Annotated in this window: 44 protein-coding genes and 1 other RNA gene (2 of these 45 running past the window's edge); 18 read left to right on the plus strand and 27 right to left on the minus strand. The window is 40.8% G+C overall.

What is annotated here, in order from left to right; all coding sequences use genetic code 11:
- The 3 genes in view from csy3 to ACRWP9_RS00420 are tightly spaced (at most 9 nt apart) and all read right to left on the minus strand, a layout consistent with a single transcriptional unit that may run on beyond the window.
- Positions 1–560: the 5' portion of a type I-F CRISPR-associated protein Csy3 gene (gene csy3, locus ACRWP9_RS00410; protein WP_434927378.1), read on the minus strand. It extends 547 nt beyond the left edge of the window; 560 of the gene's 1,107 nt are visible here — the first part of the coding sequence; its start codon is at positions 558–560; its stop codon lies off the left edge, out of view.
- Positions 561–569: 9 nt separating this feature from the next.
- Positions 570–2,663 carry a type I-F CRISPR-associated protein Csy2 gene (locus tag ACRWP9_RS00415; protein WP_434927379.1) on the minus strand — a complete coding sequence of 698 codons (2,094 nt, stop codon included), beginning with the start codon at positions 2,661–2,663 and terminating at the stop codon, positions 570–572.
- A gap of 5 nt (positions 2,664–2,668) precedes the next feature.
- Positions 2,669–3,673, minus strand: coding sequence for a TniQ family protein (locus ACRWP9_RS00420; RefSeq protein ID WP_434927380.1), 1,005 nt, complete (start codon positions 3,671–3,673; stop codon positions 2,669–2,671).
- A 490-nt stretch (positions 3,674–4,163) separates the two neighbouring features.
- Here ACRWP9_RS00420 and ACRWP9_RS00425 point away from each other — a divergent pair, with 490 nt between their 5' ends.
- The 6 genes from ACRWP9_RS00425 to ACRWP9_RS00450 are packed head-to-tail and all read left to right on the plus strand — an operon-like array spanning position 4,164 to position 14,539.
- Positions 4,164–5,774: a type I restriction-modification system subunit M gene (locus ACRWP9_RS00425; RefSeq protein ID WP_434927381.1), complete on the plus strand. Its 1,611-nt coding sequence runs from the start codon at positions 4,164–4,166 to the stop codon at positions 5,772–5,774.
- Positions 5,771–6,931 carry a restriction endonuclease subunit S gene (locus ACRWP9_RS00430; RefSeq protein ID WP_434927382.1) on the plus strand — a complete coding sequence of 387 codons (1,161 nt, stop codon included), beginning with the start codon at positions 5,771–5,773 and terminating at the stop codon, positions 6,929–6,931. Before ACRWP9_RS00425 ends, ACRWP9_RS00430 begins: the two co-directional genes overlap by 4 nt.
- Positions 6,932–6,942: 11 nt before the next feature.
- Positions 6,943–10,134 (plus strand): DEAD/DEAH box helicase family protein, encoded by a 3,192-nt coding sequence (locus ACRWP9_RS00435; protein ID WP_434927383.1) that lies wholly within the window; start codon positions 6,943–6,945, stop codon positions 10,132–10,134.
- Positions 10,053–10,625, plus strand: a complete 573-nt coding sequence (locus ACRWP9_RS00440) for a type I restriction-modification enzyme R subunit C-terminal domain-containing protein (protein ID WP_434927384.1) — start codon at positions 10,053–10,055, stop codon at positions 10,623–10,625. The genes ACRWP9_RS00435 and ACRWP9_RS00440 overlap by 82 nt, the downstream gene beginning before the upstream one ends.
- Before the next feature lie 58 nt (positions 10,626–10,683).
- Positions 10,684–12,798 carry a GTPase gene (locus ACRWP9_RS00445; protein WP_434927385.1) on the plus strand — a complete coding sequence of 705 codons (2,115 nt, stop codon included), beginning with the start codon at positions 10,684–10,686 and terminating at the stop codon, positions 12,796–12,798.
- Positions 12,799–12,814: 16 nt separating this feature from the next.
- Positions 12,815–14,539 carry a GTPase gene (locus ACRWP9_RS00450; protein WP_434927386.1) on the plus strand — a complete coding sequence of 575 codons (1,725 nt, stop codon included), beginning with the start codon at positions 12,815–12,817 and terminating at the stop codon, positions 14,537–14,539.
- Between the two features lie 22 nt (positions 14,540–14,561).
- Here the strand turns inward: ACRWP9_RS00450 and ACRWP9_RS00455 are convergent, their stop codons facing one another.
- A complete protein-coding gene (locus tag ACRWP9_RS00455) occupies positions 14,562–14,873 on the minus strand; it encodes a helix-turn-helix domain-containing protein (RefSeq protein WP_434927387.1) in 312 nt (103 codons plus the stop codon).
- 221 nt (positions 14,874–15,094) lie between these two features.
- On the opposite strand from ACRWP9_RS00455, the gene ACRWP9_RS00460 reads away from it, so the two are divergent.
- Both ACRWP9_RS00460 and ACRWP9_RS00465 read left to right on the plus strand, forming a co-directional pair.
- Positions 15,095–15,622, plus strand: coding sequence for a hypothetical protein (locus ACRWP9_RS00460; RefSeq protein ID WP_434927388.1), 528 nt, complete (start codon positions 15,095–15,097; stop codon positions 15,620–15,622).
- Positions 15,619–17,031 carry a DEAD/DEAH box helicase gene (locus ACRWP9_RS00465; RefSeq protein WP_434927389.1) on the plus strand — a complete coding sequence of 471 codons (1,413 nt, stop codon included), beginning with the start codon at positions 15,619–15,621 and terminating at the stop codon, positions 17,029–17,031. The genes ACRWP9_RS00460 and ACRWP9_RS00465 overlap by 4 nt, the downstream gene beginning before the upstream one ends.
- 57 nt (positions 17,032–17,088) lie before the next feature.
- On the opposite strand, the gene ACRWP9_RS00470 is transcribed toward ACRWP9_RS00465, so the two are convergent.
- The 6 genes from ACRWP9_RS00470 to ACRWP9_RS00495 form a co-directional block, all read right to left on the minus strand.
- Positions 17,089–18,090, minus strand: a complete 1,002-nt coding sequence (locus ACRWP9_RS00470) for a TniB family NTP-binding protein (RefSeq protein ID WP_434927390.1) — start codon at positions 18,088–18,090, stop codon at positions 17,089–17,091.
- A gap of 2 nt (positions 18,091–18,092) precedes the next feature.
- Entirely contained in the window at positions 18,093–19,946 is a 1,854-nt protein-coding gene (locus ACRWP9_RS00475) for a Mu transposase C-terminal domain-containing protein (protein ID WP_434927391.1), read from the minus strand.
- Positions 19,939–20,538, minus strand: coding sequence for a TnsA endonuclease N-terminal domain-containing protein (locus ACRWP9_RS00480; protein ID WP_434927392.1), 600 nt, complete (start codon positions 20,536–20,538; stop codon positions 19,939–19,941). The genes ACRWP9_RS00475 and ACRWP9_RS00480 overlap by 8 nt, the downstream gene beginning before the upstream one ends.
- A 161-nt stretch (positions 20,539–20,699) precedes the next feature.
- Positions 20,700–21,293: a hypothetical protein gene (locus tag ACRWP9_RS00485; protein ID WP_434927393.1), complete on the minus strand. Its 594-nt coding sequence runs from the start codon at positions 21,291–21,293 to the stop codon at positions 20,700–20,702.
- A gap of 171 nt (positions 21,294–21,464) precedes the next feature.
- Positions 21,465–23,792 (minus strand): YgiQ family radical SAM protein, encoded by a 2,328-nt coding sequence (locus ACRWP9_RS00490; protein WP_434927394.1) that lies wholly within the window; start codon positions 23,790–23,792, stop codon positions 21,465–21,467.
- Positions 23,793–24,001: 209 nt separating this feature from the next.
- Positions 24,002–24,397 (minus strand): MAPEG family protein, encoded by a 396-nt coding sequence (locus ACRWP9_RS00495; protein WP_434927395.1) that lies wholly within the window; start codon positions 24,395–24,397, stop codon positions 24,002–24,004.
- A gap of 187 nt (positions 24,398–24,584) precedes the next feature.
- On the opposite strand from ACRWP9_RS00495, the gene ACRWP9_RS00500 reads away from it, so the two are divergent.
- The 3 genes from ACRWP9_RS00500 (at position 24,585) to ACRWP9_RS00510 (ending at position 30,067) form a co-directional block, all read left to right on the plus strand.
- On the plus strand, positions 24,585–25,805 hold the full coding sequence (locus ACRWP9_RS00500) for a threonine/serine ThrE exporter family protein (protein ID WP_434927396.1): 1,221 nt from the start codon (positions 24,585–24,587) through the stop codon (positions 25,803–25,805).
- A gap of 310 nt (positions 25,806–26,115) precedes the next feature.
- The gene (locus ACRWP9_RS00505; RefSeq protein WP_434927397.1) at positions 26,116–27,789 is read left to right on the plus strand and encodes a hypothetical protein; all 1,674 of its coding nucleotides are present in this window, start codon (positions 26,116–26,118) and stop codon (positions 27,787–27,789) included.
- Between the two features lie 133 nt (positions 27,790–27,922).
- Positions 27,923–30,067 carry a TonB-dependent receptor gene (locus ACRWP9_RS00510; RefSeq protein WP_434927398.1) on the plus strand — a complete coding sequence of 715 codons (2,145 nt, stop codon included), beginning with the start codon at positions 27,923–27,925 and terminating at the stop codon, positions 30,065–30,067.
- Between the two features lie 53 nt (positions 30,068–30,120).
- Here ACRWP9_RS00510 and ACRWP9_RS00515 read toward each other — a convergent pair whose 3' ends face one another.
- The 5 genes from ACRWP9_RS00515 to rsmI all read right to left on the minus strand — a co-directional run bounded on the left by ACRWP9_RS00515 (position 30,121) and on the right by rsmI (position 39,448).
- Positions 30,121–31,587, minus strand: coding sequence for a carbon starvation CstA family protein (locus ACRWP9_RS00515; protein WP_434927399.1), 1,467 nt, complete (start codon positions 31,585–31,587; stop codon positions 30,121–30,123).
- 419 nt (positions 31,588–32,006) lie between these two features.
- Positions 32,007–32,942 (minus strand): diguanylate cyclase domain-containing protein, encoded by a 936-nt coding sequence (locus ACRWP9_RS00520; RefSeq protein WP_434927400.1) that lies wholly within the window; start codon positions 32,940–32,942, stop codon positions 32,007–32,009.
- On the minus strand, positions 32,942–37,861 hold the full coding sequence (locus tag ACRWP9_RS00525; RefSeq protein WP_434927401.1) for a PAS domain S-box protein: 4,920 nt from the start codon (positions 37,859–37,861) through the stop codon (positions 32,942–32,944). Before ACRWP9_RS00525 ends, ACRWP9_RS00520 begins: the two co-directional genes overlap by 1 nt.
- Before the next feature lie 326 nt (positions 37,862–38,187).
- Positions 38,188–38,539, minus strand: an RNA gene (gene rnpB / locus ACRWP9_RS00530) — RNase P RNA component class A.
- Between the two features lie 66 nt (positions 38,540–38,605).
- Positions 38,606–39,448, minus strand: coding sequence for a 16S rRNA (cytidine(1402)-2'-O)-methyltransferase (rsmI, locus tag ACRWP9_RS00535; RefSeq protein ID WP_434927402.1), 843 nt, complete (start codon positions 39,446–39,448; stop codon positions 38,606–38,608).
- 89 nt (positions 39,449–39,537) lie between these two features.
- On the opposite strand from rsmI, the gene ACRWP9_RS00540 reads away from it, so the two are divergent.
- From ACRWP9_RS00540 to ACRWP9_RS00555, 4 genes are all read left to right on the plus strand, one after another.
- Positions 39,538–41,364, plus strand: coding sequence for a penicillin-binding protein activator (locus ACRWP9_RS00540; RefSeq protein WP_434927403.1), 1,827 nt, complete (start codon positions 39,538–39,540; stop codon positions 41,362–41,364).
- Positions 41,361–41,687, plus strand: coding sequence for a YraN family protein (locus tag ACRWP9_RS00545; protein ID WP_434927404.1), 327 nt, complete (start codon positions 41,361–41,363; stop codon positions 41,685–41,687). Before ACRWP9_RS00540 ends, ACRWP9_RS00545 begins: the two co-directional genes overlap by 4 nt.
- Before the next feature lie 113 nt (positions 41,688–41,800).
- On the plus strand, positions 41,801–42,394 hold the full coding sequence (locus tag ACRWP9_RS00550) for a phosphoheptose isomerase (protein WP_226412843.1): 594 nt from the start codon (positions 41,801–41,803) through the stop codon (positions 42,392–42,394).
- On the plus strand, positions 42,391–42,972 hold the full coding sequence (locus ACRWP9_RS00555; protein ID WP_226412841.1) for a BON domain-containing protein: 582 nt from the start codon (positions 42,391–42,393) through the stop codon (positions 42,970–42,972). Before ACRWP9_RS00550 ends, ACRWP9_RS00555 begins: the two co-directional genes overlap by 4 nt.
- Before the next feature lie 71 nt (positions 42,973–43,043).
- Here ACRWP9_RS00555 and trpS read toward each other — a convergent pair whose 3' ends face one another.
- The 3 genes from trpS to rpe are packed head-to-tail and all read right to left on the minus strand — an operon-like array spanning position 43,044 to position 45,467.
- Positions 43,044–44,042, minus strand: a complete 999-nt coding sequence (gene trpS, locus ACRWP9_RS00560) for a tryptophan--tRNA ligase (RefSeq protein ID WP_434927405.1) — start codon at positions 44,040–44,042, stop codon at positions 43,044–43,046.
- Between the two features lie 33 nt (positions 44,043–44,075).
- Positions 44,076–44,756 (minus strand): phosphoglycolate phosphatase, encoded by a 681-nt coding sequence (locus tag ACRWP9_RS00565; RefSeq protein WP_434927406.1) that lies wholly within the window; start codon positions 44,754–44,756, stop codon positions 44,076–44,078.
- A gap of 42 nt (positions 44,757–44,798) precedes the next feature.
- The gene (gene rpe, locus ACRWP9_RS00570) at positions 44,799–45,467 is read right to left on the minus strand and encodes a ribulose-phosphate 3-epimerase (RefSeq protein WP_226412835.1); all 669 of its coding nucleotides are present in this window, start codon (positions 45,465–45,467) and stop codon (positions 44,799–44,801) included.
- Positions 45,468–45,853: 386 nt separating this feature from the next.
- Here rpe and ACRWP9_RS00575 point away from each other — a divergent pair, with 386 nt between their 5' ends.
- Both ACRWP9_RS00575 and ACRWP9_RS00580 read left to right on the plus strand, forming a co-directional pair.
- Positions 45,854–46,219 carry a hypothetical protein gene (locus ACRWP9_RS00575; RefSeq protein ID WP_434927407.1) on the plus strand — a complete coding sequence of 122 codons (366 nt, stop codon included), beginning with the start codon at positions 45,854–45,856 and terminating at the stop codon, positions 46,217–46,219.
- A 2-nt stretch (positions 46,220–46,221) separates the two neighbouring features.
- On the plus strand, positions 46,222–46,401 hold the full coding sequence (locus ACRWP9_RS00580; RefSeq protein WP_434927408.1) for a DUF2970 domain-containing protein: 180 nt from the start codon (positions 46,222–46,224) through the stop codon (positions 46,399–46,401).
- Positions 46,402–46,411: 10 nt separating this feature from the next.
- Here ACRWP9_RS00580 and ACRWP9_RS00585 read toward each other — a convergent pair whose 3' ends face one another.
- From ACRWP9_RS00585 to ACRWP9_RS00625, 9 genes are all read right to left on the minus strand, one after another.
- Positions 46,412–47,254, minus strand: coding sequence for a Dam family site-specific DNA-(adenine-N6)-methyltransferase (locus tag ACRWP9_RS00585; RefSeq protein WP_434927409.1), 843 nt, complete (start codon positions 47,252–47,254; stop codon positions 46,412–46,414).
- 61 nt (positions 47,255–47,315) lie between these two features.
- Positions 47,316–48,719 carry an AAA family ATPase gene (locus ACRWP9_RS00590; protein ID WP_434927410.1) on the minus strand — a complete coding sequence of 468 codons (1,404 nt, stop codon included), beginning with the start codon at positions 48,717–48,719 and terminating at the stop codon, positions 47,316–47,318.
- Between the two features lie 19 nt (positions 48,720–48,738).
- A complete protein-coding gene (aroB, locus tag ACRWP9_RS00595) occupies positions 48,739–49,815 on the minus strand; it encodes a 3-dehydroquinate synthase (protein WP_434927411.1) in 1,077 nt (358 codons plus the stop codon).
- Positions 49,816–49,823: 8 nt separating this feature from the next.
- Positions 49,824–50,339: a shikimate kinase AroK gene (gene aroK / locus ACRWP9_RS00600; RefSeq protein WP_188842299.1), complete on the minus strand. Its 516-nt coding sequence runs from the start codon at positions 50,337–50,339 to the stop codon at positions 49,824–49,826.
- Between the two features lie 224 nt (positions 50,340–50,563).
- On the minus strand, positions 50,564–52,612 hold the full coding sequence (locus ACRWP9_RS00605; RefSeq protein WP_434927412.1) for a type IV pilus secretin PilQ: 2,049 nt from the start codon (positions 52,610–52,612) through the stop codon (positions 50,564–50,566).
- A 22-nt stretch (positions 52,613–52,634) separates the two neighbouring features.
- The gene (locus ACRWP9_RS00610; protein ID WP_434927413.1) at positions 52,635–53,153 is read right to left on the minus strand and encodes a pilus assembly protein PilP; all 519 of its coding nucleotides are present in this window, start codon (positions 53,151–53,153) and stop codon (positions 52,635–52,637) included.
- Positions 53,154–53,771, minus strand: a complete 618-nt coding sequence (locus ACRWP9_RS00615; RefSeq protein ID WP_226412818.1) for a type 4a pilus biogenesis protein PilO — start codon at positions 53,769–53,771, stop codon at positions 53,154–53,156.
- Positions 53,768–54,352 carry a PilN domain-containing protein gene (locus ACRWP9_RS00620; protein WP_226412816.1) on the minus strand — a complete coding sequence of 195 codons (585 nt, stop codon included), beginning with the start codon at positions 54,350–54,352 and terminating at the stop codon, positions 53,768–53,770. The genes ACRWP9_RS00615 and ACRWP9_RS00620 overlap by 4 nt, the downstream gene beginning before the upstream one ends.
- Positions 54,340–55,419: a pilus assembly protein PilM gene (locus tag ACRWP9_RS00625; RefSeq protein ID WP_434927414.1), complete on the minus strand. Its 1,080-nt coding sequence runs from the start codon at positions 55,417–55,419 to the stop codon at positions 54,340–54,342. Before ACRWP9_RS00625 ends, ACRWP9_RS00620 begins: the two co-directional genes overlap by 13 nt.
- Positions 55,420–55,606: 187 nt before the next feature.
- On the opposite strand from ACRWP9_RS00625, the gene ACRWP9_RS00630 reads away from it, so the two are divergent.
- Positions 55,607–57,671, plus strand: the 5' portion of a protein-coding gene (locus ACRWP9_RS00630) for a penicillin-binding protein 1A (RefSeq protein WP_434927415.1). 485 nt of this gene lie beyond the right edge of the window; the window shows 2,065 of its 2,550 coding nt (coding positions 1–2,065); it begins with the start codon at positions 55,607–55,609; its stop codon lies beyond the right edge, outside the window.

Here is a 57,671-nt window from a genome sequence, read left to right on the forward strand (position 1 = left end):
CTTAATTCATCTAAAACCTGTTGTGCATCCTGGGGCCAGCGACTACTCCAATCAAGCTGACGAGTATTGGCAATTTTATAATAATTGCCCGAGCTCGTTTTAATCTCAATCTCGGTATTACCGGTATTCTGATTTCGCCATAGCCAAGTACCCAATAAAAGGTTTTTGCAGTATCTCTTCGCGAGCTCTTTATAACCTCCACACTCATAAAAAGTGGTGGCCAGCTCTTTAAGTAAAGCACGGACATCATCATTACTGGTGAGTGGTTTACGAGTCTCTGCCATTACTCTCAATGAAAATCGACAATATAGGTGTTCTACATTTGGAGGAACATAACACTCTTCGAGCACAAGAAGATTAGGATGAGCTAAATCTTGAGGTTGCAAATTTTTAGATTCAAATGTTGAAGTAAAACCTTCAGTAAAACCAGCTTTCTGGCCACGTATGTAACTTATTGCCGCTTGTAACGGAATAAAATCCTTTTCTTCAGTTTTATAAAAGAAAACGGCCTTGCTCGGGTACAAAGAGCGATTATATTTTAACATGTTACACAGTTCCATATCGTTTCCTTAGATCCGTTTCATGAGCATTGAATGCTCTTTTATATCAAGCATCCAAAAAGCTCGACGGAAATAATTCTGCATACCCTGCAACCTTATATCAATTGCATTGGCGCACTCAACTAATCCTATTGCTGATTCAGCATAACAATGCAAAGGCTCATAGGCGTTAGTTCTTTTTTGAGGAGTTCCTAACAAAAGATAACCATACATAACAGGGTGCAACAAACGATTCTGTTTCAATAAAATCAGTAAGTCCGAAAGATTCGCAATTGAATATCTAATCGGCATAATCCACTTTCCAGATACAGGTAAGCGCCTCAACTTTGAATACAACAAAGCTTCCGAATCATATAACTCACACCAATCATTGACTGAGTCAAGTTCAGGAGGGTGCATAACTCCTCCAGCAAACCTTGCAGGAAAACAGGCTCTCAAAATATCTGATGACGAATCTAACGTATTCAAATCCTCTTCATAACCATCAATATGAATAACAAGATCAAACACTAAATCACAATACTTATTATCTATAATGCCAGCTCTTCTAAATTGATTTTCTTTTGGGCCATGCATGCCATATTCAGGCAGATTTTTACTTTCTCCGGCTGAATAGTGACGAATAAACCATGAAAAAGAGGTCATTCTAAGTTGCGAACCAAGTAACTCATTTAAGCATCTTTGGTAATGATGCATCATGCCCCAAACAGCCGTTAATGAAGGAACACCAGAACAGTATGGATTGGATAAGGCTTGTGCATCAAATACCCGTATCCCCTTCAAATATAAATAACGTTGTTGAGACTCGTCATCAGAGGAAGCAGACAATACTGTAGATTCGTTAGATAAATTATCAAGCAACCATTTAAGGCTACTTTTAAGGGGCGTCATCAATTGTTGATGAAAGGCATACTTACCAACCAGGTTAGAGTGAGATAACACACTGTTTAATTGACTAAATAGCGGCGCTAGTAAATGTGTTAACTGTTCATCACCCATGGTGACAAAGGAATATTCAAACGTACCGTTAATTGTCTCAAGTTTCGATAACTGAACCGGATTATCTTTTACTTCTAATCGCCACTCTAATAGCGGAGCAAGCCATTCAGACAATGTAGACCTTACTTGCCTATAACTTATCACCTTTTGCTGCCTACGCTGCTTTAATGCCAGCGCGAAAGGCAAAGATAAAAGCCCTTCCAAAGCCTGAACAAATTTAGATTGATGAAAAACGCTATGATTTAAAGCTGACTGGCCATTTTGAACCTTACCCAACATTGAATCACTTAGCCCAAATTCAGAGTATTTCGTTTTTGGTGGATAATTTAACACTCTTACATTACCGCCAAGGGAGGCAGACAAATCACCAACAGAAGCAGGACGAGTAAATTCGACATGAGTAAATTTAGCTTGCTTAGCCATTGTCGCTTTTTGAATTTCAGATTGAAGCACATGGCTAACTACCGGCGTTACAGCCAAGTATCCATTTCGATAAGGCATTCTAACCTGATTAGAAAACCTATCGACTAAGCTAGGAGCTTCCGCTTCCGGTAAAAAACCTTTAACTCTACCGCAGATATTTAAAAAGTCTTTCACTAGCATGCCTAAGGCTTGAAAAGCCTCTTTCCAAACACTAGTCGGGTCTAATAACAAAGTAGCAAGGCAACAAACATTACCCTGCCAAATAAAATGGCTACCAAATAACTTTGCCAAGTTTACTTTAGCGCTATCATGGGACCAACCTAGGATGGGGGTGAAATTAGCACTGCTCAACACTTGTGGATGAAAAACAGGAGCTGGCGCGATTAACCTCTGCTTGCTGACACGAATATCAGGGTACTTTAAATTATGGGTGTGCAACCAAGCCACTTCAGCAATACAAAAATCAATGTGTTGTTCATTTCTTAGCGTTTTTTTAGCTAGCCGCTTATCAAGCAAACTCTTAACCAGCTTTTTAGGATAAGTCAGATTAAGCAATATCATTAATGCATCTGCTTCATTGCCCGTTACATCTATGTCACCGGTATAAGGCGCAAATGCTCTTCTCAAAGCAATATTACGCTCCTCAACCTCTTTGATAACTAATAAAGATTCTAATGTCACATTATCTACCATGATGATAAATACACTCCTTGTCCATTAGCGCCAAAACTCGCTTTATACTCAATAACCTGCCTCAAGTAGAATACCCCAACATGAGGGGCAACCCGCTGCTTCATTTTTTGGCGATACCCTGAAGATAAAACACCATCCTGATAAAGGCGATATACCTGCTCATAGTTGGTTGAAAGCAAAGCCGCAGTTTCAGCAACACTTACGAGCATATCCGCAACGTTGGACTTTTTAGATTTAGGGTGTGATTCAACCAAATTGCGAAGATACTCCATCAATGCTGAATGAATAAAATGAGGCTCTTTTTCTTCAGGATGAATACACTGAGACTGCAAAATCAAGTCACCATAGATAAACTTAAACGCTGTTTTATTAAATAAATTCACCAGCCTTAAATCTGCATGACTCGTTATCGTATCTAATTCACGATAAAAGTTATCCGGCCACGCTTTAAAATACTCAATTGCATCAATATATTGATGTTTTTCAGGATAACGTTTTTGATGCCAGGCAAGTGCTGCAAATCTATGGGTTGTTGATACAGAAGCAAAAAGAGGACTGCTAGATGAGTCATCACCACTTATTAAACAGCCCGACAATTTAATATCTTGCTGGCAAGCTTTAGCGCTTGATGCCTTTATAAATTCAAAACCACAAACACAGCGATCAATGGATTCATTTTCGATGTAATTAATAGGCTCTTGGCACTCAGGACATTGATGGACTAATTCACATTTATGCTTTGCGCATGCTCTAATCGGTTTCAAATGCCAAGCCTGGCGAATATAAGCCTCTTCATATAAACACTCTGGACAAATTGGTACGGCATCAACACCATCTTCGCTGGCATAACGAATAAAACTCAATGGAATATCAATACCATTGCGTTGCACGGCCGTCATACCTCCAACAAATGTTTTGTTAGAGCGTAATAAAGCTAGTTTTTGTAATTCATATGAAGGCAAGCCAAGCAAAGACTCAAGTAAGCCTAGCGCTCGCATTCTAAAGTGGCTGTTATGTTTGGCGTGATAAACATTAAGGCGCTTTAAATCGATAGGAAAAGCACCATGGGCTTCAAAATCAAGTTCATGCAGCTCTTCACGTATCGCTAGGCTGAGTTGCTCATATGAATCAAAAAGTTCTCAGCCACAACTCGTAGCAAGTAACTTTCAAGCGACTCATCATTAAATGCACGAGATTTAGGTGAAAATAGAAAAGCCATACCGCACCAAAAACTAAGGAAGTCTTAGCTTAACTTATAAGCTTTTATCTAAAATGACAAGAAACTCTTCAGATATGTTTATACACCGATGAAATAGTATCAATACACAAACCAAAAACTTGACCGGAAACCATAACTTACTGCACATTAGCTGATATGATAAAACCAATTTTTAAGGGCTTAAGCTAAATAAATAGCCAAGCCTATGTACACACTTCAGTTATCGCTAAAAGTTTGATGTGTACTATTGCATACCCAAGAGAGAATCAATGTTAACAGGCAAAATACGTAATCAAATCGACCAAGTGTGGACGATGTTTTGGACCGGCGGTGTCGCCAATCCTATCTCGGTAATCGAGCAAATCTCTTATCTGTTATTTATTCGCCGTTTAGACGAGCTACAGCGCACCGCTGAGCGTCGTGCACAGGCCACTGGCATTCCTGTTGCTAACCCAACTTTTGGCCCTGACGAGCAAGCGTTGCGCTGGAACAACTTTAAAGATAAAGACCCTAACGTGATGATGGACATAGTCCAAAATCAAGTGTTTCCTAAAATCAAAGCCCTGCACAATGAAGGCAGCTTTGCCGAGCACATGAAAGACGCCATCTTCATGATCCCGTCACCTAAGTTGCTCGACCAAGTGGTGCAACTGCTTAGCGCCATCAATATGGACGACAAAGACACCAAAGGCGACTTATACGAATATCTACTCAGCAAGTTGCAGCAATCGGGCGTTAATGGCCAGTTCCGCACCCCGCGTAATCTAATCCAAATGATGGTTGAGCTAATGCAGCCAAAATTAGGTGACACCATTTGTGACCCATCATCTGGCACCTGCGGCTTTTTAATGGCGGCGCTTGAATACGTTGAAAACAACTATAAGCAAGAGGTTAACAAGCCAGAAAACCGTAAACATGTGAATAATGCCATGTTCACTGGTTTCGACTTTGACAAAAGCATGCTGCGCATAGGCGCAATGAATATGCTATTGCACGGCATTGAAAATCCAAGTGTACTGTATCGCGACAGCTTACAAGACCAAGGCGATGCCAATATCAGTGAAGCCTATAACTTAATTTTGGCTAACCCGCCGTTTAAAGGTTCGGTCGATTTTGACATCGTCGCCCCTGACTTACTGCGCGCCTTAGGCAAAAACCCAGCCACGAAAAAAGTGGCGCCAAAGTATAAAACTGAAATTGACGAAAACGGTGTTGAAACGCAAGTAGAAGTCAAAGCCAATGGCCCAACCGAAAAGTCTGAATTATTATTTTTAGCGCTGATTTTACGCATGCTAAAAGTCGGTGGTCGTGCTGCGGTTATCGTGCCAGACGGGGTGTTATTCGGCTCGACCAAATCCCACAAAAGCATTCGCGAAAAAATCGTTAATGAGCAAAAGCTCGAAGCGGTTATCTCATTGCCATCAGGGGTATTTAAGCCTTATGCCGGTGTCAGCACCGCGATTTTAATCTTCACTAAAACCAATTCTGGCGGCACCGACAAAGTGTGGTTTTACGACATGCAAGCCGATGGTTTCTCGCTTGACGACAAACGTACACCACTTTTTAAAGACGGTGCCGAACCGACCCACGAGCAAAGTAATATCGCCGATATCATTGCCCGTTACGCCGGTTTGACCAATCCAGATGGCACGGCCAACCTTGCCAGCCCAGAGCACAGCCGCAAAACCACCGAACAAAGTTTTATGGTGCCAGTGGCAAGCATTACCGCCAACGATTGTGATTTAAGCCTGAATCGCTACAAAGAAGTGGTGTACGAAGAAGTGCAGTACGACTCACCTAAAGTGATTTTAACGCGGATTAAAACCCTGCAAGAGAAGATGGCGAAGGGTGTGGCAGAGCTTGAAGGATTACTGAAATGAGTTGGCCACTAGTTGAATTGGGCTCAATAGCTAATTTCATAAATGGCTTTGCGTTTAAGCCCGCACACTGGGAAGAAGAAGGTAAACCAATTATTCGTATCCAGAATCTAACAGATTCTTCCAAGCCGTTTAATTACTCTTCAATGGAAGTTCCTGAAAAATATCATGTCATCAAGGGTGACTTGCTAGTTTCTTGGTCTGCGACTTTGGATGTTTTTGAATGGCATAGAGAAGATGCTCTTTTAAATCAGCATATATTTAAAGTTGAGCCTAACTTTGAAAAAGTAAATAAAGATTACTTACGATATGCCTTGAGAGATGCAATCTCTGCAATGCTTAAGTTCACTCGTGGTTCGACCATGAAACATGTGAATAGAGGGGATTTTTTAGGTACAAAAATCCCACTCCCACCACTCGAAACCCAAAAGCAAATTGCGGCTGTGTTAGAAAAAGCCGATCAACTGCGTAAAGACTGTAAGCAAATGGAGCAAGAGCTAAACAGCCTCGCCCAGTCCGTGTTTATTGAGATGTTTGGTGATCTTCGGGTAAAAGAACGTTATACGAAGAAAGTATTTTTCAGTGAAATATTTAATATTTCAAGTAAATTAGTAGATCCCAAGTTAGAACAATATGAACATATGCCACATATAGGCCCTGAGCACATTGAAAAAGTCACTGGGAGGATACTACCTTATAAAACAGCAAAAGAAGACGGATTAATTAGCGGTAAATTTCATTTTAAACAAGGATGTGTTCTTTTTTCAAAAATCCGTCCCAATCTGAAAAAAGTAGCAATTCCTAATTTTGATGGATTATGTAGTGCGGATATGTACCCACTCGAGCCAGTAGATGGTATTTCTACAAAAGAATTCATTTGGGGATTAATTTTATCTCTAACATTTGATGAGTATCTCGAGGTGTTGGCTTCACGAGCTAATATTCCGAAAATTAACAGGAAAGAATTAGCGCTCTTTGATTTCTATCTGCCCAGTTTTACCGACCAAAAAAAATACTCGATCCAATTGAACAAAATACAGCAACAAATTGATACAAACAGAGAGCTGATGAATGACATTTCAAGTAACTTTAACTCGCTAATTCAAAAAGCATTCACTGGCGAACTTAATCTCGATTACGCTAAACCCAATAAGATGTAAAAGGAACTTACATGTCAGATACGGTCCAACCTCCAGCTTCCACAGCCACTCATGGCGCTAGCGCTTTTGGCATTAGCTCTCTTGGTATTAGCAACTTTGACTTTATGGCTGTGGCGGTTGCAAGCGGAACAGGCAATGATCTGTATTCCACCCGCTGCGCTGAAATACAGCTGCGGGCTAAAAGCGCTGAAGCCAACATAAAAACCGACCCGCGCATTGCCGGTTTTTATGCCCGCAATGCGCTGGAGTTAATGGTTGAAACCGTATTTGACATAGACAACTTGTTAACCCGCCCACGCCATGATGCGACATTAATGTCGCTTATTCATGAGCAAGGCTTTAAGCAAAACTTAAGCAGTAACTTGTTCCCTAAGCTTAAACTGATCATCAAAATTGGTAACGAGGCGGTACACGGCAAAAGCGCTCTGCCACAACGTGATGCCTTACAATCGGAAAAAGAGCTGCACCATGTGCTGTATTGGTTTGTTCGCACCTATACGCCAGGGCTAGACAGACAGCAATTTACCGTTGCGCCATTTGATGAAGCATTAATCCCCCACAAGCTTGCCATTGATGCGGGTCTTGTAACTAAGGCCATGAGTAGCATTAAGCGAGTGCAAGAGCTCGAAAAACAGCTGGCGGAAAGTGACAGTGTTAAGCGTGACGAGTATCAGCAACAGCTGAGTGAAAACGCCGCGTTAAAGGCCGAAAACCAAGCTTTGCTTGAGCAAATCGCCAAAGCCAAACAAAGCGCAGAAACGCAACTTGATACCCACGACTATAACGAAGCCGAAACCCGCCATTACTTAATCGACGCCCTGCTTAATGAAGCGGGTTGGCCATTAAACCAAGCGCGAGACCGCGAGTATCCGGTTAGCAGCATGCCAATATCGACCGCAAACCCCAATGGTAATGGTTTTGTGGATTATGTGCTGTGGGGTGATGATGGCACCGCACTGGCGGTGGTAGAGGCCAAACGTACCAGTCGCCGCCCAGAAGACGGCCAGCAGCAAGCCAAACTCTATGCCGATTGCTTACAAAAACAGTGTGGCGTGCGCCCAGTGATATTTTACAGCAATGGCTATGAAACTCGTTTGTGGGATGACTATTTTTATCCGCCACGTAAGGTACAAGGTTTTTATACTAAGGCTGAACTGGCGCTAATGATAAAACGCCGCCGCGATCGTAAAGCTTTTTTTATGACGGGCAATGACACCCCGCTGGTTGAAACTGAAAACCTTGATATCAATAACGACATCACTAACCGTCACTATCAAAAAGCGGCAATTACTCATATTTTGCAGGACTTTGAATTAGAACATCAGCGCAAAGCACTGCTCGTCATGGCTACCGGTACTGGTAAAACCCGTACAGTAATAAGCCTGGTTGATTTGCTAGTTAAAAATGATTGGATTAAAAACATCTTATTTTTAGCCGACCGCAACGCTTTATTAACTCAAGCGAAAAAGAACTTCGTTAGGCTATTACCCCGCGTGAGTTGCGCTATGTTAAGTTCAGGCCAAAGCAAAGACAGCATTGAAAGCCGTTTGTATTTTGCCACTTACCCCACCATGAAAAACCTACTCGACCGTGGTGCAGATGAGCGCCCATTTGGCGTGGGCCATTTTGATTTAATCATTGTCGATGAGGCCCATCGCTCAGTGTATTCAAAGTATCGGCAAATTTTTGAGTATTTTGACGGCTTGTTAGTAGGCTTAACCGCCACCCCAAAAGATGAAGTTGAAAAAGATACTTACGGCATTTTTGACTTACAAAAAGGCATGCCAACCTACGCCTATGAAGATGCCAGCGCCTATGCCGAAAAATACTTAGTCCCGCCGACCAAAATAACCGTCAAAACTAAATTTCTACGAGATGGAATAAAATACAAAGAGTTATCGAAAGATGAACAATTAGAATGGGAAAGTAAAATAGAGCTTGAAGATCGTGAAGAGGTATTATCATCAGAGCTAAATAAATTCTTGTTCAATGAAGACACAGCCGAAAAGATGTTCGCCCAGCTAATGAGTAAAGAGGAGCTTGGCGGTATTCATGTTGAAGGTGGCGACGTGATTGGTAAAACCATCATATTTGCCGCCAATAACGACCATGCGGTGTTTTTAGAGACGATGTTTAATAAAAACTACCCTAAATGGGCCGGTAAGCTGGCACGGGTTATCACCTTTAAAGAAACCTATGCCCAAAGCTTGATTGATGAGTTTGGCGGCGATGAAAACAATCGTAAAGACTTTGACCCGAAAAACCCAACTTGCCGAATTGCGATTTCAGTAGACATGCTCGATACCGGCATTGACGTGCCAGAAGTGGTTAATTTGGTGTTCTTTAAGGTTATCCGCTCTAAGGTGAAGTTCACTCAGATGATTGGCCGTGGCACCCGTTTATGCCCGCATTTATTTGGTCCAAACGATAATAAAACCACCTTTAAAGTGTTCGATTACTGCCAAAATTTTGAGTATTTTGATGCTAACCCAGAAGGTTTACCCGTAGGTATCACTCAACCAGTCACTCAACAAGTGTTCGAAAAACGTGTAAAGCTTAGTATTTTACTTAACAATCGCCTGCAAGATAAAAGCTACCAAGACAAGCACCCAGAAGACTGTAATTTATTGCGTGGCTTAAACACCTATCAGCTTGATATGTTGCATCATCAAGTTATAGGCATGAATCTAGATAACTTTATTGTTAGACCAAAACGCCAAGCGGTTGAACCCTTTTTAAACCGCCACCATTGGAATAATATCGATGACACCAAGTTTACTGAGCTAGAAAGCCATGTGTCTGTGCTACCCACTGAAGCAGAAGCCTTTAATCAAGACGAACAACCCAATAACTTATCGAACCGCTTTGATAATATTATTTTAACCATGCAACTGGCATTGCTTGAAAAAGGCATGGTGCCGGAACAATCTCGATTACGAGTAATGGAATTTGCTCAGTTACTAGAAGAAAAAGCTAATATTCCTGCCATTCAGGCTCAGTTACAACTGATCCAAGACATACAAACTCACGAGTTTTGGCAAGACATCCATCTAGTAACACTTGAAGATATACGTAGACGTTTACGTAACTTAATGTTCGCTATCGATAAAGAAAAAAAGAAGTGGTGTACACCAACTTTGAAGATGACATACAAGGCGTACATGACGTTACCGCTGTTTATCAAAGCCCAACCATGGATTTAGCCCAATATCGCAAGAAAATTGAACTGTATATTAAAGATCATCAAGATCAGTTAACCATTCAAAAGCTAAAACGTAATAAGCCGATCACCCAAGCCGACTTAGACGTACTCGATGGATTGCTATTGGATGCCAGCGGCATGAGTGACGTAGAGGCTTATCGCCATCAAATATTGCAGGAGAAGCCCTTAGGCGCGTTTATTCGCCAATTGGTAGGACTAGACTTAAATGCAGCTAAAGAAGCCTTCAGCAGCTTTTTAGACGACGGTATTTATAACGCCGAGCAAATCAACTTTGTGAACCAAGTTATCGATCATCTAGTGCATAACGGCGTACTCGAAATGGCCCAAATATTCGAACCGCCATTTACCGATTACCACGGCGAAAGCGCCTACGGCTTTTTTGACGAAGGCAAAGTAGTCGAGTTATTTGGGGTGATACGAAAAGTGAATGCAAATGCGAATGTCGTTGCTGATGAACCTATGATGGCTTGATTTTTCAGTATATTAAGTTGTTTACGATAGGTTTTGACACTCTATAGAAGAGAAATCAATGAATCAACATTATCTTGATGCGCTTACAAAAAGCAAAGAAGCTGCAAAAGCAGAGTACCAATTTGTAAAGGGTAATCTATCAAACACGGACTATTTCGTTAAAGGACTTAAACAACAAATATCTAAAGTAGTGAATCAAGGTGAAAGTTTACTTGGAAAGAAAGATCCTTCTACTCTAAAATTATATGAAATATCACGAAGTCTAAATCATGACTTAGATTCGGCTATGCTCAAATATAACCAATCCATTTCTCAACGAGCAAAGAAACTGGAAAAATTTACAGTTATGCTTTTTGGTCGAACAATGGCCGGTAAAAGTACAATTCGCGAAGCTATAACTGGCGGTGATGGCTCTAGTATTGGACAAGGAGCACAAAGAACAACCCGAGATATCAAAGAGTATGAATGGCAAAACCTAAGAGTTGTCGATACACCAGGTTTTGGTGCCTGGGGAGGTGAAGAAGATACAGCCATAGCCCATTCAATTGTTGAAGAAAGCGATCTAATTCTATTCTTATTAAGCTCCGATAGCGTACAGCTTTCAACAATCCAAGAGATAAAAGGGCTGAGTGCCAAAAACAAACCCGTTATTTTCGTGCTCAATGTTAAGCAAGATCTTACAAAAAAAATTCATCGTAAACGCTTCTTAAAAGATCCAGAAGGCTTCTTTTCAGAAGATAAAATCGGGGGGCATATTCAACGCCTTGAAGAACTAGCGAGGGATGAATTAGGTATCAGATCAAATCGTCTTAAAATTGTACCATTACACGCTCAAGCGGCTTATTTAGCTGGGCTAGAAACCGACGCTACTGAAGCAGATAGACTTTACAAAGCTAGCAGATTACCAGAGCTTTTTGACTTATTAAGCGACGAAATTTCAACGAATGGCCCTGTGCGTCGCATCCAATCACTACTAGACAGTGCATACGGTCATCTTGATTTCCTAGATCAGCATCTTATAGAAAATAATAAACAACTTCGGATATATAGCAATACCATTGACGAAAAAAGAAAACAATTTCACTCATGGTTCAATAATTATCACAAAGAACTTCAGAACTTAGTTGAGCGAAAAGTTGATGGCGCTTATTCATCATTTAAGCAGACAATAGGCTCTTTTGTTGATGATAATATTGAGCACAAAGACTTTGATCGGCTTTGGAAATTTCATCTTGAAAAATCAGGGATTGAGTCCAATATAAAAAAAGTCATGGAAGATATTCAAAATGATGTAAAGAATAAAGTAGAGCAGTTTAATCGCGAAGTTCAACAAGACATTGAGTTTTCACAGACATTTAAATTTGAGAGTCAAAGTTCATACAGTCCATTTGATTATAAGCGTTTAACTGGTTGGGGAGGAGCTATATCAGGTGGATTTTCGGCAATTGCTGGAGTACTTGCAATAACAGGCTCAACTAATTTTTGGAATCCAATTGGCTGGACGTTAGGAGGTATAGCCGTAGTATTTGGTATTTTTAATTTTTTCTCTGATTCAAAAGAGAAAAAACTTAGCAACCAGAAAACAAAAGTAGCTAAAGATATTCGTGCAAATATTGATCAACAGAGTAAATCATCAACAATAAATATTATTAGTTGGTTTGATAAACATATCCGTATCGGAGTAATTGAAGTATTACTGAAGGATACTGAAGATCTTGTTAAAGGCGTGAATCAAGTATGTCATTCATTAGATGAAGGTTCACTACAATGTAATACGTTATTATGCAGTGTTAATCGCCGTTTAATTCAACAAAGTGCTTTAGCAGTAAGTGATCAACAATCCCCAGACATTAATAATATTGTTCGCATTCCTGGTGAAGGTTGTTTCTTTACTGTGAATGGATATTTTAGAAACCCTACTCTTCTAAATAAAATTGGACAGTCTCTAAATGAATTAGTCATCGTTGTTTATAATAGCGCACCAGAAAATATGATTTCACATGCATTAAATATTAACCACATATCTAATTCTAAAGTGGTGGTTATTGACAATCAAGCCACAGTTTATGCACCCAAATCCTCTATTGGTAAAATTATTGGACGAGCAGGATGGAGAATCAAGTTGGTAACGGCTTTATTAAATATTCATATCAGTATAGTGGCATTAAATTAACGTAAAGGACCTGAATATGATTAACTTATCTTCATTTCAGCATAAAACCTCTTTGATACACAAGAAGGTTTTGGATGTTGTACAAAGTATTGAACCATCTTATACAAATCAAATAAAATGTATGTTCGATGGTGAAAAAGTAGTACTCAAATTAGCCTTTGTCGGTCAGTACAATGCAGGAAAATCGAGCATTCTAAAAGCATTGACAGGTGATGATAAAATAAAAATCGACTCGAATATTTGCACTGATAAAGTTACAGCTTATAACTGGAATAATATACAAGTTCTCGATACTCCAGGAGTACATGCAGGACGTTCGGATCATGATCAGACAACTTACACTGCTATTGATAAAGCTGATCTTTTAATCTTTGTAATTACGAATGAATTGTTTGATGACGTAATTGGCAAACATTTTAGACAACTTGCATTTGAACGACACAAAGCGAAAGAAATGCTATTAGTCGTCAATAAAATGGCCCGAGATAGTGGCTCGGGAAAAACTAAAATTTCATCTTTACTTCCAGTATTAGAACCGATGCTTCCTGAAGACTTCAGAACGACTTTTATTGATGCTGAATGTTATTTAGAGGCCTTGAATGAAAATGATGTTGAAGACCGCAATGACCTTTTTAAAGAGAGTAATTTTGAAGCTCTCGTTACATCAATTAACATGTTTGTGGAGCAGAAAGGCATATTAGGTCAATTAACGACACCGCTAAGTGGTATACAGTCATTAGTTCGTAAGCTTAGGGAAGAAAAATCAGTAACAGCCCCTGAAGAGAAACTGCTGATAGAACTGCTTCATCGTAGACTTTCGATTTTACGCGAGGGAGAATTACGCCTAAAACGAACGATGACGGAGATGCTGAATAGTACCCTTAATAAGATTTCTGATTGTGGTGATGATTTGGCTGAAATGATTTGTGAAAATAGTAGCAAAGAGGCTGTAACGGCGAAATCAGACGAAGTAGAAAAGAACTGTAAGTTCGAAGTTGATAAGTTGTCTGAGGACTTTATTGGAGTAGTCAATTCTCATATCAAGCAAGTTACTTCTGAATTAGAGCAATTAGAAGATAGTCAGCTAGCAAAAGCCTTAAACGATGCAATAGAAAAAATCACATCAAGTAATGATGATAGTTTTAAGCATTTTGGCGATCAAATAAAGTTTTCTGACTACAACGGTGATGCTAATGAACGTTATGCCAAACTTTCAGGTTGGGCTCAAAAAGGATTGAATTTAACCAGTAATAGCGCTAAAGGAGTTAATGCAACTGCTAAAAATTTAGGTAATGCAGCAGGAGTATCTGGTAGCTCCTTACATAATGGAATTAAAGTTTTTGGGAAATTTTTGGGCGTAAAATTTAAACCATGGCAAGCAGTGAATATTGCTAAAAATATTGGAAATGTTGCCCGTTACCTAGGTCCTGCATTGGCAATTGTTGGTATTGGCCTGCAAATATATGACGATATCAAACAGGATGAGCAACGAACAACTATGCGTGATGCACGAGCAAACATTCGCAGAGAATTTCGTAAAATAGCCAAGGACCTTGAGCAGCAATTTCTGGCGGGGATTTTGGATACTGTAAGAGGTATACATGGTGAAGAAATCCAGAAAACTCAGTCCACATTAGATGAAATCACAACAGGTAACCTCCAAGTTAACCAGCAGCTTACCGAGCTAAGTGACCTAGAGTTGGAGCTCGGGAACCTGATTATTAAAATACAAGAAGCTTAGAACTTTTTAATTTAGAATAAGGTTAATTACCAGTAATCTGTTTAACCAAATCAGCCTTTTCCTCCTCAGTCATCTTTTCAAGAAAGCACAGCAATTCAGCTGTGCTTTCTGATTCACAGAAAAAATAAGCCACTGGCACACCCAGCTCATCAGCCATCGCTTTTAGCGTTGCATAATCGGGGGTGTGCTTGCCCTTTTCATAATGATTCATGCGCGCGCTTGCCGTACCGGGTTCCATACCCAATTGGATACCAAGTTGCTTTTGGCTAATGCCCTTAGCCTTTCTCGCCTGCTTAAGCCTATGCGGCAATGGGTTAATCTGTTTTTCTGACACGAGTTCATTTTTATTATTAATTCCAGATAACTTAGATTGTCTTAGTTTTTTGCCTTAAGGTATACTAAGGAATCCTTAGCTTTTTGCTCGTTGTTGTCAAGTTTTTATCTGAGCTAAGTCATATCAAGTTATCGATCAATGAAGGTACAGTTGATTTAAAAGTAAAAAATGTCATGGAGTGGCTCGTTAAACATTGAAAATAAACACTATTGGTAAAAATCGTGACTATAAAATTAATCCGTATAAATGAAACTTTGTTTAGTATTCTCATTGCCGCAGAGCTTCATCAGTTCACTGTTACTCAGATAAAAAATTTGATAATGAAGATAAATTCCTCTGTTTCGCCAAAAGATATAGATCAGTTGGTTCGTCGTGCTTGCGCAAAACTGGTAAATGTTGGATTTTTAGAGAAAAAATATCAGGGAAAAAAGCATATTTATTTTAAAACAGCACTGTTTGATAAGTCACAGCTAGTGCCCAGTAAAGCGCGCATGAAAACGACAGTAACGACATCTGCCAGCTCTCAAGAATTAACGCGACTTAAGGCTACACTCAATCAATACCAGGTTGATTTACTTGGATACATTGGGGAGGCTGAAGAGTTTAAACGCCTTATGGAAGAAATCCCAAATTCAAAACCTAGGCTTTATCCCAGATACATGAATGCTCGCAATAAAAGTTCAACCCTGATGGGGAAAATTAAGGCTGTAGAGTCTTGTCTTAACGACCTTAAAGGCTTATCACAGTGAAGTTAAGACAATGGCAAAGCCAATGCGTTGATGCTGCGTTAGCACGATATCAAACTCAAAGTCATTTTATGTGTTTAGCTACACCAGGTGCGGGTAAAACTATTATGGCGGCAGAACTAGCCGCAAGACTTATTGCTATGGGTAAAATTGACTTTGTACTGTGTTTTTCTCCATCTTCAGAAGTCAACGATAGTATTAGAAGTACTTTCTCTAAACGCTTAAATAAACGCTTTGATGGACTTATGGGAGCAATTGGTAGTGTCTATACCTATCAGTTTATGCCCTCATTAACAGAAGCATTCTGGCAGCTTTTGCGTACTCATAAAGTGTTTGTGATTATGGATGAAGTACATCACTTAAAGGGCAGTCTACTAACTAATGCCAATGCTTGGGGGGAGGAGGTGCTGTTAAACATTCAATATAATGCAGCTTATACTTTGGCGCTTTCTGGTACACCTTGGCGCTCAGATAAGGCCCCTATAGTTCTTTCACGATTCACTGAACCAGATAATACAATCCACTGTGATTTTAGCTATGGATTAAAGCAGGCAATAGAGGATAACGTCTGTCGTCAGCCTAATATCGTTTTAATTGATAACAACAAAATCAAACTAGAAATTGATCAAGAGATTGAGACATTTGCATCTATAGCTGAGCTTTTGTTAGAACCAAGATACAGTTATCAGGCGTTAATTAATCATCATCAAATAATGTATTATATGTTGAATCAAAGCGTTAAAAAATTAGCTGAAATACGCCTGAGTAATCCGAATGCCGGTGGTCTAGTTGTCGCTGCGTCAATTAAGCATGCTAAACGATTACTCCAAATACTTGTCTCTGATCTTAAGCAAAGTGCTTGTATCGTGACATCTAACTTAAAGCATCCTTCCCGTATTATTGATGGCTTTCGACAAAGTAACGCTCAGTGGATTGTGAGTGTAGGGATGATTTCTGAAGGTACTGATATCCCTAGGCTGCAAGTATGTTGTCATTTAAGCCGAATAAAAACTGAAATGCATTACCGACAAGTGCTAGGTCGAATATTAAGAGTTAATTCAGATGAGACTCAACAAGCTTGGTTATTCACGTTAGCTGAAACAAGCCTGACAGAGTTTGCTTATAGAATTGACCAAGATTTACCAGAGCAATCAGTGGTTATCGAGCAGACTGGCTCACAGGATTTAGACCTAGAGTTACCGCAATTAACATCGAGTGAAGCTACTCAGGGGAATGTCGGTAATGAGTTACATGTGGACCTGTCAGGTTTTTCATTATCCAATACTAATGGGCATGCTAGCACTTCACATAAGTCAGCCATTGACGAAGAGAACACTTATAATTTGGCATTGCTAGGTTCATATAAAGAGCAAATCGTCAGGATGTTTGACAATTATTTACTCAGTAGCTGAGCCGAATCTATAAATTAGCTTCAAGGCGTTTAACAAACGACAGAAAACCTCCCTCAATCATTTCAAACTTAAAATATCGCTAAGCGCCATCGGCTTGGTATACTTTGGCCCGATGGTAAGCTGATCAACAGTTTGCATATCGAAATTTATCCGAGATTGGCTTTCAACCTCTTTAAGTAATATCTGCTCAACAGGAAGTTCGAACACATTAGGTTGTTCTGGAACCATAGAAGCGTAAACAATGCCTAAATGCGCTAACGATATCGTGCAGTCCTGTTGTTCTAACGCAAGAATTAGCGCTTCTTTTAATAACTCTTTAATGAAACGATTTTCTCCTTTAGTTGCAGCAAACAAAGGGATTGCAATGGTAGGAGAAGCTAAATCTGGCGGTAATGCAAAGGGCATACGGCTCGCCAACCCCTTTAGATACGACAGGTAATAACGTCTTTCATTAATATCTTTAAAATAGAAGTGCTTCAATGTACGTTTACGAATAAGCCGAGATGCCCATTGAGGATCTTCGCAAATTTGCTCAGCCCATGGCATTCCCACAAAAGCTATCGGAACTTGAGCCTCCTCACTTATGTATTTTAGTGAATTTCCGATAGCTTGACGCTCTTGCTTGCTTTTATATTCGAGTATCTCTTGAAACTCATTGATAATAATCAACTCAACCTTAGTACGTTTTAAGGCTTCGACTAAATCCTTCTCTAGATTTCTTACAAAGCCACGGCGCGACTTGTATCGACCAGTACCAAATAGCTCAAGATCATGAAGCATTTGCACTAAAGTACTATCTAAATCACGTTTAGCCGAGATACGAGTTAGTAATACAGGTATCCGCCTGCTATTTAATTCGCTAGCCAACGCCTTAGCTTTATAATGGTCAATTAGTGCACTTTTCCCAGTTCCAGCTTCACCGGTTATTAAAATGCATTGCTGATCTTTCGAGAGTAAACGTCGAGCTCGTAAATTATCCAGTTCATCGATTATACCTTTCACATAAGGGTGCTCTATATAACATAAGGAAAACTGAGTCGCTGTTGCCATTATATCCATACTTAAAACGCCTCTATGTCATCACTGTCCCAATCCATGGGGTCGAATTTATTGTTATCATTTTCAGGCGCCTTCGCAGATGGTAAAGCTTGTGAGGTATTCATTGGTACCATTACATGTTGAGTATTGCTGTCTATGCCTTGGTATTTTGCTAACTTCTTCATTCCTTTTTGCTTTTGTTTGTTCACCAGTGCTTGATTGACCATCTGATCAATCTCTAACCGGCTCTGCGCAAGCGATACTGAGTCTTGAAAATCGGTAACGTTTCTTCGACGATTTTTAATATTGACCTTATGCTGGGTTAGCGTGAGGCCAATGGTATAGCCATCGGGATCTTTAGCGGGTACTTTGAGGTAGCATTCTTGCTGTTCTAAATACACATAGATGTAGCTTAAATCGTGAGGATTAACTTTTATATCAGCTTTCAAACCACGCTTAGAGGCAACTGGCGTGTATTTTCGATACTCCAATAATTCTGCTGAATCGTACCGCAAGTGCAAAAACTGGATACCATCTTTTGAAATAGAACGTGTGTCTAAAACTCCTAATTTGACGCGCAGTAGCTCTTGATCGTCACCAGTATATTCAATCGGTGGATAAACTGACGCACCTTCATACCACTTTGCAATTGGCACTCGTGTTTTTCGGTCATCGGCTTTTTGGTTGTAAACCTCGATAATCCACTTATGTAGTAATTCATTAAATAAACTAAAACTGATGACAGCTTCTTTATCTGGTTGGTAATCCCCTTTGGCATCAATACTTCTAAAGTTTTTTCCTGGCAGCGAGTCTAAAAACTCTGTATTTAATGTTCTAAAAAAACGCTCCACTTTGGGCTTTTTCCAAGGTTTGCCAACGGGATTGTAACTCGTATTAATACCAAGCTCTTTACAAGCAGACTCTAACGAATCCCCCCAAAACTCAACTCCATTATCAACGACTAAAAGCTCAATTTTTCCATGGCAAGGCCATTCAGCATTAATACTTGAAAAACGATTAATTACATCATCTTTACTCAGCATCGTATTAACTAATGCTGCTCGAATAGATAAATGACTAGGCTCATTAAAACTGACGTAAAAACCCACAACGCAACTACTATAGCAATCCACGAGTGCCGTAATAGTTGGCCGCCCAATCACGGTCTGGTTATCTTCCATTAATACAGTGAAATCTAGTACCGTATGATCTATCTCTACTCGCTCCATGACACTGGTTGGATCTGCAAATTTATTGCCTAGTTTGTATTTTTTTTGAACATAGCTACGGCCAAAACGTGCTGAGTCAACCTCATAGGGTTCTAAACTTTTAATACGAGCATTAAAGCCAGTATAGGAAAGAGGAATAATTTCTCCTGAAACTAAACGGCTATTTTCGACTTGAATTAGATCATAATAGTAACGGTAGGTAGTTGCGACACTTGGGCGCTCTTTTCGTAAATATTTGTCTTCCAATGCTTTATTAAAGTAAAAGTCACCACTGCTATTTTTAAGAGCTCTATTACCTTTTTTACCATGGGAGGGAATAAGTGCAGTTATGCAGAAATTAGATTTTTTATATTTACTATACCAAGCAGCGATAGCACGCCACTTTGGCTTAGGTTCATTATCATAGGAGGTCATCTCTGCCAGCAGTGGATCTATGTTCTTCTGAGTCCAACCTCCATCTATACGTTTCTCAATAAATCTGACGTAGTGCAAACGCTTTTTAGTTTCGTTTTGAATAGCTTGATCATGCATCTCAAGAGATTTGCTAGCATTAATAGTAATCGGAACTTCGGCATCACGATTTACACTAAAAATCTCTGCATCTAGCTCGTCAATTTCATCCTTAAATAGGTCAGTATCTTCATCCATGGGGAATAAAAATTTCTGTATCTAAACCAAAAGGAGTCGCATCTAAGTCAAACCGTATTAGCCCCTGTGATGCGCCAGTTAGAACCAGTTTATTAAGTTGCCCTTGGCTTAACTTGGATTCATCAAGTAGTTCACGCACCGTCACTACGCCACTCATACGTATCAATGCTAAAACCCATTCAATTTGAGTATTGTATTTTGAATCTCCAGAATAGCGGTGTAACAGTTTAAGGTTATTAAGAAGCGGACCTTTCCGTAACTGGCGTTCGGTGATCAATCGGAGTTCTAAGCCCTGCTCAATACAAGACCTCTGTTTATGCCTAAATCTATCTTTAACCTCTGGATTACAAGCATCTTTTGAATACTTAACCTCATAGTAAATCTGCTTACCATCTGCAATTGAGACCAAAAAATCAGGGGTGTAAGGAAGGGACTTACCATAATACTGGTAGTAAAAACCAATAGGCTGAGCTTCAAAGGTTGACACCGACTTGCTGTATTCAAAATGAAAACAAGCATCAAATTCTAATGAAGACTCTACCGTTAACGAAGCACGATTCTTTAAGCTCGAGAATTTATAGAGGTTCTTCACGCGAGAATGCTTTATATTTCTTTGGTACATAAAAATGCTCATATCTAGTTAAATGACCAATAAAGAGTACACTATGCAAACTTATAGTTCAAATTATGCACACTTATTTGTCACTATGTAAACTTATATGTAATTTATGCAGACTTATGCTTCAAACAACATTACTTATGCCCCCAAGGAGTTGGCGGTAATGCGACGGGTTTGGTCAAGTCAAAGTCGACTCTAAAGTTACGTTCTTCGCGAGTTAGGCGGTAAGTAAAGGTGTTTGGCTCTATGTACATGTGCCATACATTGGTCACTGACTGATCTAGACCGTTTTGCTTAAAGTTGGCAATGGACTCAGCATCAACCGGAAAAGATTGTTGGGTAACCGTACCAGAATCTGCGGTATCGCCACCGTACATAGTGACTTTATCTTCTGTGCCATCCTTGTGGCGGTGATCATGCTTTAAGCGTAAACCGGTTTCAGTTTTAGTGATCACCCAAGTACGAGAATGATCATCGCCAACATGAAATGGCACTTTTAATTCGGTGTCGCTACATTCACGCACATGCATCACCAATTTTTTACCGCTAAAACCATCATCAGCACTGCTACCTGCGGTCACCACACCTTCAAACGCTTTGCCACAGTGGGCAGATAACGCATCAAAATATTGATTTTGAATGTCATCTGCCGCAAGGCTTGCAACGGAGAAAAGTGCTGTCGCAAGTAATGATAAAGATAAGGCTGATTTGATAGGAGTTGTTGTCATTATTATGCCTAATAGGTATGGGGAAGAATGGCAACCATAGCAGTTTTTTTTGAATTGAACCTGAATAAAATAGTGTAAATCTTGAAGATAACCTCCCCATTTAACTAATAAAAAAGCCGTGTAGCAACGCTGCACGGCTTTTATCAGAATAACAAATGTAGTTAGTGCATCTTAGCGTGTATGCTTTGACGGTGTTGCCCAACCATTACTTTTGCCACCCGCTTTACTGGCATTAGATTTACTAGCATTAGCTTTGCCTGAACCTGCTTTATTTGCACCAGCTTTAGCTTGTCCATTCGCCGCTTTGGGCTTTTTATCTGCTTTGGCTGCGCCCTTGCGATCATCAAATTGATTTGATGAAAAACGGGTCATGGCCTTTTGGCCATCTTGCTTACCATCGGCTTTGGCAGACGACTTAGCAGGCTTTTGGCCCCACTTAAGTTTTGTTTGCTCATTGCGGGTTTCCGGTGGCACTAAACAGCTTGGGCTATTACCAATAAGCGATTCTTTACCCATGGCGATCAAGGCTTCACGGATCATCGGCCAGCCTGCTGGGTCATGATAACGTAATAAGAATTTATGTAATTTACGCTGACGACCTTTTTTAGGTACTGTCACTATCTCACTGGTGTGCTTCACATTTTTAAGTGAGTTTAACTCAGTGTGATAAATCGTGGTCGCATTGGCCATAGGTGAAGGGTAAAAATTTTGCACCTGGTCTAACTTAAATTTTTGACCTTTAAGCCATAACGCCAGGTTGACCATGTCTTCATCGGTAGTGCCTGGATGCGCAGAAATAAAGTAAGGGATTAAAAACTGTTCTTTACCTGCCTCTTTAGAGAACTTATCGAACAATTCTTTAAACTTATCATAGGTGCCCATACCCGGCTTCATCATTTTGCTTAATGGGCCATCTTCGGTATGTTCTGGGGCAATTTTTAAATAGCCACCCACATGGTGCTTAGCTAACTCTCTAATATAATCAGGGTTTTCAATCGCTAAATCGTAACGAACGCCCGATGCAATCAATACCTTTTTAATACCCGGCACTTCACGCGCCGCTTTATATAAGTCGATGGTGTGTTTATGATCTGTGCCTAAATGGCCACATATTGATGGGTAAACACAGGATAAACGGCGACAGGTTTTTTCGGCTTTCTCGCTAGTACAACCTAAGCGATACATGTTGGCGGTAGGGCCGCCTAAGTCAGAAATAACCCCGGTAAAGCCCGGCACTTTTTGTTGAATATCTTTAATTTCTTTAATGATCGACTCTTGCGAGCGACTTTGAATAATTCGCCCTTCATGCTCGGTAATCGAACAGAATGAACAACCACCAAAACAACCACGCATGATATTAATTGAGGTTTTAATCATGTCATAAGCAGGGATTTTTTCCTTGCCGTACACAGGGTGCGGAATGCGCTGGTATGGTAAATCAAATACCGCGTCCATTTCGTCAGTGTTTAACGGCCAAGCCGGTGGATTAACCCACACACCACGATTAGCATCGTGTGGCTGGAATAACGCACGGGCACAACCTGGATTTTGCTCCTGGTGTAAAATACGTGATGCGTGGGCGTATAAATACTTATCACTTGCGACTTTGTCATAGGCAGGCAGCAGTACGTAGGTTTTATCCCAAGGTTTTGGTTTAGGCGGTTGTACGCTGATCGCTTTAGGCGCATCGTTGTCAAAAATTTTGTTATCCGTTGGCCCAGATAGTTTGGCACAGCCAACGTCATCGGCGCCATAAGGATTGGGTATAGGTTCAATTTTATGCAGTTGATCAATTTTGCGTGAATCCATGCCGCGCCAGCCAGGCATAGCTTCTTTGCGCATGACAGCTGTGCCACGCACATCATCAATATCGCCAATAGCTTCACCACTGGCGATACGGCGAGCAACTTCCATCAAAGGACGCTCGGCATTGCCGTAAATCAAAATGTCGGCTTTTGCATCAAAAATCACGCTGCGACGGACTTTGTCTGACCAATAATCATAATGAGCAATACGGCGTAAACTCGCTTCGATACCGCCTATTACTACAGGTATTTCTTTAAATGCTTCTTTACAACGCTGGGCATAAACCGTCACGGCGCGATCAGGGCGTTTACCACCAATATCTCCGGCGGTGTAAGCATCATCGTGACGTAATTTACGGTCAGCAGTGTACCGGTTGATCATCGAATCCATGTTGCCAGCGGTGACACCAAAAAATAAGTTTGGTCGACCCAGCTGCATAAAGTCTTCTTTGCTTGACCAGTCGGGTTGAGAAATGATCCCCACCCGATAACCTTGAGCCTCTAACATGCGGCCAATAACGGCCATGCCGAAGCTAGGATGGTCGACGTAGGCGTCACCAGTCACAATGATAATGTCACAGCTATCCCAACCCAGCTTATTCATTTCTTTGCGGGACATAGGTAAAAATGGCGCCGCACCAAAGCTTTCGGCCCAGAATTTGGGATAACTAAATAATGTAGACTCAACTTGCATGTGTATGACCTAAAATTGGAAAAATACGCCAAAGAAGCGGACGCGGAGTATAGCAGTTGGCAAGGGGGAAGTGTGACTAAAAAAACAGCAAAGGTGAAATAATTTTATGTTTTCACCATAGCTTAAAACCCTATAAAATAAGTGGAAATAGAAAAATTTCCACTTATTTCTGTATGTTATTACTGATAACTTGAAAAGTGGCTGGTTTATTAAAAACCGATAAAGAAACCAATATTAGCTATCACTAAACCTAAGGTAATTATCCAAGTGGTTAATACTCCCCAGAAACGGCCAAAATGATAACCGCCTTTTCCTTGGGTTAATCCTATGGCGTGTAGTAAACGCGCCACAATCCAAGCGGTACCAAAACAGTGAAGTAAATAAACAGGCATGCCATTTGCTTCTGCCACCCCAAGTAAAATTAATACCAGTGGCGCATTTTCTAATAAATTGCCGTGCACTCGCATTGCTAACGATAAGTCTTTATTACCGCCATCACCAATACCAATAGCATGTAAACGTCGTAATTTAACAATGCGATAAGCAAGTGCGAGCACCAATAATCCGGTCAAACTCGCATATAAACCTGTTACCAATAAAGCCATTTTTTGCTCCTGTCTATTTTTGTAACACTATCATAACCATAAATGAGTAAACTATCACCTTGATAAAAACCAGCTAAAATTTTAACGGCTGGTATTGAAGGCAAATAGTTTATCGATTAATAACGACGGATCGGTTACTATTCGCTGCATTATTAACCCAAGATTAATTAAGAGTGACTGACGGCCAGTGGATAATCAAGACTTTATCGAAAAACGTAGATTTATCATTAAATTAGGTAAAGCATTACACAAGTTTGGTACGCCAGCTTATCGCCTTGAATCCCATTTGCAGACGGTATCTCACACCCTTGGTATTGAAGGTTATTTTCTTATATCTCCCACGTCTATGACGTTTGTTTTACAACATGATACTGAACAAGAATACAACCATGTTGCCCGCGTAAAACCCGGTGATTTAGATTTAGGCTCACTGGCGCGTACCTTTGAATTAGTTGAAGAATTAAGTTCTGGCCAACGCACATTGCAAGAAGCGCTTGACCGCTTAGAAGAAATTGCCAACAAACCCAACCCTTACGGCCACAAGCTTACTTTATTAGCCTTTGGTTCAAGTGCGGGTGCTTTTGCCATGTTAATGGGTACGGGTTGGCATGATGTGTTTTGGTCTGCCCTGCTGGGGCTAATTGTATACAGTTTAGTGTTTTGGGCTGAGCGCTCTAAACGTGTTGCCGAAATGCTAGAACCTTTGGCCGCCGTTGTTGTGGCTATCCTGGCCTGCGGTATTGCGCAATTTGATGCCAGCATTAATTTACCTGTGACTATTTTATCGGGGATCATCATCTTTGTCCCCGGTTTAGCACTGACTTTAGGGTTAGCTGAGTTAGCGGCGCGCGATTTAATATCAGGCACGGCACGCATAATGGATGCCGTTATGCAGTTGTTTAAACTGTATTTTGGCGCCGTACTTGGGATGACAATCGGTAAAGCCATTTTTGGCGAAGCGATTTACATTGATCCTGAACCACTGCCTCGTTGGGCCATTTGGTCCGCGGTACCCATGCTCTCTATGTCACTGGTGATTATATTTAAAGCCCGCCTAAAAGATTCACCATGGGGTGTTTTTGCCGGTATTGTGGCCTTTTTCTCAGCTATGTTAGGCGGCATTTATTTAGGCGAATCCATCGGTATTTTTGTTGGCGCTCTGGCGGTAGGTATTTACTCCAATTTGTATGCACGTTGGATGAAAGCGCCTGCCTCTATCGCGCTGTTGCAAGGCATCGTTATTTTGGTGCCCGGCAGTAAAACGTATATCGGCCTTAATGCGTTGATTTCTGGTGAAACAATGTTGAATCAGGCACACCTGGGTTCGCAGATATTTTTAATCTTTATGTCGCTTATTGCAGGGCTTATTTTTGCTAACGTGATAGTGCCGCCTAGACGATCTTTATAGGCTGTCGTCATACTCAGATAAATACTGCAGGCTGCTATTTTTCGGCCTGCTTATTTTTTCGCTACATAATAGTATTTTATCTACTGACTCATTAACCATTCTAGCGACCCATTTATAGCTAATCCTGTCTGTTTAGTTTTTTTAATAACCAATATCAAAAACAATACCAATCAATTACGGTAAACACTTGACTCTACACCAATTCAGGTGTGTTATTAAACATGCTGACAACAAAAACAAAACACCAGCAAAATGTTAACGATCATTTTAGTAACAATTAGTCTAAAGATAATAATTAAAGGACATCTCGATGCCAAAAACCTGTTTAGTGTTACTGAGTATCGCGTGTGCAACCTTGCCATTTTCAGCTTTTACAGCAGATATTAATACAAATAATACATCCTTAACCCCGCCACCTGAAACGACCACCCTAGCTGAAAAAGAAACCCCAAATTCCACCGTTAAAGTCAGTAAAATAGTGGTTCAAAGTAATCCAATCTTTGATGAATCTGACCCCGAATCATTCTTTATCCATCGCTGGGCTAACTATCTGCATATCAATACGACTGACTCAACCATTATAGATAATTTAAGTTTTGAAGTGGGTGATGATATTAGCCAAAAAGATATTGAAGAAGCACAACGTCTTTTGCGATCTGAATCTTATATTCGTGACGCTAAAATTACCGTTACCCAAAAGGCGCCAGACGCCGATAATACCACCGACCAAACCATGCTGGTTGAAACATGGGATAACTGGTCCTTATTACCGACTGTGAGTTTAAGCAAAAATGGCGGCGGCACTAAGTACTCTTTTGGTATTAAAGAGGATAACTTACTCGGTTTAGGTATTAATACCCGGGTGAAATATCAAGCTAGCGATGACAGAACCGGCTATAAATTTGCCTTTAGCGCACCGGTAAAAGCAATCAAACATGCCATTGTTGCCGCAGATTTTTATGATAATAGTGATGGTCAAGCCACAGCATTGGCTTTTTACAAACCCTTTTATGCATTAGATACTAAGCACATGTATGGCACATCTTGGGTACAAGATGAGCGAACAGACATCATTAGACAAAATGGTGTCGACGTGAACGAATTTAAACATAATGTCGAGTTTGCTAACCTAACCTATGGTTGGTTGTTAACCCGTGATCAGGATCAACTTAGCCGGGTGACTTTTGGTTTAACTCAAGATAGCAATAAGTTTGAAAATCTTGAAACGTATCCGCTAAGCGAATTACCCGTTGATCGTGACTTTATCTACCCCTGGATAGGCTATGAATACCTACAGGATGATTTTACTGTTCTTAATAATATTCACCTTATCGGCAATAACGAAGACTTTAATTTAGGTTGGCACCATTCGGCTAAGCTTGGCTTTGAAACCAATGATCTTGCCGATAACGCTAATATGGGATATCACTTAAATATTCTCAGCAGCAGAGGATGGCAGTCAGATAACCATTTATTTTTAATCAAACTGCAGGGCGAGGCTGATTTAGCCACCAGCCAGGATGATTTTTATAATGTTTCGTTAGCGTCTGAATACTTTTATAACATTACAGATAAATGGACCGCTTACACCAAAGCAGTCGTTGCAACATCAAAAAATAACTACCTTGACCGTACATTCGCCTTAGGGGATGAGACCGGCATTAGAGGCTACCCTAATGATTATCAACACGGTGATAATCAGTGGGTGTTGACCGCTGAATTAAGAAATTATCCTAATATCAATTTATATCAACTCGCCGATTTGGGCTGGGCTTTATTTACCGATGTTGGTCAGGCATTTGGTGGCACAGATGCATTTAATGAAGTAAATGATCCTATAGGCAGTATTGGTATTGGCGCTCGAATTTATTCATCTAAATCAAGTTACGGTAATATTGCCCACATTGATATTGCCAAGCCGTTCACGAATGGACAAGATGTGAACAGCTGGGAGTTTCGATTCCAAATTAAAGACCACTTTTAACTCGATAACACGTTTGATGCTAAGCCTAGCATCGAGCATAAATGTCTCGCAAATGTAAATATTGTGAAAATAATCTGAAAACGTAAATGATAACTAATATCATTTGCCAAAATTATTCACAATAGGTGCACATATGTTATTTACCCCTAGTAAATTAGCAACTTCAACACGCTGGGCATTATGCTTAATGTCTTTATCATCAGCCAGCGCTATCGCCGATGAGGCTCAGACTAGCAACAAATCAATGGAACGGATGATCATAACTGGCAGTCGCGCTGTTGAGCGTATAGACGAAGTCCCATCATCGGTGACGTTAATAAACCAACAAACCCTAGCACAAGATATGCAAGTGACCAGTGAGCTACAAAACTTACTCGCCTTTCGTGTGCCAGGCCTTGCACCTAGCACCGGAACCTCAAGTAATTCAGGGCAAACACTACGTGGTCGCGCCGCATTGGTTATGATTGACGGTGTCCCGCAATCTACTCCTCTGCGTAATGGTCAACTGGGGATAAGCTCTATCGACCCAGGTGCAATAGAACGTATTGAAGTGATTAAAGGGGCTACCTCAATTTATGGTAATGGCGCCTCTGGTGGCATTATCAACTACATCACCAAACGTACGGGCGCTGATAAAGCAAATATTAATCTGAGCGCTTCAACCAAATTTAGCGCGGTAAAGTTAGCGGACAGCGCAGGTGTAAGGCTTGATACCTCGATAGACGGCACGCTAGATGATTTTAGTTATGTATTGAGTGCAATAAGCGAAAAAACAGGTTTAGAGCGAGATGCCGAAGGCGATGTCATTGGCCTAATTTATGGTTTGTCTGAAACCCAATCAAATAACCTTTTCACTAAACTCGCTTATCAACTAGACGATGATAAGTCTGTACAACTCACTTACAACTATTATGAAGCCCAGCAAGATGCAGATTTAATAGATGTAATTGGCAGTGTTAATAGTGGCGTAAAAACCTATGCTATTCATAACACTCAAGGCATAGCAAAACCTGGGGTGCCACAAGGCCCTAGAGGCAATCACAATTTAATGTTGAAATACGTCGACCAGGACATTTTTTATAACACCCAACTCACATTAGATGGATACCTTCAAACCATAGAGAACATGTTTTTCTATTCAGCTAGCTTAGCTAACCCTAGCGAAGGTTATGATGGTGGACAATCACTGATTAAATCTGAAAAAACAGGCTTGCGCGTTAATTTGGCCACCGCTGCCGACTGGGAACACGTTGCAGCAACCTTCATTTATGGTATCGATGCGCTACAAGATGTGAGCTCACAACCGCTAGAAGATGGCCGTATTTGGGTGCCAGAAATGGACATGTATAATTTAGCGGCCTACTTACAAACCAAATTTATTATTGCCGATGACTGGATTATAAAAGCAGGCGTAAGACAAGACAGTGTCGACTTGGCCGTTGATAATTATCAAACGCTCAAGTTATGCAGCACTCCTAGTACTTGTTCTGTGCCATTTGACGTAAAAGGTGGCGACTTAACCTATGACTCTACCACCTACAATTTGGGGTTAAGGTATAACTTAACTCCTCAATTCAGCCCATTTGTTAGTTTCTCTCAAGGTGCAGATATTTCAGATTTAGGCAGATTACTACGAGCCGCTACCGTCAATGATATCAACCTAGTACAAACACAAGCCTCGGTTGTTGATAATTATGAAATCGGACTGTCTGGTCAATTAAACGATTTAAGCTATGAAGTTGCGGCTTACAAGAGTGAATCAGAGCTTGGTACCAGTAACAAATTTGACCCGGTTACAGGGGTTTATATGCCAGTGCGTGCACCTCAAAAAATATGGGGATATGAGGCACAACTTGACTACCAAATACTCGACAACCTAAGTTCCGGAATGTCCTACAGCTGGGTTGAAGGTAAAGATACCGATGCTGACGTTTACCTAGATGGCGGCATTATTGCCGCACCTAAATTTACCGCTTACCTTAACTGGCAGCCTTTTCAGCAGGCCAGCATCGGCTTAAATTATATGTATGTAGGCGATCGTAAACGCTTTGAACAGGTCAATGGTGCGTACGTTGGAGCACAGGGGCCAATTGAACATTACAATGTAGTGAACCTCAGCAGCAGCTATCAAATTGACAGCTGGCAATTATCGCTTGGTATTGAAAATCTATTAAATGAAGATTATTTCTCAGCCCGTTCACAGGCATATACTTACAATGGCTATAATACTAAATCTCTGGGCACTACTGTTAACCTAGGGGTTAAAGCCAATTTTTAACCCAAAAAAAGACCTTGCAAGCGCAAGGTCTTTTTAATAACAAAAACTGTTTTTTATACCACTGCAGTTTTACGCTTTTGATGTGCGAGTACAAGTGCAATCAATGACACCACACCAACCGCAATACCGACTGGCTTACTTAATTCCATCGGTAGGCCAAAACCAATTCCTGCGGTCATAATATAAGATACCGTAATACTGGTACCAATAATCGCTGGTAAACTGACAATCCAATGGAACGTGCCACGGTCAAACAAATACTTAGTCGCTAGCCACAATACACTGGTTGATAACAACATGTTTGAGAAGGCGAAATAACGCCAGATCAATGTGAAGTCAATCTTAGTCATGAAATAAGCAATCACTAAAATTGGCACAGCTAGCAGTAAACGGTTACGCATACTTTGTGGAATATTAAACGCATCGGTAATGGTTAAACGTAATGAACGGAACGCGGTATCACCAGAGGTAATAGGGAAAATGGCCACGGCAATAATCGCCATAATACCACCCGCTACACCTAAATAAGTGGTTGCAACCTGATTAACCACTAACCCAGGGCCGCCCTGAGCCAAAATCTCTTTAAGTTCAACATAACCACCTGGGAATGCCGCAATACCTGCAGTAGCCCATACACACGCCACAACACCCTCTGACATCATGGCGCCAAAATACACTGGGCGGACATATTTTTCATTGGTTAAACAGCGCGCCATAATGGGTGCTTGAGTCGAGTGAAAACCACTAATAGCACCACAGGTAATGGTGACAAATAATAATGGCCATGTGGGTAACCCGTCAGGATTAGGCTCTAATAAATCATTGTTATAATGGCTATGGTCAAAATACGCTAGAAAATCTCCGGCCATAGGTAAATGCGGTGCATTGATTAATAGTGCCACAGCCAACGACAGGGTCATCACAATCATTAACAGCCCAAATACCGGATATAACTTAGTGATAATCTTATCAATAGGTAATAAGGTCGCTAGAAAGTAATAAACTAAAATAACCAATACCCAAAAGGTATTTCCGCTTAAGAATGTGCCTTCAAAATAGCTTAAATTACTTAATAGTCCTGCTGGGCTCATGATAAATACCACGCCCACAAAAAACAGTAACATAGCAGTAAAGACCAGCATTAAACCTTTAAAGAATATATTAAAATAGTGACCTGCAATTTCAGGTAAACTTTTACCATCCTCTTTAATACTCAATACACCCGAAAAATAGTCATGTACCGCGCCACCTAAGATATTACCGATGACAATCCATACTAAAGCTACGGGGCCATATAAAGCGCCAAGAATAGGACCGAATATTGGTCCTACGCCTGCAACGTTTAAAAATTGAATTAAGTAAGCTTTTACAGGGTGAACTTCAACATAGTCCACACCATCATTAAATCGAGCTTGCGGCGTTTTTGCGGTGGGGTCGATTCCAGCTTGTCGTTCTACAAATGGGCTGTAAAATTTATAAGCTAGGACCAACAACGCAATACATATGAAAAATATAAGCATAATATTTGTCCAGTAGGGAGAGGCATTATTGTAGCTTAGAAGTGTCAACGACTTACCGTGCGAGGTCAAGGCTCTAGCTGCTAGACTAAGGTCTAACAACCCCCTATTAGCTTCACATTTTTAGCTTTTACAACATCAATGTAACGAGCTGTACCTAGATAACGTCACACAGCATAATAAACATTACACCTTTTCACCGACTGACTTAATGTATTTAATCGCGCTGTTATTTCTTTAGCAAACGGCTTACAAGTCTGACTTTAGAGCTTGCTTGCTGATTTAATAAATGTATCGATATCAAAGACGCCCACCTTAAATGAGCGAGGTGAAATAAAAGCCGTTGATAGGAACAAGGTGTCGAAGAAGACACAAGGTAAACTTATCGAGAAAGGTTCGTCTAGTCGCGATGATAATGTCAGTTACAACGTTATCCCTTTAACCTGATTACGCCCTGACTCTTTCGCCTGATATAGCTGCATATCAGCCTCTTTGAGTACCTGTTCCCATGTCTCGTCTAGCGTCGGCAAAATGGTGGCAACGCCCGCACTAATAGTCACAGTAGATGAAATACTAGAGTCAGTATGCTCAATAGCTAATGCCTGCACTGCCTGTACCATCTTCTGAGCAATAGAGACTGCACCTTCACTGTCAGTGTCAGGTAGAATACAAACAAACTCTTCACCACCGTATCGGGCGACCAGATCATAGGGACGAAGTGCTATGCCATAAATAGCTTGTGCGACTGCGCGAAGACAATTATCACCTTCTTGATGGCCATAGGTGTCGTTGTAGCGTTTGAAAAAGTCGACATCCAGCATGACCAATGACAAATGCTTATTGTGACGAATACAATGGCGCCACGATTCAGGTAAGCTCCGTTCAAATTGACGGCGATTAGCTAATCCAGTTAAGCTATCGAGCAGGGCGATCGCTCGTAAAATATCAGATTGGCGCTTGAGTAAAAATTGGTTTTTAACTCTTGTGGTGGTAATAATGCTGTTTATTGGTTTATGAATAAAATCAACAGCACCTAATTGAAACCCTTTAACTTCTAACTCTTCATCAAAGTGCGCTGTCACAAAAACCACTGCAGCATTGGCGGTTATGGGATTGTTTTTTATCTCTTCACAGACCTGCAGCCCTGACATTCCGGGCATTTCAATATCTAACAATATCACGTCAGGCTTAACTTTTTGGCACACCTCAATGGCCTGTTTACCACCAGTAGCCATATAGACATCAAACTCTTGATGAAATAGCTGATGCAATATTTTGATATTTAACGGCTGATCATCAACAATCAAGATCTTACCTTTATTATCGTCAGCCAAACTCAGTACTTCAGAATCTAACATTAACCTACCTCCGTCTCGATAACCGCGAGTAATGCCAAAGCATTTTCAAAATCAAGCGCTTGAACTTGGGAATATAACTCGGTCCAACACCTATGATAAGACAATGAAGCGGCCATGTCGTCCACTAGGTAAATAGCATCCAGGTTGTTTTGTTGTAAATATTGCTTCAACAACATGATTTTATTGTTAATAAGTTCAACATCTTCAGGTAAACCTTGCACTTGTGGGTCAACTGCTGGTGCTTCATTTGATGGCGTCTCAGATATATACTCAGACAGCTGCTTAACGCTGAGTTGAGCTAATAAAGTTAACTTCTCCGTCCAGCGTTCAACTTGTCGCACTTGAGGGTTACCGTGTTTAAACTGCTGTTCTAAATAAGCCGCAAAATCAGCTAAGGTTTTTGCGCCAAAATTACTGGCAACGCCCTTAATTCCATGGCTAACTGCGGCGCTAATTAATGGATCGGCTTGCCCAATCGCAGCTGTAAACAGTAATAACTGTTTATCTATTTCAACCTCAAATCCTTTGGCCATTTTTTTGAAAAAAACTTCATTGTCTCCAAATCGGCTCAGTATTTGTTCAAGACTATCTAATAAATGCTCGCCCTCAGCAGGAACTTTAGGCTCAAGCACTACAGATGTCTCTTCCTTGCCTACAGTATTATCGATTGCAACTGAGGTAAATTCACGCCCTACGAGGGCCAAAATACTCGGCACTAACTTCTGCATATCGATAGGTTTACCTATGTGATCATTCATGCCGGCATTGATACAATTGACTCTGTCTGAAGGGGAGGCATTAGCCGTCATAGCAAGAATAGGCAACAGATCAAAACGGGCATCTTGTCGAATGCGTCGAGTTGCCTCCAGGCCATCTATATCTGGCATCTGCATATCCATAATAACGATATCGAATGCCTGTTTTGCTTGGGTAACCAAAGACACGCCCTTAATACCACCTTCGGCCAATACCACCTTAGCGCCTTCTAGGGTAAGTAGTTCATCGGCCACTTGCCTATTTAATTGATTATCTTCTACCACTAAAATGGTTAATCCAGACAAGCGCTTTTGCTTGTTCATTTTTAACGGTACCGGTAAAGCCATCAGCTCACCGCGGATCACTTGGCTAATGGACTCAGCCAAAAGCTTAGACGTTACAGGCTTAGTTAAAAAGTGCACAAATGGCGCACTTGACTCTTTATAATCTTGACGGAAAGCCTCTTCACGGTAAGCCGTCAACATTATTACCGCCGGCGCAATACCTTGCTGGCCTTGCACCGACGCCCGTAATAACCTCGCGGCATTTATGCCATTAAGTTCAGGCATATTCCAATCCATTAAAACAACATCAAACGGCAGTCGAGCATTATTTGCCTGTTTGCATTTAGTTATCGCTTCAGCACCGCTATGAGCACACTCGACTACGCAGCCAAAATTAACAAAGATACTTTGTAAAATGTCCGTAGTGGTATGATTGTCATCCACCACTAAAATTCGACATCCCTGAATATCAATAGACCTTTGAGGCGTTAACTCATTGGAAATAGGTATTTCGGGGAAAGTCACATCAAACCAGAAACAGCTTCCCTCATCAACTTGGCTGGTGACTAATAACTCAGCCCCCATCAATTCAACCAAGCGCTTACTGATTGCCAGCCCTAACCCAGTGCCACCAAAGCGTCTAGTGGTAGAAGATTCAGCTTGTTCAAAACCATTAAAAATACGACCTATTTGCTCTTCACTAATCCCAATACCTGTATCTGTAACAGAAAAACGCAGCTTGTTGGTATTGGCTGTTGATTCAAGGCATTCAATCCCAATCAATACTTGTCCCTGCTTGGTAAACTTCAGTGCATTGCCAGCTAAATTAATTAACACTTGCTGCAGTCTTAACTTATCGATAAGTAACCAAGTTGGTATCGCGGGATCAAGATTGAACATGATTTCAACATCTCGATTACCCAAATTGGCCGACAACACTACAGCAAGGTCGCGCATTAACATTTCTATTTCGCAGGGCTGCGGGTCAAGTTGTAACTTACCGGCTTCAATTTTAGAAAAGTCCAAAATGTCATTTAATAAACCCAACAGAGATTTAGCCGCAGTTTGCGTCTTAGCAATATAATCCTCTTGCTGAGTGGACATAGCGGTATGCTCCATTAGCTGCAACATGCCCAGCACCGCATTCATTGGAGTACGAATTTCGTGACTCATATTGGCTAAAAATACCGACTTTGCAGCATTAGCTGCATCAGCTTGTTCTTTGGCTGTGCGAAGCGTTTCTTCTATTTCACGTTGTTCGGTAATATCAATATTAATACCAATCACTCTAACAACATTTTCATGCTTGTCTTTTTCAATCTCGGCAGCCGCTTGAATATAACGAATTTCACCATCAACCTTGATGATTCTAAATACTGGGTCATATACTTCAGTACCCGCTATCGCACCCATCAGCTTTTGCTCTACCATCTTCAAATCATCAGGGTGAACTCGATTAAGCCAATGTTGGTAGGTTATCCCCTGCTCTCGCATATTCAATGGATAACCGTAAATCGAAAGCATACGGTCATTCCAATGCAAACTATTGTCTAGGAGGTTGAGAGTCCAAATGCCTAGCTTAGCCACCTCGGAAGCCTTACTCAGATGGTTACTTGCAGAGATCAAGGCCTCTTGTTGCAGCAGCGACTGGGTAACATCAACCCCGATACCCAAATAACCGAGTAACTGACCATCACTGTCACGCATCGCGGTAACAGACAAAGAAATTTGGCAATGGGAGCCATCTTTTTTTACATAAGTCCAATTACGCGTCTCTGGCCCTTCTGTTCTTGCTTTGTAAACAAAAGTATCAAAGCCTTCAATGGCAAAACCATAGTGTTGTGATAATTCAATTGAGCGTGCTTCAACTTCCTCAGGGAGGTGTAAAAAAGCAGGGCTAGATAACCCAACAATCGATTTAGCGTCATAGCCTAATAAATTTTCTGCGCCACGATTAAATATGCTAATAATACCCTGTTCATCTGTGGCAATAATTGACATTTCTGAAGCGGCATACAACACGCTGGTCAACAACGAACCCAATTGGTTTTTCTCAATCCGGGCAATTTTACGCTCAGTAATATCGGTGCTGAGTGCAATAAAGCGTTCGATATTGCCATTGTCATCGGCTACTGAGCCAATAATGGTATCAAACCAATGTCTGCTACCTTGTTGGTCTAAATTACAAATTTCACCGTGCCAGGATTGCCCCGCATTAATCTGTGCCCACATGCCTTGCCAAAATACGGCATCATGTTCACCAGAGCGTAATATTGAATGGTTTTTCCCTATGATCTGCTCGCGAGAATAGCCACTCATTCGACAAAAGTAGTCGTTGACCTCTAAAATAACACCATTAATATCAGTGACTACAGAAAGTAGTTGATCATTAATTGATTTAAGCAGGGCTCTATTTTCAGATGCAGCTTGTTGCAGCTCTTTCGTTCTGTTGGCAACCTTAAATTCCAAGCTTTCATTTAACTTTAAAATCCGCAGCTCTGCATCTTGCTGCGCCGTAACATCGCGAATGGTTTGACTAACGCCTATAATGTCACCATTTTCATCCACTATCGTCATAGCGGTCATAGATGTTGCTAAAGTTTTACCATCTTGGCATTGATGAGATGAAACTTGATTTAAAATAACCTCTCCAGCTAACACTTTCGCAAACCAACATTTTTCAAGTTCAGCTTTTTCAGGCGGTACAATCAGCTCGGTACTAAGTGACCCATACACCTCGGACTCGTTGTAGCCAAACAGTAATTCAGCGCCTCGATTCCAACTGGTAATATAGCCATCAAGGTCATAACTAATAATGCCATCAAGCGAATGCGCTAGCATATTAGCTAACCTTGCCTGTTCAGTTAACACTTGTTGTTTACGTTGTAAGCCAACAGACCAAAGCACAACCAATCCCGCCAATAAAATACTGACAAGCACACTATAAATAAATACAACACTGGCATGATTAAGGTGTAAGTTATTGATAAATTCAGGATAGGCGCGGATCTTAAACTGCCATGTACGGCCAAAAACATTCTTGTTCACCGTATATTGATAGTGGGTAACAGCAGCCGCTTCTGTTGCCTCAGTTTCATAAAAAGTAATGGGGTTATCTTGTAAAGTCACATCCGTCAGGGTTAGCTGAGCTGTTTGCTGGTGTAAATCTAATCCGCTCAATACCTCATCGGTCACCAAAGGCGCATAGCTCCAACCATATGCCTCCATTTTGCGAGTTTCTGGTGTTAAAGGGGTGGCTGTAGTTCGGTATATTGGCATCAAAATTAAAAAAGATTGCAACGATTTGCCCGTTGCCTGCACTAAGGTAATTGGCCCAGACAAACGCACTTCACCAGATAGCATTGCGGCATCGGCTGCCTCTCGGCGTTGCAGCTCTGAGCCAATATCAAGACCAACAGCAGCAATATTACGTTCAACCGGTTCAATATATTGAATCACATAACGGTCATTATCGTGGGGAGCAAGCTGACGAATAGCAAAATTAGGCCAACTATCTTGTTGAGCTTGGGTAATAAAAGACGCTTGCTGCTCAGGGGAAACGATACGAATAAAACCAAACCCACGCGCGCCGGGAAACTCCTTATCAACCTCTCGCGTTGCACTGTAGCGAACAAATGCCTCACGAGATACTTCATTTTCGCCAGCGGTAACAATCATTCCACGAGCACCGCGAAGGCCATATTGATAAAGAGTGATACGGCTCAATACTTGATAACTAATTTGTTCTGAAGCAGTTTGAAGTGACTTATTGATTTCAGCGGAGTTACGCTCATTAACTACCCAGGCCAAAGCGGCACTGATGATTAAGCCCCAAAATAGCACTGCGAAGCCCCGCTTAACGGCAGTTTTGTACTCCAAAGACAAATCCATAATCACCTAAGATATTAAAATTATAGAGTTATGATATTGGACTACTCAGAAAGATTTCGCCAGTGGAATCACTAATGGTTAAAAAAATCTTTTCTAAAGCGTTAATTTCACTCACAAACCGTTTTTGAGCACTTTGATAAATTAGTTAGATTTTGCCACTAGACAACAAGGCTGATGATATCTTTGATAAAATTAGCTTATGCCGTAAATAATACCAACCTTCGTAACATGCGAGTTAGAACGGCTACTGCGTATATAGGCATAAGCGTAAAAACAAAAGGCCTCACATCGCTGTGAGGCCTTTTATTATAAAGAGGTTGAGTTGGCCGATAAGCCGGGTCCTGTCGTGGACAGTTATTCATCTAGGCCTGCAATCGCTCACAGGCTCAAGCAACCTACCCGGTTCCAACGCGAGCAGCGCCATGCGGAACCCTATTTGGTCTTGCTTCGGGTAGAGTTTACCTTGCTACGGACTATTGCTAACCGCACGGTGCGCTCTTACCGCACCCTTTCACCCTTACCATTTTAGCAAGCTAAAATGGCGGTCTCCTCTCTGTTGCACTTGTCGTCGGTTCACACCGCCCAGGCGTTACCTGGTACCCTGCTCTTTGAAGCCCGGACTTTCCTCCCCGTACCTAAGTACGCGGCAACTGTCTGGCCAACTCGGCGCGGATTATAGCGTAAGCCTGCCAACAAACCAATCCATAGTTTACTTTATCGATATGACTTAAATTATAAACCGAGTTCAAGCCCGATTTTATACAATGCGTTCTTTTTAAAACCATGTATTTGCGCAGCTATTGCGGCAGCTTTTTTAAGTGGTAATTCAGCAGCTAACAGCGTTAATGTATCAATAGCGACCTTGGGTATAGCCTCGTCATCGGTCTGGGCAAAGCCATGACACATAATAACTATTTCACCTTTTTGCTGGTTCTCATCTGCGATAACCATCGCCAGTACTTCTTCAGCAGTGCCTGATAAGAAGGTTTCAAAGGTTTTAGTGACTTCTCTGGCCATAACAATTTGGCGATCGGCGCCCAGCGCGGTAACTATTGAAGTCAGGCTGTGAACAATGCGATGCGGTGATTCATAAAAAATTAACGTACGCGGGTCTTCTTTGAGCGCAGTCAATTTATCAATACGGCCTTTTTCTTTAGCCGGTAAAAAACCTTCAAAACTGAATCTGTCTGAGGGAAGTCCAGAAGCACTTAGTGCAGTAATTGCCGCGCATGGCCCCGGCAGTGGAATGACTTTATGACCTGCATCTCTAACATGTTTAACTAGGTGATAGCCTGGATCAGATATTAGCGGTGTGCCAGCATCTGAAATAAGCGCAACCGATTGACCTGATTGTAATTGCTCAACAATCCACTGGGCACGATCACGCTCGTTGTGGTCATGTAAGGCTGTTTTACGGGTTTCAATACCGTAATGACTTAACAATCTGCCACTGTGCCGAGTATCTTCACATGCTATCAAGCTAACTTGATTTAACACTTCAATTGCACGGCTACTCATGTCCGCGAAATTGCCAATGGGGGTGGGCACAATATAAAGTGCTGCGGCTTGATCCATAACTACCTCAATAATCTCTTTGCACAAGTCTTTCGCCCAGCGTAAGAGCAGGTTAAACTAAAGCCAATATCTTACCAGAGTGAAGCCCTGTGTTAAAAAGACTGATTTCAATTAAATTTCTATTGGCACTGACACTACCAGCATTATTGATTGGTTGTTCAGCCACTAAAACCGAAAGTATTGATCAAGTAGTCAATACGTCATTAGTGTCTGTAGAGCAACCAGCAAGTGTTTATTTATCCGAAGCCAGCAAAAGCAGCTTACCTGAAAAACGTGATCGCAACCTGTTATTAGCAGCCCATGCGTATATTAATGATGGTAATTACAGTTCTGCTCGTAGCATTTTGTCATCGATGCTAAAAAATATGGTGAAAGTGTCTACCATTCAGGCTGAGCACATTTACCTAAATGCGCGTATTGATGAAAAGACTCAAAATGCGCAGGCTGCATTAAACACATTACAATATCCACCCCATTGGCAACTGCCCCGTTGGCAAATGGCGACATATCATCAGTATAAAGCCCGCCTTTATAAGGCTATCCAACAACCTATCGATCAAATTAGACAATTAAGTTTGTTAAGTAACTATTTGCCTAAATCTGAATCGACTCAGGTTAATGACGTTATTTGGAAAGTGTTACAGCCCTTACATGAAGAAACCATTAAAAGCTTCATGCGTGAACCGGCAAACCCAATATTTTCAGGCTGGCTACAACTCGCTTATATTGCTAAACACTATGCAGTTGAACCCACTCAGCTGGTTCGTTATTTAGGCGAATGGCAACGCAATAACCCGTATCATCCAGGTGCGGTAAAATTACCGTCTGATTTAGAAAAAGCGCTCAATGCTAAACCTTATCGCCCGCAAAACATTGCGGTGCTATTACCGCTTTCAGGCCCAAGAGCGGCTGTTGCTGAACCTATAAAAATGGGCATTATGGCCAGCTATATGGCCGAATTTGATAGCAATGTCACTCTGCATTTTATTGATAGCCAAATAGGCATCAAAGCAGCTTATCAGCAAGCAACTGATACCGGTGCAGACTTTATTATCGGGCCATTATTGCCTAATGAAGTGGAAGAGTTGCAACGCTTAAACCAAAGTAAAGAGCAACTTATTCCGCAACTGTATTTAAATCAACTAGAGCAGTTTGAGCCACAGTCTAATCAATTTTATTTCTCGTTATCACCCGCGCAAGAAGCCAGTGATGCCGCGCGTAAATTGTACGCTGATGGGGTTAAGATACCTTTACTGCTAACCAGTAATGACGCCATTGGTAAACGTATGGCTGAAAGCTTTAATCAAACCTGGTTATCGTTAACAGAAAATAATGCTGAAATTCATTATTTTGATAGCGGCGACCAAATGAAAGTCACGGTGCAGGAAGCCTTAGGGGTTAAAGACAGTCAGGCAAGAATTACTCGTATGAAAGAGATACTGGGCAGCAAACTTGAAGCTGATTTTCGCTCTCGCCAAGATATAGATGCTATCTATATGGTTGCGGCTTACCAAGATTTATCGTTATTAAAAGCCTTTTTAGACGTTAACTTCAGTGTATTTGCAGAACCTGTTGCACTTTATACTTCGAGTCGCGGCCGCTTAGAAAACGAATCAACCCAGTCGGCACAAGAGTTAAATAAAGTGATGATCAGCGACATACCTTGGTTAATGCAGCCAAGTAACGAAACTCGTATGGTTGAATCTTTATGGTCTACCTGGAATAACAGCCAAAAACGTCTATATGTTATGGGGTATGACGCGCTCGAGTTAGTGAACCGGTTAGCCCAAATGCGTGCATTTCCAGGATACCAATTTAATGGCCGAAGCGGTGCATTGTCGCTAAAACCTAATGGGTTAATTGATCGTCAATTAACCTGGGGAAAATACGAAAAAGGTAAACTCACGCCACTATGACATCAGGCGAACTCGCTGAACAACAGGCTAGAGAATATTTACAGCAACAAGGATTAACCTTTGTTACCGCAAATGTGCGCTACAAGTTCGGCGAAATTGACCTCATTATGAAGCAGCAACAGACTTTAGTGTTTGTTGAGGTGAAATATCGCCAATCGCAAGCCTTTGGCGGCGCGATAAATGCACTGAGCGCTAAGCAAATTAATCGCATTCGCCTCAGTGCCAACGCTTATTTGCAACAGCAAGGTATTAATCCACCTTGCCGATTTGATGTTATTGCCATAAATAACACACAAATAAGTTGGATTAAGGGATGTTTTTAAGCATCAATAGTTACCACAGCATTGATTTATGGCATTATATCGACACAGACTTGGCGACAATACACCCCGGTAGTTAGCCGCCAGTAAAAATTCTATATCGTAAGGATTGTTGCATGTTAGAACGTATTAAAGACAGTTTCACAGAATCGATTCAAACTAAAATTGATGCGGCGGAAGCCTTACCTGAATCAATTGAAAAAGCTGCTGAAATGATGGTGCAATGTTTACTCGGCGGTAATAAAATTCTTTCATGTGGTAATGGCGGCAGTGCCGGTGATGCACAGCATTTTTCGGCTGAGCTACTTAACCGTTATGAAATTGAGCGCCCACCTTTACCGGCTATTGCATTAAGCTGCGACACATCAACTATTACAGCCATTGCTAATGACTACAGTTACGATGAAATTTTCTCTAAGCAGATTTTAGCCTTAGGCCAGCCTGGTGATATTTTATTGGCTATTTCTACCAGTGGTAACTCTGGCAATATTATAAAAGCTATGGAAGCTGCTTTAAGCCGTGACATGACTATTGTCGCAATGACAGGTAAAGATGGCGGCGCTATGGCAGGCTTGATGAGTGCTGGCGATGTTGAAATTCGTGTGCCATCAAATGTTACTGCGCGTATTCAAGAGGTACATTTATTAGTCATTCACTGCTTATGTGACAATATTGACCGTACGTTGTTCCCTCAGGATGAACAAGCATGATAAAGCTTGTTGCCATCATCTCGGTTATAGCCTTGCTGCAAGGATGTGCTGGGGCAGTTATGGTTGGCGCTGTTGGTGGCGCCAAGATGGCTAATGATGAGCGCAGTATGTCTACTCAAATCAGTGATACCAATGCTGGCTTTGATATTACTGGCGCCCTTTCAAAATACGAAGACTTAAATAATCAAACCAATATAACTGGCGTGGTGATGAACGGTAACGTATTAATGTATGGGCAAGCGCCTAACTCTATGTTGCGCGATAAAGCAATTAAAGCAGTACAAGAGTTAAATATTGGCGGTAAAATTCATAATCAAATACGTATTGGTAATCCCACTTCTTTTACCACCCGTAGCAATGACACTTGGGTAACCACTAAAGTAAAAGGCCGTATGTTGAATGAGAAATCATTAGATGTGACGCGCATTAAAGTGATTACTGAAAATGGCGAGGTATTTTTACTCGGTTTGATTGAACGTAGCCAAGCTGATCTGGCCGTTGACGTAGCCCGCAATACCGCCGGAGTTCGTAAAGTCGTTAAAGTGTTCGAATATGTCGAGCCCAAAGAAGAAGATTAGTCGAACTTTAAAACCTAATTGTATAAATCAAAAAAGCACCTAAAAAGGTGCTTTTTTATGCATAAGAAACCCTATACAATCATGCCGATTTTCTTATACACCAAGTCTATAGTCGCTTGGGCGCGTGCTTTGGCTTTTTCAGCCCCTTGCTTCATCACCTGCTCAAGGTAAGCTTCATCGGCACGATACTGCTTAAAACGTTCCTGTAACGGCTCAAGCATAGCAACAACTGCTTCACCTGCTTCAACTTTTAAATGGCCGTACATTTTGCCTTCGAACTCAGCTTCTAAAGTCGCAATAGACTTACCCGTTACACCTGACATCAGGCTCAATAGGTTCGATACACCGGGTTTATTTTCAACATCAAAACGCACCACTGGTGGCTCGTCGCTGTCTGTCATGGCTTTTTTAACTTTCTTCAGAATTGCCTTTGGCTCTTCTAGCAGACCAATCACATTATTGCGGTTATCATCAGACTTAGACATTTTCTTCAGCGGCTCTTGTAATGACATTACCTTAGCGCCGTGTTCTGGAATATATGCCTGAGGCACGGTAAAAGTATCGCCATAGGCATTATTGAAGCGAGTGGCAATATCACGCGTCAGTTCAAGATGCTGCATTTGATCTTGCCCTACAGGCACTGATTGCGCTTGATACAATAAAATATCTGCCGCCATCAATACAGGGTAACCAAATAAACCGACATTAATATTGTTAGCATGCTTTTGTGACTTGTCTTTAAACTGGGTCATGCGATTTAGCTCACCCATTTGGGTGTAACAGTTCAACGCCCAACTTAACTGAGTATGCTGCGGCACATGTGACTGGACAAACACGGTACTTTTATCAGGGTCAACACCACAGGCTAGATACAGCGCTAATGTATCTAAGCACGCATCACGTAATTTTTCAGGGTCTTGACGAACAGTAATTGCATGCAAGTCAACGACACAATAAATACAATCATGTGTGTCTTGCATTGCCACCCACTGGCGTAGCGCGCCCATATAATTACCTATGGTGAGCTCGCCTGATGGCTGTGCTCCGCTGAAAACTATGGGTTTAGTCATGGGTTTTGTTGCTCCAATTACTGTATTATAAAATTATTTAGAAAGTAAAAACTGACCGATTTGGCTAAAGTCATCACACACTTCATTCGGTTCGCTTAAACGAATATGTTCACCATAGTTATAACCATAAGTTAACCCTATGACTGTAACATTGGCCGATTTAGCTGCTAAGATATCATTCTTAGAGTCGCCTATCATCAACAACTGTTGTGGTTCAATTTGCCATTGCTGCAAAAGGTGATTAAGGGGTAATGGATCAGGCTTCATTTTTGCCAATGAATCCCCTCCTAACACATGATCAAAAAAATCACGTAAACCAAACGCTTCTAATAGGGGAATAGTGAAACGATAGGGTTTGTTCGTCACCACAGCTAAACGATAGCCAGCCTGTTTTAAAGCCATTAGCGTCGACAATACATTAGGATATAATCGGCTATATTTCTCCAGAAACACACCATAGTGATGCATAAACTTAGGCATAGTGTCTATTAATAGCGATTCATCAACCTCTTTAGCCAGTGCAAAGCTGAGCGCTCGGTGCATAAGCATTTTAGCGCCATTGCCTACCCAGCCCCTAACTTGATCTTCGCTTGCTTGTGGCAAAGCCAATTCAAGTAATGTTGCATTGGTTGCGGCCGCCAAATCTGGCACACTGTCAATTAAGGTGCCATCCAAATCAAAGGCTATGGCACGTATTTGATCAAAATTTGTCATGGTTAGGCTACTATTTACTGCTAATAAAGTTGACGTTATAGACTATACTTTTGCTAACTCGCTGCGCATTTCATCGATGACCGTTTTATAATCAGGTTGACTAAAAATAGCCGACCCCGCTACAAACATATCTGCACCTGCTGCCGCGATTTCAGCAATGTTATCAACCTTAACACCGCCATCTACTTGTAAACGAATATCAAAACCACTGGCATCAATACGTTGGCGTACTTGGCGTAATTTATCTAATGTTGACGGAATGAATGACTGACCACCAAAACCTGGGTTAACCGACATCAATAAAATAACATCCAGTTTATCCATTACATGGTCTAAGTAATGCAATGGTGTGCCAGGATTAAACACTAAACCTGCTTTACATCCTGATTCTTTAATCAACTGTAAGGTACGATCAACATGCTCAGACGCTTCTGGATGGAAGGTAATAATTGATGCACCTGCTTTAGCAAAGTCAGGTACTATTCTATCTACAGGTTTAACCATTAAATGAACATCAATATCCGCAGTGATCCCATATTGACGTAATGCCGTACAAACCATAGGGCCTATAGTAAGATTAGGGACATAATGATTGTCCATTACATCAAAATGCACCACATCTGCACCCGCATCGAGTACAGCTTTAACATCGTCACCCAAACGGGCAAAGTCAGCAGATAAGATTGATGGAGCAATTAAATAAGGTTGCATCTTGGTCTCGCAGCAAAATAAATGAAGTAATAGTTTACCCTTTGAGGCGAAAAGCCTCTAGTTAAACGACAAAAAAAAGCCCTAGGTATGCAACAAGTTTGATTTTTAAAATAAATATGCTGTAAATGTTCATAAACTATACGGATTTGGTATAATGAATAAGATTTTGGCAGTATTTCAGGTACAGCTAGATGGTACCAATGCACTAGTATGATTAACTAGCTATCAATTCCATAGAAGCTAAATGCAAATCAAGCAAACTAACATATTGTTAATTAAGTATTAAATTTTTTAGAAAACAAATTATATTAAGTTCAAGTTTGTTGGAAGTGAAAACGAACAATGCCAGCAATATACTGGCGTTAATTAATGGAAAGGATCCCCTTATGGAATTACGTCCACATCGTTTATTTTCGTACCTTAGCACTAAGTCAGTAAAATCGATCGCTGCTATGGTGACGACTTCAACCTTGGTCGTGCTAATTAGTTTTGCATTTTCATCGACAGCCAAACAAAATATTGATCAGGCATGCGCCTGTGATACGGATGTAAATTATAATGCGAGTTTACCCTCTAGCCACCCAGTCAACCGCTGTGCCACCAAAGAACATGATGTAAGTTGGAAAAATTGGATCTCTGGCAATAGTCGTTCAAGTCAATTTCATTTTATCGACTTAATTGAATTATTATATGGTCATAAAGATAAACCACTTGCAGATATACCTGCATCAAATAAGCCAGAGCAGATTTAACAATGTCTTTTTGGCGAGTATTTAGCAGCACGATTGCCGCATTTTTTGGGGTACAAACCGATAGTAATCGTCAGCGAGATTTTAAAACAACTTCACCTGTGCCTTTTATTCTAATGGGCATTGCTCTAGCTGTAGTGATGGTTTTAACGTTAATTTTTATTGTGCAACAAGTCCTTAGCTAATCTCTCAAGCCTAGTTTTCTTCATCGTCACAATAGTGATGGTCATATAGCGCCATAATTTCATCTACTTTAATTCGCGAAGCACCTTTCTGGCTAATATTTCTTTGCACAGATATTGTGGCAAGCTTTGCACCACGATAAAGCTCTCTGGTCAGCGCAATGTCATGATTACTGATCAGCACTGGAATATTGCGCTTATGGGCTGTATGACGTGAATGTCTGGCAAGTAATGCCTGATCATCTAAACTAAAGCCTGGACCTGCGTAGGTAGTAAAACTTGCGGTGGTCGATAATGGAGCATAAGGTGGATCACAATAAATAACATCGCCTTCTTTTGCTAAAGCGAATGCACCTTCATAACCAATACATTTAAATGTGGCATTTTTGGCTTTAGCTGAAAAATGGCGAATTTCGGCTTCAGGGAAATAGGGTTTCTTGTATGAACCAAAAGGTACGTTAAAGCCACCTTTGCGGTTATATCGACACAAGCCATTGAACCCAAAACGATTTAAGTATAAAAAATATACCGAGCGGGTAAAAGGATCACGGCTCAAATTAAAATCGGTACGTATCTGATAATAAGCTTCTTTGTTATTCATTTCAGCAACAAATAATGCTTTGGTCGCCTTGATATAAGCATCTGGCTTTTGCTTTACTATTTCATAAAGATTAATCAAATCTTGATTAATATCGCATAACAAGTAGTCGTCATAGTGGGTATTTAAAAACACTGAGCCAGCACCAACGAAAGGCTCAACTAGTCGCTGACCTTTTGGTAGATGTTTCGACAATTCATCGACGAGTTTAAATTTTCCACCCGCCCATTTTAGAAAGGCTCTATGCTTTTTTGTCATAAAGTAAGTTACTTGCTGCCAAAATTAAAGCTGGAGATTGTACTCTGTTTACACTTATTTATCATCGACTTTCCAGTTCCATTCTATATTCGCTTAAATCGGTCCACTTTCTCACCCAAGGAGCACTTATGCCATGCTCAGCTTGTAACCGCTTAGCCTGTTGTTGAGCCTCCTGTGGAGAAAAATACTGACCAAACAACAACACATAACGCTGCTTATGTTTAGCGATATAAACAGACTCTTTATTACCGATTTTAGTTATTATCGATTCTAATGATTTCTTATCTATTACACTGGCCAACTGAAGCGTATAGCCCTTATTAAGTAGATCATTGTTATCATTTATCTTTGTGAGCACTGGCTTGCGAACATCTTTCACAATACTTGGCATATCCGAACTAGCGGCTTTCGGTTCAGCTGCAGAGCTTTCAGCATCAGCGATAGACTCGTTGTTATTAAGCGCTGTCGAGCCTATTACAAGCTCAGTCCCCCTACTGTGACTCACCTTTTCTATCCCCGTGAGTTTAATGCTCTGTATCGCAAAAGGGGAATGAGTTTGATTATTTTTTGTCGCTGGCTTAATAGATGATATCAATGTCTTACCATAGAATACGATAAAGGATTCAGCGCTGTCTCGTTGTTGCTGCTGAAGTGCGGTCAATTGCTTCTGTGGCAGGGTTAATTCTACTCGATTAAACCTTGGCTCATTTTTAACAAAGTAGCCCATTATTACCAATACAGTCACAAGCATTAACAACGAGGCTAATTTGATTTTCATCCCCCAAGCAGGGCTATTTTGTTTCGGCTCGGTTATCGCTAATTTTAATAATTCAACGACTTCAAAGGGTGTTCCAGCTTGATTCTCCAGCTGACGATGAATAATATCTCTCGCGATAAAAGAGGTACTACCGGATCTCATTAGTAAGCTTTGATATAAACCATCCCGCTCTGCTATCGGCAATGGCTCAATGGTAATAGGCAATAATAACTGACGCATGTCATTGGATAGCTCAGCCATTAATTTTGAAAGATAAGAGGAATCCATTGCCATAGTCACTGAAACATTTGAGCCGCCACATTGAATTTTTGATAGCAGAATGCATTCTGCCCATAAGGTTTTTGGCAATAAATGGGCATCATCAATAATGATATGTAAGGGTTTAGTCAACGTTGATTGAATACGCATAATGGTATCCATCAGGGGGATTTCATCGTCGAAAATAGGCGAAGAAATTAATTGAACCAGAATTTTACGTCGGATCTCTGCTGAAGCAGCATGCTGAGGGCAAAGGACAAGCGCCGAATTATAATCATCAAGTTCACTGGCTAGTGCTGCACTTAAGGTAGATTTACCCGATCCTTTTTGGCCACATAATAACAGTAACTGTCCACTATAGCTGGCGGTATGCTGAAGTCGCTCAACGAGCTCTTCTTGGGTTGGCAGTAATAATAATGCTGAAGTCAAAAAATCCACCACACGTCAATTATGCGCGGTTGATCACCCGCTCAAGTAAGTCTTCACTAACATCACTGAAAACGTCTGCCTGACCTAAAGCAGTTGGCAAAATTAATCGAATCTTACCAGCTAATACTTTCTTGTCACGGCGCATATGCTTAATAAAACTATCAAAATCCATCGACTTAGGAGCATTAACGGGTAGGTCAAATGCAACAAATAAATTTCTAATACGACAAACTATTGACTCATCTATCAAATCAAGTTCTTGCGCAGTCAATGCAGCAAGAATTGTGCCTGCTGCGACAGCGTCACCATGCAGCCAAGTACCATAGCCCATTTCAGCTTCTATAGCATGACCGAAGGTATGACCAAGATTAAGTAACGCCCTGACTCCGCGTTCCGTTTCGTCTTGTGTGACGACATCAGCTTTAATCTGGCAGCATTTGGCTATGGTATATTCCAACGCCTGTGTATCTAACGCTTTTAACGCGGCGACATTTTGCTCTAACCAAGAAAAAAACTCTCCATCCCAAATAATGCCATATTTGATGACTTCTGCCATACCAGCAGAAAATTCATTAGCAGGAAGGGTTTTTAAGCAATTGGTATCAATGATAACGCTTTTAGGTTGATAAAATGCGCCTATCATATTCTTGCCAAGGGGGTGATTTACAGCCGTTTTGCCGCCAACAGAAGAATCAACTTGAGACAATAATGTCGTCGGCACTTGAACAAAATCAATTCCACGCTGATAACATGCAGCCGCAAAACCGGTCATATCGCCGATAACCCCACCACCCAAAGCAACGAGAACTGAATCACGAGCAAAATTACCCTCTAGCAAAGCTGAAAAAATAAGATCCAGATGCTCGAGATTTTTGAATTGCTCGCCATCAGGCAGAATAATTTTTTCAACTGACGCACAAGACACCATTGCCTGTTCCAATGTAGATAAGTACAAAGGGGCAATAGTGTCATTGCTAACGATGAGTATATTCTTGTTTGCAAGGTAACGGCTAAAAAGCGCGCTATCATGCATCAAATTCTGGCCTATATAAATAGGATAACTTCTATCACCTAAATCGACCTGAATTTGTTGCATTGCTTTACCTAAAAACCGAGTTGCTCAATTATTTGATTTGCGACAATTTTCGCACTTTGTTCGTCTGTCTTTACGATGACATCGGCAATCTCTTCGTACAAAGGATTACGCGATTCTGCTAAGTTCTCAAGAACTTCGCGTGGGTCATCAACTTGCAGTAATGGACGACGTTTATCACGTTGCGTACGAGCAACTTGTTTATCGATAGTCGTCTCTAAATACACCACAATTCCGCGAGCAGAAAGATAATTGCGAATATCTTTACTCTGAACTGAGCCACCACCAGTTGCTAACACAATACCTTGCCTCTCTGAAAGATCGGCAATAACTTGTGCTTCACGACGACGGAAACCTTCTTCACCTTCAACATCGAACACCCAAGCGATATCAGCGCCTGTACGTTGTTCAATCTCGTGGTCAGAATCGTGGAATTCTAAATGCAGCATTTGAGCCAAATGACGGCCAATTGTGCTTTTACCTGCGCCCATAGGGCCTACTAGAAAAATATTACGTTTTTCAGCCATTTCGTATACGTCTGAATCTTATATAAAAGAATGCCTGATCGACTAAAGATACAGCCGACCGCTTAAAATATTACCTTGCTCTACTGAGACTTGACGGAGGATTATCTCAGCTTAAGGCTACTGCTGGCAAGTGATGGTGGCAATTATATTCAATAAAAGTCCATAATGTAGCCAAAAGCAAAGGCCAGCTAAGAGTTAGCTGGCCTTTATCATTTTATTGTATGTTATAACTTTTCAGAAATAATCTTAGGGGTCACGAAAATCAATAGCTCTTGGCGTTCGTTTTTATCAGATGTGTTTCTGAATAAGAAGCCAACTAAAGGTATATCGCCTAGAACTGGCACCTTGCTCACTCGGCTAATTAAGTTCTGTTGGTAAATACCACCCAATACAATCGTCTCACCGTTATCCACAAGTACTTGGGTACCAATGCGCTGCGTATCGATAGACACAGCCTCACCTGTAGGGGTTTGCACCGTTTTACCCTGTGAATCTTGGGTGATTTCTAGATCTAAAATCACACGGTTATCGGGGGTAATTTGTGGGGTAACACGTAACGACAACACCGCTTTCTTAAAGGTAACCGATGTTGCACCACTTGACGCTGACTCCACATAAGGAATCTCAACACCTTGCTCAATATAAGCAGCCTTTTGATTTGAGGTTGTAATACGTGGGCTTGCAATAATTTCGCCTTTGTTTTCTTGCTCTAACGCACTTAACTCTAGGTCAAGCACGGTACCATCAGCTAACTTTGCCACATGGAAAGCAATACTTGTTGGGTTCGAAATCGCCGCAGGCAAGTTAACGTTTAAGCGATCATCTAAGCTTGGAACAAGCCCGCCAGCTATGCTTCCCGCACCTTCAAGTGAACCTGAAGAGCCTTTAGTACCCTGCTGATCTGTGATGCCCCAGCGAATACCTAAGTCTTCAGAAACATCATCTTTAACAGTAACCATACGTGCTTCGATTAGCACTTGTTTTATAGGGATATCGAGCACTTCTATTAAACGATGAATACTTTCTAAAATCTCTGCAGTATCTTTCACCAATAAAGTGTTAGTACGTTCATCAACTGCTACACTGCCACGGGTCGATAATAAGCTGGAGTCTGTACCTTTTAATAGCTCAGCAATATCGACCGCTTTAGCATAATTAATCTGTAAGTACTCAGAGTATAATGGTGCTAACTCTTTTACTTCCTGCTTATTCTTAAGGTCGTTACTTTCACGGATAGCCAATTCTTCACTCGGCGCAACCATCAAAATATTACCTTCAATACGTTTATCAAGTCCTTTGGTTTGCAAAATTAAGTCTAATGCCTGATCCCAAGGTACATCATCTAAACGTAGGGTAATATTTCCTTCGACGGTATCACTCGTGACTAGGTTGAAATTATTATAATCAGCAATAATTTGCAGAACAGTTCTGACTGAAATATTTTGGAAATTTAATGATAAAGAGCGGCCATTATATTTCTTAGCCTCTTTAGCAACAGATACTCTTTCTATTTTATCGATACTAACAGTAAATACATTACCATCTTGCTTGTAATTGTATTCATAGTTGCCACCTACATCGACTAACACTCGTGAGGTTAAGTCTTCTTTAAATGTTTCAAAACTACTGACTGGAGTTGCAAAGTCCTGAACATCCATGACATACAATAAGTCATCACCGATATTAGTGTTATATAATTTAATTTCGAGCTTGGCACCAACCTGCTCGACATTGGCAGCCACAGAGCGATTGCTGAGATTAAATAATAATTCTCCGCCACCTTTTGCATTTCTTCTAAAATCAATACTTTGTATCGAATTCACAAATGGATTATCAGCACTAGAAGGCCCTGATACCGCATCGTTAATCGTTAATCGATAAGTATTACCCTCAATTTTACCCTGATAAGGCTTAACACTTTTGAGCGCAACAATAACTGAAAGATCACTGGCTTGTTGCTGTGCTGTTAGATATTTCACACCCACACTATCGATCGGTAACTTATCTTTCGCTAAGCTAGAGATGGTGTCATCAAAGTTTAAAATAATTTCGGCCGGATTCGCTGAAAGGTCCACTGTAGGGGAAGTGATTTCAGACTCGAATACCAGCTCTAATTCTAATTGATGATCGACAATTGAATGATATTTCACATCCAATAGGCGATTAGCCGCAAAAGCACTCGGCAAGGCAAAAATTAATAGCACTGACCCTAGAAGGGTTTTTATTATTGATGAATTCGTCATTGATTTTCTCATCGCGGCAGAAGATTTCATTATTCTCTCATCCTTCGCATGGTTATTTGCCAGATAATTCTAAGTTGCTAGGACGTTCAGCCCAACAACCTGAACCATCAGGAATTAATTCTATAATTTCGATATATTGGGGCGTTACATTTGAAATGCGACCATGATAAAGCCCTAAATACTCGCCCACACCCATACGATAAACATTAGCATCGGCTGATTCGATTAATGCCCAAATACTATCGTCTTCACTTAACGTACCACGCATTCTTAAATTATCTAGCGCGTAGGTTTCCAATCTGCCTTTACGTCTTGCCAAGTCGGGTTGTAAACAGTCTTTTGAGGTATCAATAACCTCTTCGGTTAACTCTCTTGAAGGCGGCACAAAAGGGCTGCGCATTAATTCAGCTTGATATGAAAAATGCTCAAACTTTGGTGTTTCTGTTAGTGGTGGAATACGGGCAACATGCTGTGCTTTAGTGGTCGTAACAAACAACTCTAAATCACTGCGGTCACCAATACAGCCTGTCAATAACAAGCTAACACCAATAAAAACGGGTAAGAGTTTCATTTAATTCTTCCCCTTAGCAATTTCTTTAGGTAACTCTGCACCTTCTTTAAAGCGATAGGTTTTAGCTAAAATAGCCATAGACAAACCACCGCCCTCTTTGTAGGTAATAGTAAAATCATGCAAACTAACAATACGTGGGAGCTTTGCAACACCACTAACCATATTGCCTATTTCATGATAATCACCCTCAACATTTAACCTAATAGGAAATTCGATATAGAAATCACGTTCAATTTCATTATCCCAGTCTAAACTGTTTATTCTTAAACCCGCATCGGTTGCTGCAAAAGTTATATCATCAAGTAATCCTGGCATTTCATTTTCAGAAGGCAGCATTTTTAATAACTCGGCAAATTGCATTTCCATGATAACAAGTTGTTCGCGGTATAACTTTAGATTAGCAGCTAATCGATATTTAGTTTCAAAATCAGCTTTTAATTCGATTTCTTTATTTTGTTCTGACTCCATTACTGAAATGGTATCGGCAATAAACAGATAATAACTGGCACCAATAACGCATATAGATAAGAACGCTGCAAAAACGAGCTTGACTAACTTAGGCCAGCCACCAATATTTTCAAAATCAATATCATTAAATTGGTCTAAATCTAAATTCATTTTTTCGCTCCTTGTTGCATATCAAGGGCTTGATTACCGAACTGATTAGTAATAGACACTTTTAGCTTGAACCGCTGCAATTGGCGTAATTCTTCATTTTGAGAAATAATAGACTGCATGCTTGGATCAGATAAATACTCAGAAGTTGTCACTTTCCTCATCATATTTGCAACGTTATTATTTGACTCGCTGCGACCTTCAATCCAAAGGGTGCTGCCTTTTTTCTCAATACTCGATAAATAAATGCCTGGTGGAACGATCCTAACCAACTCATCTAATACATGAGTGGGTAAGTTACGAGATTGCTGAAGTGCTAAAATAATTTCAGTTCGACGTTCAATATCTTTTTTACGTTTGGTTATTTCGCTAATTTCTGCAATCTGAGTATCTAATAAAGAAATTTCAGACATTAAATAACTATTACGCTGACGTTGATCATCGGTCACTAATTCAATGTAACTAATAAACAAATAGACTAATAAAGATGTCACTAGAAAGACTAGTGCAAGGATACCAATAAAGTCACGCTTTTGTTTTTCCCGTGCTTCTTCTCGCCACGGGAGTAAATTTATGTTCGCCATTGAGCGTAACTCCTCAGCGCCAAGCCACTTGCTACCATGAACTTATTAATTGATGGCTGTAATTGGGATTTAATTGCTTCATCGGCATACAAACAGCCTTGAAAGGGATCCGCGACAATGGCATAAACGCCAAGTTCATTAGTTAATACGGTTGCCATACCTTCTAATCTACCGGTTCCGCCACATAACACCACGTAATCCACTTTGTCACGGCCACTGGCTGTGCAGTAAATCTGTAAAGTACGCTTTATTTGTTGCAGCAGTTGAGTTTGAAATGGGGATAACACTTCAAACATATAGTTTCTAGGTAAGTTACCACTCACTTTAGCTAATTCAGCTTCGGCATGGGACATACCATAAAATGATAAAATAGACTGAGTAAATAACTCCCCACCAAATGCTTGCTCACGAATAAAAGTCGTTTCACCGCGTTCGACAACGGCAAATGTAGTGATATTAGCACCGACATCTACCATCGCAATGGTTTTGTCTTTAGCGCCTTCTGGAAGTTGTGCGTAAATCAACTCAGCTGAGCGACCTAACGCATACCCTTCAACATCAACCACTTTCACATCTAATTCGACAGCATCTAAAGCATCAACACGTGAGTCAATATTTTCTGTACGACAAGCACTGAGTAAAACATCCACCTTTGTCGGGTCGGTGCTGTTTTGACTCAGTGTTTCGAAATCTATACTGACTTCATCGAGTGAATAGGGGATCAAGTTATCTGCTTCGATTTCAATTTGCGCTTCCATTTCTTCTTCATTCAATGAAGCATCCATGTAAATCACTTTGGTCATAACCGCGGACCCAGAAACAGCAACAGAAGCGAACTTCACCCCTTTGGGCAAAGAACGTTTCACTTGTCTTAACGATTCTAATACGGCTTCAGAATCGCGAATATCATGATCGGCAACGGCACCTTTTTTAATTGGCACAGTTGCATAATTTTGAATTTTATATCCATCAGCAGTCTTACTAAGCAATATGGCTTTTACTTCATGGGAGCCAATATCGACCCCCACCATTTGCGGAGCTTGACGCTTCCATAATTTAGAAAGCATATTCCGTCATCACAATTCTTTTATTGTTTTAAAATATAGTAGCACAAAATCATCTCGTTACACTTATTTGTACAAAATGTTTCTATATTGTACAAACACTATTTTTTTGTTTATACGTTTTTACTTCACCAAAATGGTTGCGGCTTATATACTATCGCCCTATTTAAGTTTTTTTTGGAATACATGCGTGAAGTGGTTTAAACGATTAATAATTGCTTTTTTTAGTCTTTCTTTACTTGGTGTAGGTGCTATTGCTGCAGCATATTTTTATGTTTTACCTGACTTACCTGATGTTAACTCACTAAAAACAGTTCAATTACAAACACCACTGCGTATATATAGTAGTGACGGCAAACTCATTTCTCAATTTGGTGAGAAACGTCGAGTACCTGTTGAGTTTGAAGACGTGCCACAACAGCTTATCAATGCTGTACTTGATACCGAAGATGCGAGATTTTTTGAACATAAAGGTATTGATCCAATCGGTATTATTCGTGCTGCAACAATTTTAATTACGACAGGCAAAAAAAGCCAAGGTGCGAGTACTATAACCCAGCAAGTTGCTCGAGGCTTTTTCTTATCAAACGAAAAAACATATATTCGTAAAGTAAAAGAAATTTTTCTCGCGTTAAAAATTGAAAAAGCCCTCACTAAACATGAAATTTTAACCTTATATTTAAATCGCTCATTTTTAGGAAACCGCGCATACGGTGTTGGGGCAGCGGCGCAAGTTTATTATGGTAAGAACTTAAATGAGTTGTCATTACCAGAAATGGCAATGATTGCGGGCTTGCCTCAAGCACCATCAGCGGCCAACCCAATACGTAACCCCGCTAGAGCTCAAGCACGTCGTAACTGGGTATTAAGCAGAATGTTAGAGAAAAACAACATTACTGAGGCAGAATATCAAGAAGCGATTGACGCCCCGCTTACGGCACGATATCACGGTTCAGAAATTGACTTATATGCCCCATATATTTCTGAAATGGCCCGCGATTACATGATCCAGAAATACGGTGAAGAAGCGGCTTATACCAATGGCTATAATGTTTACACCACTATTTCATCTGATTTACAGTTAATGGCTCAGGATGCATTACGAGATAACGTATTCGCATACGATCAACGTCATGGGTATCGCGGTCCAATTTCGCAACTCTGGACAGGAACGCCACTTGGTCGTACTGAGATTATTGAACAGTTAGCCCAAACGCCACCAATGCAAGGTATTTTACCTGCAGCAGTAATGTCTGTTACAGATCAACAAGCAAAAATGATGCTTGCTGATGGTTCTGAAATAACCATTGAATGGTCAGGATTAAAATGGGCACGTAAATTTATCACTGATAAACGTCAAGGTTTACCGCCTAAGCTTGCTACTGATATTTTATCGCAGGGACAGCAAGTCTATGTGCGTAATAACGGCAGCTTTTGGCAATTATCGCAAATTCCTGAGGTTGCCAGTGCCACGGTAAGTTTAGACCCATTTGATGGGGCTATTCGCACACTGGTTGGTGGATTTAGTTTTAGCAAAAGCCAGTTTAACCGAGTGACCCAAGCTAAGCGTCAACTCGGCTCAAATATTAAACCATTTATTTATGCTTCGGCCCTTGAGAAAGACTGGACTCTTGCGACCTTAATTAATAATGCGCCTATTAATAAGCCTGATACTCGCCAAGGCACTGCATGGCGTCCTAAAAATTCGCCAGATATCTATGGCGGGCCAACTCGACTAAGAGTAGGTTTAGCTCAATCGATTAACGTTATGGCTGTACGCGCGCTTCGTCATGTAGGTTTACAAGATGCCACTGATGAACTGGTAAAATTTGGCTTTGATGCTAAAGATTTACCCCGTAATGAATCTTTGGCTTTAGGCTCACCTTCGGTGACACCTTTACAGGTAGCCACTGCGTTTAACGTGTTCGCCAATGGCGGTTATTTAGTTGAACCTTACTTTATCGACCACGTAACAGATTCATACGATAATGTCATTGAGCAAGCATCTCCTACTCTGGCTTGTTCATCCGGTTTAAATGAGCAAACGATTAGTGAGCCATCTGACGATGAGGCTAGCAGCGATTTTTTTGCTGTAATGAATCAAGATTTATCAGCCGCTAATTCAGATACTGAATTAGTCTGTAATCGTCAAAATGGCCGCTATGCTAAGCAAGTTATTTCAGAGCAAACTGCCTTTTTGATCACCGAATCGCTTAAAAGTGTTATATGGGGTGGCGGAGATTGGAGTAAAGGTA

Origin of the sequence: Shewanella sp. HL-SH2, from assembly GCF_051164935.1 — a bacterium.
GTDB classification, from domain to species: domain Bacteria; phylum Pseudomonadota; class Gammaproteobacteria; order Enterobacterales; family Shewanellaceae; genus Shewanella; species Shewanella glacialimarina.

Bases quoted from the DNA above. Each gene is read 5' to 3' on its own strand.
- ACRWP9_RS00420 (WP_434927380.1), bottom strand. From the start codon at position 3,673: ATGCGAGCGCTAGGCTTACTTGAGTCTTTGCTTGGCTTGCCTTCATAT.
- ACRWP9_RS00425 (WP_434927381.1), top strand. From the start codon at position 4,164: ATGTTAACAGGCAAAATACGTAATCAAATCGACCAAGTGTGGACGATG.
- ACRWP9_RS00430 (WP_434927382.1), top strand. From the start codon at position 5,771: ATGAGTTGGCCACTAGTTGAATTGGGCTCAATAGCTAATTTCATAAAT.
- ACRWP9_RS00435 (WP_434927383.1), top strand. From the start codon at position 6,943: ATGTCAGATACGGTCCAACCTCCAGCTTCCACAGCCACTCATGGCGCT.
- ACRWP9_RS00445 (WP_434927385.1), top strand. From the start codon at position 10,684: ATGAATCAACATTATCTTGATGCGCTTACAAAAAGCAAAGAAGCTGCA.
- ACRWP9_RS00450 (WP_434927386.1), top strand. From the start codon at position 12,815: ATGATTAACTTATCTTCATTTCAGCATAAAACCTCTTTGATACACAAG.
- ACRWP9_RS00470 (WP_434927390.1), bottom strand. From the start codon at position 18,090: ATGGATATAATGGCAACAGCGACTCAGTTTTCCTTATGTTATATAGAG.
- ACRWP9_RS00475 (WP_434927391.1), bottom strand. From the start codon at position 19,946: ATGGATGAAGATACTGACCTATTTAAGGATGAAATTGACGAGCTAGAT.
- ACRWP9_RS00485 (WP_434927393.1), bottom strand. From the start codon at position 21,293: ATGACAACAACTCCTATCAAATCAGCCTTATCTTTATCATTACTTGCG.
- ACRWP9_RS00490 (WP_434927394.1), bottom strand. From the start codon at position 23,792: ATGCAAGTTGAGTCTACATTATTTAGTTATCCCAAATTCTGGGCCGAA.
- ACRWP9_RS00495 (WP_434927395.1), bottom strand. From the start codon at position 24,397: ATGGCTTTATTGGTAACAGGTTTATATGCGAGTTTGACCGGATTATTG.
- ACRWP9_RS00505 (WP_434927397.1), top strand. From the start codon at position 26,116: ATGCCAAAAACCTGTTTAGTGTTACTGAGTATCGCGTGTGCAACCTTG.
- ACRWP9_RS00510 (WP_434927398.1), top strand. From the start codon at position 27,923: ATGTTATTTACCCCTAGTAAATTAGCAACTTCAACACGCTGGGCATTA.
- ACRWP9_RS00515 (WP_434927399.1), bottom strand. From the start codon at position 31,587: ATGCTTATATTTTTCATATGTATTGCGTTGTTGGTCCTAGCTTATAAA.
- ACRWP9_RS00520 (WP_434927400.1), bottom strand. From the start codon at position 32,942: ATGTTAGATTCTGAAGTACTGAGTTTGGCTGACGATAATAAAGGTAAG.
- rsmI (WP_434927402.1), bottom strand. From the start codon at position 39,448: ATGGATCAAGCCGCAGCACTTTATATTGTGCCCACCCCCATTGGCAAT.
- ACRWP9_RS00545 (WP_434927404.1), top strand. From the start codon at position 41,361: ATGACATCAGGCGAACTCGCTGAACAACAGGCTAGAGAATATTTACAG.
- ACRWP9_RS00550 (WP_226412843.1), top strand. From the start codon at position 41,801: ATGTTAGAACGTATTAAAGACAGTTTCACAGAATCGATTCAAACTAAA.
- ACRWP9_RS00555 (WP_226412841.1), top strand. From the start codon at position 42,391: ATGATAAAGCTTGTTGCCATCATCTCGGTTATAGCCTTGCTGCAAGGA.
- trpS (WP_434927405.1), bottom strand. From the start codon at position 44,042: ATGACTAAACCCATAGTTTTCAGCGGAGCACAGCCATCAGGCGAGCTC.
- ACRWP9_RS00565 (WP_434927406.1), bottom strand. From the start codon at position 44,756: ATGACAAATTTTGATCAAATACGTGCCATAGCCTTTGATTTGGATGGC.
- rpe (WP_226412835.1), bottom strand. From the start codon at position 45,467: ATGCAACCTTATTTAATTGCTCCATCAATCTTATCTGCTGACTTTGCC.
- ACRWP9_RS00575 (WP_434927407.1), top strand. From the start codon at position 45,854: ATGGAATTACGTCCACATCGTTTATTTTCGTACCTTAGCACTAAGTCA.
- ACRWP9_RS00580 (WP_434927408.1), top strand. From the start codon at position 46,222: ATGTCTTTTTGGCGAGTATTTAGCAGCACGATTGCCGCATTTTTTGGG.
- ACRWP9_RS00585 (WP_434927409.1), bottom strand. From the start codon at position 47,254: ATGACAAAAAAGCATAGAGCCTTTCTAAAATGGGCGGGTGGAAAATTT.
- aroB (WP_434927411.1), bottom strand. From the start codon at position 49,815: ATGCAACAAATTCAGGTCGATTTAGGTGATAGAAGTTATCCTATTTAT.
- aroK (WP_188842299.1), bottom strand. From the start codon at position 50,339: ATGGCTGAAAAACGTAATATTTTTCTAGTAGGCCCTATGGGCGCAGGT.
- ACRWP9_RS00605 (WP_434927412.1), bottom strand. From the start codon at position 52,612: ATGAAATCTTCTGCCGCGATGAGAAAATCAATGACGAATTCATCAATA.
- ACRWP9_RS00610 (WP_434927413.1), bottom strand. From the start codon at position 53,153: ATGAAACTCTTACCCGTTTTTATTGGTGTTAGCTTGTTATTGACAGGC.
- ACRWP9_RS00615 (WP_226412818.1), bottom strand. From the start codon at position 53,771: ATGAATTTAGATTTAGACCAATTTAATGATATTGATTTTGAAAATATT.
- ACRWP9_RS00620 (WP_226412816.1), bottom strand. From the start codon at position 54,352: ATGGCGAACATAAATTTACTCCCGTGGCGAGAAGAAGCACGGGAAAAA.
- ACRWP9_RS00625 (WP_434927414.1), bottom strand. From the start codon at position 55,419: ATGCTTTCTAAATTATGGAAGCGTCAAGCTCCGCAAATGGTGGGGGTC.